Source organism: Halomonas sp. CSM-2 (assembly GCF_002119345.1).
GTDB classification, from domain to species: Bacteria; Pseudomonadota; Gammaproteobacteria; order Pseudomonadales; family Halomonadaceae; genus Vreelandella; species Vreelandella janggokensis.
In genome coordinates this window covers 1-57,671 of the sequence record NZ_NBYR01000009.1, presented here as the reverse complement: position 1 = coordinate 57,671, position 57,671 = coordinate 1, and the positions used below count along the sequence as shown (strand labels likewise).

The window sequence follows — 57,671 nt, the reverse complement described above, 5'->3', positions numbered from 1 at the left end:
GAGCCGTTTGCACGAGGCGGGGTTGCCCGTTTACGCCTCCATCGAACACGCGGTAAGAGTGCTGGCGGCGCTGGGCGAGCGCGGTGAATACCTGGCGAAATGCGCCGTTCAACCCGCAAATCTGCCGATGCAGGCATCCCGTAACGGCCAGGCAATATTAACCAACGCAAAAGAACAAAAGCGGAACTTGCTCGAGTTCGAAGCCAAGGGACTGCTGGCCGAGCATGGCATTCATGTGCCCGACGAACGGTGGGTGCAAGGTAGCGATGAGATGGAGGAAGTTGCCCGTCACTTTGGCGAACAGCCATTGGCCATGAAAGTGGTTTCCAAAGATATTCTGCACAAATCCGACGCCGGTGGGGTCAAGCTTGGCCTGGTAGGCGAAGCCGCATTACGCGATGCCTACAAAACCATCGTCGCTAATGCCCAGTACTACGACCCTGGCGCACGACTCGAGGGGGTGCTGGTCACGCCGATGGTAGAGAAAGGGGTGGAGGTGATCATCGGTATGCTGCGGGATCCGGTCTTTGGCCCGGTGCTCATGTTTGGCCTGGGCGGCGTTTTCGTTGAGGTGTGGGAGGACGTGGCGTTTCGTTCACTACCTATCACGCAAGCCGATGCCGAATCCATGGTGAGCCAAATCAAGGCGCAAAAAGTGCTTGAAGGGGTCCGCGGTGCTCAGGCGGTCAATAAGCAGGCACTGGTATTGCTGTTGATGCGCATTTCAAAGTTGGTGGACGCCTATCCGAGCATTCGTGAGTTGGATTTAAACCCGGTAATGGTGTATCCAGAAAGCCACCCCCACGGGTATGCCATTGTGGATGCCCGCATCATTTTGGAGCGTGAAGAATGAGTCAATCGTTGCCGACACTGACGGATGCGACTTTAACGCTTGAAGAACGGGTGGCTACGCTCACCATGAACCGTCACGACGTGCGCAATGCGCTTACCGGCACTGCGTTGGTCGATGACATTGTCGCTACGGCTAACTGGGTTAACCACGCTGCCGACGTGTCGGTATTGGTGATTACCGGGGCCGGATCGGCGTTCTCCGCCGGTGGTAACGTCAAGGATATGGCCCACCGCGACGGCGACTTCGCGGGCGACGTGGCGGAAGTCGCTGAGCGATATCGCCGGGGCATACAGCGTATGCCGCTGGCGCTTGAAGCGGTGGAAGTGCCCATCATTGCGGCGATCAACGGGCCTGCGATCGGCGCCGGGTTTGACCTGGCCAATATGGCGGATTTGCGCATTGCCTCGCGCCAGGCCAAGTTTGGTGAGACCTTTCTCAACCTGGGCATTATTCCCGGCGACGGCGGCGCATGGTTCATGCAACGCCAGATCGGCTACCAGCGTGCCTTTGAGCTGACCTTGTCCGGCCGGGTGATCGATGCCCAGGAAGCCTTGGCGTACGGAATTGTACTGGAGGTTGCCGAGCCCGATGTGTTGATGAAGACGGCGTATGAGCATGCCGGGCGGATCGCTGCCCAACCACCAAAGGCGACTCGGTTGACCAAGCGGCTAATGAAAATGGCGCCCGACATGGAGCTAAAAGGATTTCTGGACGTCTGCGCCGTTTTTCAGGGCATGTCTCATAACGAACCCGAGCATCTGGAAGCCGTTCAGCAAATGTTGGATCGCATGAAAAAATAGCGCCCCAGGTCTGCGGACTCAATCAATGATCTTTCTCAGCCCGGCATCGCCGGGCTTTTTATTGGCGTATAGTCAATGTCTAATATGATTTACCTGCTTGCCACCATCTGATTTACAGTAAAGCAAGCCGACGATAGTGACGGTGCTCTACAGGGAGGTGATTCAATATATGGCAATCGAGGACGTGGGGCTGGCGCCGAGCACGCTGGTGTTTTTAGTGCTGGGGTTAACATTGGCGGCCTTTGTATGGGGGCGGTTTCGCTATGACCTGGTCGCCCTTTCAGCGCTATTGGGTTCGGTGATGCTTGGCTTGGTGCCTGCCGAAGATGCCTTTATGGGGTTTGGCCACCCTGCCGTGATCACGGTTGCCGCCGTGCTGGTGCTGAGCAAAGGGTTCGAACGCTCAGGTCTGGTCGATATTATCGCCGACCAGATACTCAAGGTGGGTGATCGCTTGATACTCCAGTTGCTGGCGTTGGTGGGAACCGTCTTGGTACTCTCGGGCATCATGAACAATGTCGGGGCGCTGGCGCTGTTGTTGCCCGTCGCCATGCGTATGGCAAGGGAGCATGACACCTCTCCATCGCTATTGCTGATGCCACTGGCATTTGGCTCACTGCTGGGTGGGCTGATGACGCTTATCGGTACCCCTCCGAATATCATTATTTCCAGTTACCGGGGGAACGTATCCGGCGATACCTTCAGCATGTTCAGCTTTGCCCCTGTGGGAGGCGTCGTGGCGTTGGCCGGGTTGGCATTTATCGTATTGGTCGGCTGGCGACTAACGCCCAAGCGTAGCGGCCAGGCATCAGCCGCGGATATGTTTGACACTGCCAACTATCTGGTAGAGCTCAAGGTCAATGATGAATCCAAGGCCAAAGGGTTGACGTTGCAGCAGCTTCGCGACGAGCTTGAAGAGTCTATTCCGGTACTGGCAGTGGTGCGCGATGACAACCGCCAGGCAGGCTATTCGTTCCACGGTATGTTACAGGCAGGCGATATCCTGCTTTTGGAAGCCGGACCTGAAGAACTGAAACTGCTGGAAGACAAGGCAGGGCTGAGCGCCGTCGCCGAGATTGAAGGGGATGACGAGGATGAGGAAGCCCGCGACCTGGCTGCAGAAGAAGCGTCGGATTCGCATCCGCCGGTGGATACCGAAGGGCTACAGCTGGTGGAAGTGGTGGTACGTAATGACTCCATGATGATCAATCGGAGTGTTCGTCAGTTGCGTCTCAATCACCAGTTTGGTTTGCATTTGGTGGCGGTGGCTAGGGATGGCACCCGGTTAAAGCAGCGTCTGCGGGATATTCGCTTTCAGACCGGGGATATCCTGTTGTTACAGGGCGAGGAGAATGAAATTGCCGAAAGCCTGCCAGCGTTGGGTTGTTTACCGCTGGCTAACCGCAATTTAAGCCTTGGTCAGCCGCGCAAATTGCTGCTTTCGATGGCTATCTTTGCGGCTGCGATTGTTGCCATGCTGCTGGACGTATTGCCGGCTGCGGTGGCGTTGAGTAGTGCGGCACTGGTTTCGCTATTGATTGGTGTGCTGCCACTTCGGGAGGGCTATCAGGCGATCGACGGGCCTGTGATTGTTCTCTTGGGGGCCATGATTCCGGTCGGCGAGGCCCTGGAGACCAGCGGCGGGGCGGATCTGATCGCCCAGGCGTTGCTGCAATGGGGAGCCGACTGGCCGGTGGTGGTTACCCTGGTGGGGCTGTTTATCCTTTCCATGCTGCTTTCCAATGTCATCAACAATGCGGCAGCGGCGCTGCTGATGGCGCCCATTGCCGTCAGCCTGGCCAGAGGGTTCGAGGTATCGCTCGATCCCTTCCTGATGGTGGTCGCTGTCAGTGCGTCCTGTGCCTTTTTGACCCCGATAGGCCATCAGTCCAATACGCTGGTGCTGGGGCCGGGGGGGTATCGGTTTGGCGATTACTGGAAGTTGGGGTTGCCGCTGTCGGTCATCGTGCTGCTGGTGTCGATACCGATGATCCTGTGGGTATGGCCGCTGTCGACATAACGTTCGTCTTCGAGCATCAATAAGCGTTATTTGATAGAAATTTTGCTACGCTGCTATGTTTAAAAGTGAATGGTTTAAAAGTGAATGGTTTCAAAGTAAATGGTTTTTAAAATAAATAGTTTTAAAGTAAATACGTTCTAAAACGAAAAAATAACGCCACGGGCTAGCTTATGAATCAACAGTTTCGTCAAGACGCGATCATCGAGCTGGTCCGCCAGCATGGATACATGAGCATCGAGCAGCTCACTGATCATTTTGCCGTAACGCCGCAGACCATTCGCCGAGATCTGAACACACTGGCGAACGATGGCCGCGTGAGGCGAGTTCATGGGGGAGTGGGGATTGAATCCAGCACCGTGAATACCGCCTACAGCACTCGTAAAACCCTGCATCTTGAAGAGAAAGAGCGGATCGCACGCTGCCTGGCTGACCATATTCCCAATGACGCGTCACTATTCATCAACATTGGTACCAGCAACGAGGTGATTGCTCAGGCGCTGCTCGATCATCAGGGGTTGGAGATTATTACCAATAACCTCAACGTCGCGGCGATTCTGCAGCACAAGGAAGATTTCACGGTGATCATCGCAGGGGGGCAGGTGCGTTCCCGGGATGGCGGGATTATTGGCGAGGCCACGATCGACTTTATCAATCAGTTCAAGGTCGATTACGGCATTATCGGTATCAGCGGCATCGACGAAGATGGCTCTTTGCTGGAATTCGACTACCAGGAGGTGCGCGTTGCCCAGGCCATTATTGCCAATTCACGGCGCGTTTATCTGGCGGCCGACTATTCAAAGTTTCACCGCAACCCGGTGGTACGCCAAGGCAATATTGCCCAGTTGGACGCACTGTTTACCGACCGTAAACCGCCTGAGGCCATTCAGCGCCTGCTGACCCAGCACGATGTCGCGTTGCACCTGGCCTGATCAGGTGAAGGCGGTTATGTTTTCATACTTGAGCATTGCTGGCGGCTGGCGTAGCCTTTGGTGATAATAATTCGAAAATAAATGTACAGAATCGAAACTACCAACAACAAAGTGAACGTGCCATGTCCTCCTATATACTTGCCATCGATCAAGGTACGACCAGTTCCCGCGCCATCCTGTTTGACCGTGAAGGTCAAGTAACTGCTGTCGCGCAGCAGGAATTTACCCAGCACTATCCCTACGACGGTTGGATCGAGCACGATCCTGAAGATATCTGGGACACGGTCGTTGCCACCTGCCAGGAAGTTGTCAAAAAGGCAGCTATCAAGCCAGAGCAAATTGCTGGCGTGGGGATCACCAATCAGCGCGAAACCACCATTGTGTGGGACAAGCGCACCGGAAAGCCGGTTTATAACGCCATTGTGTGGCAGGACCGGCGTACGTCGTCGCTCTGCGAACAGCTGCGCGATGGTGGACATACCGAGCGTGTGCAGGCCAAGACCGGCCTGTTGATCGACCCGTACTTTTCCGCCACCAAGCTTGCATGGGTGCTGGACAACGTCGAAGGGACCCGAGCCCGGGCTGAGAAAGGCGAATTGCTCTTTGGTACCGTCGATAGCTTCCTGATCTGGCGATTGACCGGTGGTCACCATCACGTAACTGATGCCACCAATGCCTCGCGCACCGCCTTGTTCAATATCCACGAGCAGTGCTGGGACGACGAACTGCTCGACCTGTTCGATATCCCGGCAAGCTTGCTGCCTGAGGTGAAAGACTCGAGCGATGATTTTGGCACCATGGATGCCCGCTGGCTGGGTGTTGAGCTGCCGATTGCGGGTGTGGCGGGGGATCAACAGGCAGCGCTGGTCGGTCAGGCGTGCTTTCAGCCGGGCATGGGGAAGAGTACCTACGGGACCGGATGTTTCATGATCGTCAACACCGGAGACACACCGTCTCTGTCGCGCAACCGGTTGCTGACGACCATTGGGTATCGCCTGAACGGCAAGCCGACCTACGCCATGGAAGGCAGTATTTTTGTCGCCGGCGCCACGGTCCAGTGGCTGCGCGATGGGCTGAATTTATTTGCGGATGCGGCGGAGACCGAAGCCCTTGCCCGTAAAACCCGCCGCGGGCATAGCGTTTATCTAGTCCCTGCCTTTACTGGCCTGGGGGCACCGCACTGGGATCCGAAAGCCCGCGGGGCGATTTTTGGTCTGACCCGCGATACCGGGATTGCGGAAATTGTCGCCGCTGGTCTTCAGGCAGTCTGTTATCAGACGCGTGATCTTCAGCATTGCATGAATGACGATATGGAAGCCCCACCCGGCAACCTGCGTGTTGATGGCGGCATGGTCAAGAATAACTGGGTCATGCAGTTTCTGGCCGATATGCTGAACGTGCAAGTGGACCGCCCCACGATTCTGGAAACCACCGCTCTGGGCGCCGCCTACCTGGCCGGCCTGCGGTTAGGCTGGTATCAGACCCTGGACGAGATAGAGCAACTCTGGCGCTGCGAGCGAAGCTTTATACCGAGTATGGAGGAGGCGAACCGCGAACAACTGTACCAAGGATGGTTGGACGCGGTTTCCCGCGTGCGTTCAACGGATTAACCTATTCCCGCCAGAGGCCGCTATCGCCATGGCAGTGATAGCGGCCTCATTTTATTAACCCATGGTCGACTGGCGTCGTTGGATTGATGGCGTATACTGCCACCGCTTGTCCAGGCCACCTCGGGTAAGTTTCCCGACGTTATCAATGCGTTCCCTGCGTATTGTCCCTCCATCGTGAAATTCTATGACACCTTTCGGGGTTATTCGACGCTTATGTAGTCGAGCTACAACGCTGCCTGCGGCCAATGACGCATTGTGAGCTTTACGGCAGTGCACCATAGTGAAGTCATGGATCAGGGCGGTGTTTCGTTATCCCGATTGACCCCTTCTGACCACTGCTACATTTGATGCGCTTTTGAATTACCCGGGCGCTTGAAGCGAAGGTCTTGTAACGCTTGTGACCTTATCGCAGTCACCGAACTGGACACTTATCCGGTCCAGCATGAGTAGCAACGTCACCATTCGTCATTAACAAGATGGCTGCTTAACGATTAACGACAATAGTAAGCAGCGGATGACCATACCATGAGGGTTGAACCATGAACTGCATCGAATTAAGCCAACAAGCCGACCGAATCGCGAATACGTTCAGCAAGCAAGACCTGGCCAAGCTGGTAGTAGCGCTAAAAGGCCAGCGGGAGTCGCTTCAGCACGCGGTTGAAGTCATCGACACCATTGATAGCCGTATGGGGTACACCATTGAAGAGGCGTGGGACGAGGTGCTGGCAGGGGATTCCCAGCTGCTGGTTGAAAACGAAGAATAGCGACTAAAGATTAGTTTCTGACGCTCTTCACTTTCCTCTATCCCCCTGGCGGCCAACGTGAGGGGGATTTTATTTGCCACTGCGCTCCCATTGCCGCCACTTTCTAGGAGGGAACTTCCTGTTTGGGTGTATAGGGTTGGGCGGTATCCCGGTTCTGGGCGAAATACGCCTCAAAACGCTCTTCGGCTTGCTCGCCAAATAGAACACGGCAGGCTTCTTTCAACCCCTTGGAGTGGCGCAGTTGCTCGTGGTGCACTACGAGCGATACTTTGGCTCGGCGGCGCAGGAAATCCTCAAGCTGGGTGATCATCTCATGGTCGCGGGCATGTTCAAGCTCGCAGCGAATGTATTCCGTGCCCTCGATCAGAATGTCGGCTTCTGCCGGGTCCTGGCGGATTTTTTCGAGCATGGGCATCGCCTGTTCGGCATAACGTCGCCAAAGGCGTGATGAGAGAGGCTCTGAGGATGTCGCCGCTGTCATGGCGTCCAGGTTCATGCGCTTGGCATGATCCATGAACTGTTGTTTCACGGCATTGGGGGGCTCGCCATACCAGCGGAAGCCCTGGTCGGGTAGTTCGACCCCAAGCTTTGCGACGGCTTCAGCGATTTCATCGCCCACGTTCAGGCAGTCGGTCAACTTGCCGCCAAAAATACTGATGTGTGCGCTATCCTGATTGGTATCGATCACATGCTTGCGGGATAGCTGGAGAAAGTCGCGGTCGTTGCCTTGATCCGCCTTGATGGCCAAGGGACGCACGCCACAGCGGGTCGAGATGATATCGGCCTGACTCAGTGGCTTGTCGAGGGTCAGGCGCTTGTTGATGTTTTCCAGCACGAAGTCAATGTCGTCACCGGTAACATCCACCTCGGGGTGTTCCATGTGCGTATCGGTGGTCCCGATACAGGTGCGGTTGCCCATGGGAATGACAAAGAACAGCCGCCCGTCGTCGGCGAAGAAGGCCAGCACGCGCTGGGAATCCGTCAACTGGGGCACGATCAGGTGAATACCCTTGGAGTACAGGTGTTGGTGGGTGGTCTTTTGCCCGGTCAGGGTGTTGTGCTGGTCAACCCAGGGGCCTGCTGCATTAATCAGCACCTTGGCGCGGATATCGAAGGTTTGGCCGTCCATCACGTTACGCGCCTTGGTGACCCAGACATTCCCTTCACGCTCGGCGCCCAGTGACTCAACATAATTGGCGGCAGTTGCCCCATGATTGAGTGCATGACGAACGAAATTGAAGACAAAACGGGCATCGTTGTCGTGCAGGTAGGCATCCGAATATTCAAAGCCGCCGACGGAGTCATCGACATCGATAATCGGTTCTTCCTGCTTGATATCCTTGGGGGACAGCAAGCGGGGTCGCCGGGTAAATCCATTGCCCATCAGCCAGTAGAGCCAGGTGCCAATCCACAAGTAACGCGGTGAATGGCGAAACCCCCGGGTGATGTTGGTCAGAAAACGAATTTCCTGAACAGTGGATGGGTAACTTTTAATTAAATGATTACGACTCTTGCAAAGCTTTCGAACCAATGCAAAGTCTTTGCTTTCCATATATTTGATGCCTCCCCAAACGAGATTTGAGGAGTGCATGCTGGTGCTGCCAGCGAAGTCGCCACGATCGATCAAGGCAACCCGGGCGCCTTTACCTGACAGCGCCGCAGCGGTGGCGGCACCATTGATGCCACCACCAATGATCAGTACATCGAATTCATCGGAATGTAGTTTCTCGATATTACGGTTACGCAGTTTCATAGCGGATCCAAATTAACAAAGAAAGCCCCGTTCACGGTGCTGTATGGGCGACCGCGCTGTTGGTAAGTGTCGATAGAGGGTGCCGCCGATGAAGCCGGAAAGGGCGGGCCGTGGGGCCCGCCCAGCCGGTATTAGCGCGTCCCGGCCGACATCCATTCTTCCATCATTTCGTCGTAAGGCACGGTGGTGCCTTGTGGCATTTCGTCATCCAGCTTGGCTTTCGGCGCGCCATCCTGGTCCAGCCAGTATTGCGGGTCACGCTCTTCGTTCAGCACGGGGGCGTAGCTGTCGAAGACATCGGCACGGGCAAGACGGTGCATGGTGCTATCCATATCCGCCGCCAGTGCATCGAGGCCTTCCTGTGGCGATACATCTCCGCTCATGACCGGTGCAAGGTTTTGCCACCATAGGGGCGCCATGCGGGGATAATCGGGGACGTTGGTGCCCGTTGGGGTCCAGTTGGACTCGTTGGGGCTGCGGTAGAATTCAACCAACCCGCCGAGCTTGGGCGCCATTTCGGTCATCTGCTCAGAGAAGATGTCGGACTCGCGGATCGGCGTCAGGCCGTGCATCAACTTCTCAAGCGATACCGTCTTGGAAACGGTGAACTGACCAAACAGCCACGCCGCTGTGCGACGGTCTTCGGGGGTGGAGTCAAAGAACGTCCAGGCGCCTACGTCCTGATAGCCAACCTTCATGCCTTCTTCCCAATACGGGCCGGTGGGCGAGGGGGCCATGCGCCATAGCGGATTGCCTTCGTCATCGGTCACGGCGACATCGGGGTCGGTCATGTCGGCCGTGAAGGCGGTGTACCAGAAAATCTGCTGGGCAATATGGCCTTGAGCAGGCACCGGACCCGCTTCACCGAAGGTCATGCCTTGGGCTTCGGGTGGAGCGAAGTCGCGGAGCCAGTCAACGGCCTTTTGCATGGCAAAGACGGAGGCGGGAGAGTTGGTCGCACCGCCACGGCTAACGCTGGCCCCCACCGGCTGGCTGTCTTCGTTGACACGAATACCCCAGTCATCTACCGGGTTGCCGGAAGGAACGCCAGGACTGCCCATACCTGCCATGGAGAGCCAGGAGTCGTGGAAACGCCAGCCTAGTGAGGGGTCGCGGCGACCGTAATCCATGTGACCATAGATCTCTTTGCCGTCGAGCTCGCCAACATGGTCGGTGAAGAATTCGGCGATATCCTCATAGGCAGTCCAGTTGGTAGGTACGCCCAGGTCGTAGCCGTAAATATCCCGGAACTGCTCCTGCAGGTCTTCGCGCTGGAACCAGTCGTAGCGGAACCAGTAAAGGTTGGCGAACTGCTGGGTTGGCAATTGATAGATGCTGCCATCTGGCCCGGTGCCGTACTGCAGCCCGATGAAGTCGTCCAGATCCAGCGTGGGTAGCGTGTAGTCGGCCCATTCGTTTTCCATCGCCTCGGAGAGGTTGATGGTGGTGCCATAGCGGATGTGGGTACCGATGGCATCGGTATCGTTGACGAAACCATCGTAGATGCTGTTACCCGACTGCATCTGGTTTTGCATGGTGTCGACAACATCGCCTTCGCCAATGATGTTGTGAGTGACGTTGATACCGGTTAGCTCACTGAACGCTTCAGCAAGTACTTCGCTTTCATAGACGTGGGTGGTTAACCCCTCCGCAACGGTCTGGATATCCATGTCGCGAAATGGTTCGGCCGCTTTGGCAAACCACATCAGTTCTTCGATCTGTTCCTCGCGGCTCAGGGTCGAGTTTTGGAAATGCTCGTCGACCAGCCGCTCGGCCACCGCCCGCGCATCGTGGTCGTCTGCGGCTAGCGAACCGGATGCTAGCAGCAGGCTGGCGGCGAGGGTGGTAAGTTTGAAATTGTTATGTCGCATATAGACCTCGTTGTGTTGTGATCTTCCCTAATGGCGAATCCGTCCATGAGACCGCTTTTGGTTCTCGCACCGGTTACCCCCAGCGCATCAGCACCAACAGCCAGACCAGCGAAGCTGCCAGTGCTAACCAAATCGATAATGAGGTAAAGCCAATCACGCCAAGATGAATAAACGCAGCAGACAGAAGGCCAACAAACAGCCGGTCTCCGCGTGTGGTCGTGATGGGTAGAAAGCCCTTACGCTCTATGGTGGGCGAGACAATTTCCCAGACCGTCATCCCCGCCAACATGGCGGCAATAGCGGAAAAGAAAATAGCGGTGGGCACCGTCCATACCATCCAAGACATACATCACCTCCTTAGGTACGACCCAGGGCAAAGCCCTTGGCGATATGGTTGCGGACAAAGTAGACCACCAGAATGCCTGGCAAGATGGTCAGCACACCGGCTGCGGCGAGCGTGCCCCAGTCAATCCCCGACGCGGTGGACGTGCGCGTCATGATCATGCCAATGGGCTGTGCCTCGGTGGCCGTCAGCGTTCTGGCCAGGAGCAGCTCAACCCACGAGAACATGAACAGGAAGAACAGCGTGACGCCGATACCCGAGCGAATCATCGGGATAAAAATCTTGACGAAAAAGCGTGGAAAGCTGTAACCGTCGATGTAGGCGGTTTCGTCGATCTCCTTGGGAACGCTGCTCATGAAGCCTTCAAGAATCCAGATGGCCAGTGGAATATTGAAGAGGCAGTGCGCCAGCGCCACGGCAATGTGCGTGTCGAAGAGACCGACCGAATAATAAAGCTGGAAGTAAGGCAGCAGGAACACAGCGGGCGGCGCCATGAGGTTGGTCAGCAGCCAGAAGAACAGGTGCTTATCGCCAATGAAGCTGTAGCGGCTGAAGGCATACGCAGCCGGTAGTGCCACACAGATGGTGATAAGCATGTTCATCAGCACATAGGCAATCGAGTTGACATAGCCCATGTACCAGCTTGAGTCGGTAAAGATACCGATATAGTTGTCAAAGGTGAGGTTCTCCGGCCACATGGTCATGGAGCCCAGTATTTCGCTGTTGGTTTGCAGCGACATATTCAGCAGCCAATAGATGGGCAGAATCATCAAGAGCAGATAGACGCCCAGCAACAGGCGCGAGCGCAGCTTGGTTCTGGCGTTGCGCTTGCGGCGTTGTGCGGGTGTGGTGCGGCTGAAAATGGTGTTGTATTTTTCACCCTGCTGGGTGTTTTCCAGTTGGTAGCTCATATCAGGCTCCTCCCTGGGAATGCTTGTCTTTCTGCATGTTCATAATGGCGGTGTAGAACACCCAGCTCACCAGCAGGATGACCAGGAAGTAGATAATCGAGAAAGCAGCGGAGGGTCCCAAGTCCTGCTGACCCACCGCCATGGTGGTCAATGATTGACTCAGGAAGGTCGTTGAGCTGCCAGGCCCGCCACCGGTCAGTACAAAGGGCTCGGCGTAAATCATGAACGAATGCATGAAGCGCAGCAGCACGGCAATGACCAGCACATTGGTCAGCTTGGGCAACTGAATGTAGCGAAATACCGCCCATTTTGAGGCACGGTCAATGCGCGCCGCCTGATAATAGGCTTCGGGGATGGAGCGCAGGCCGCTGTAGCAAAGCATGGCGACCAGCGGGGTCCAGTGCCAAACGTCCATCAGGATGATCGTCACCCAGGCATCGGCGGCGTTACGGGTAATGTTGTACTCGATGCCCAACTGGCGAAGTCCCCAACCCATCAGGCCGATATCACCGCGTGTGAAAATCTGCCAGATACTGCCCACTACGTTCCAGGGGATCAGCAGGGGCAGAGTAATCAGGATCAGCACTGCCGATGCTTGCCAACCACGTTTGGGCATGATCAACGCAATGCCGATTCCCAGAGGGATCTGGATGGCAAGAATGGTGAGCGAGAATATTATCTGGCGTAGAAAAGCCGCTTGCAGGGCCGGGTCGTTGAGCATGGTTTCGAACCACTCGGTGCCGGTAAAGAAGCGGGCGTTAGCCCCAAGCACGTCTTGCACCGAGTAGTTGACGACGGTCATCAGTGGCACGATCGCGGAAAACGCGACCAGGACAAGCATTGGCAGTACCAATAGCCAGGCGCGGTTGTTATAGACTTTATTCATGATCTACCTCGACTCGGTATTCATCGACGTAAAGGCTCAGTTTGTCGTCGGGAAAACGGATATAGACGGTGTCACCCAGGGCAGGATGGTCTTCGGGCAACCTGGCTTTAAATGTTTGCTGATTGAACGAGAAGGTGAGAATGGCGTAGGTGCCAAGGTCCTGCAGGTTCTCTTTTTGCACGGCAATCGTGTCGGGTGCGGCGCTTGCGTGAACGTCGATGAATTCCGGGCGAATGCCGAGCTTGAGGTTGTCGCTCTCGGTCTTTTTAAGCGTGGCCAGATAAGCATTGCTTAACGGCAGTGGCTGGTCGCCGAAGTAGGCCGTATTTTGTGCCTCATCGTAGCGAAGCTCGAAAAAATTCATGCCTGGACTACCGATGAAATAACCCACGAAAGTATGCGCGGGTGTTTCGAACAGTTCCCGTGGCGTACCGAACTGCACCACCTGGCCTTCGTACATCACGGCAATCTTGTCAGCGAAGGTCGAGGCTTCAAGCTGGTCGTGAGTGACGTAGATCATGGTGATGTTAAACCGCTCGTGGATTTCCTTGAGCTTGCGGCGCAGCTTCCACTTCAACTGCGGGTCGATGACGGTAAGCGGCTCATCAAACAGAATGGCGGTAACGTCGTCGCGGACCAGACCGCGCCCCATGGAGACCTTCTGTTTTTCATCGGCGGTCAGGTTTTTTGCTTTGCGCGATAGCAGCGGTGTCAGCTCAAGGATGTCGGCGACTTCCAGTACCTTGGGTTTAACCCGGTACTCGGGGGTGTTCATGTTGCGCAGCGGGAAGGCGAGATTATCGAACACCGTCATGGTGTCGTAGATCACCGGGAACTGGAACACCTGGGCGATGTTGCGCTCTTCCGGTGGCAGTTCGTTGACCCGGTGGCCATCGAAGAGTACATCGCCTTCGGTAGGCGCCAGTAGCCCTGAAATAATATTCAGAAGGGTTGATTTGCCGCATCCGGACGGTCCCAGCAAGGCATAAGCGCCGCCTTGATGCCATACGTGTTCCATATGGCGGATGGCGTAATCCTCGGCCGATTGCGGGTTGGCGCTGTATGTGTGCGCGAGTGTTTTAAGCACGATCTCAGCCATGCGCGGCGCCCTCCGTCTGAGCCAACGGGGTATGCACAATGTGGCCCTGCTGGTCGAAAACAAACAGTTTATGAATGGGGAAATAAACCTTGATGGGCTGATTGACCTTCAATTCGTGTATTCCCAGGAGATGCAATACCAGTGGGAAGTGCGCATGACGCGCATGAAGAAAGGTTTCGGACCCACTGATTTCGGCAACATCCACGGTGACCGGCAGTTCCAGATCATCCGCGGCTTGTGGTGTAAGGCTCAAATGCGAGGCGCGAACCCCGAACTGGTAGTCACCAGGAGGCAGCTTTCGCAAGGCATCGTCGCAGGTAAAGTGAGTGTCGTTATCGAAGGTGATGTCGTTGTCGGTGAGCCGACCCGGCACGATATTGATCGGTGGCTCAGAAAACATCTCGGCGCTGAGAATGCCGTTGGGTTGCCGGTAGATTTGATCGGTGGGGCCGTACTGCAGCAGCTTACCTTCGTGAAGGATGGCTGTGTTGCCGCCGAGTGCAAGAGCCTCATTAGGCTCAGTGGTGGCGTACACGGCAATACAGTTACGCACTTTGAACAAGTCGCGCAGCTCGTCGCGCAGTTCCTCACGGAGTTTATAGTCCAGGTTGACCAGCGGCTCGTCGAAGAGAATGACATCGGCGTCTTTTACCAGAGCGCGGCCCATGGCGGTGCGCTGTTGCTGGCCACCGGACAACTCCAGAGGATAGCGGTCAAGCAGATGCTCGATATGCAGCATCTCAGCAATTTCGCCGACGCGCTTGTTAATTTCGCTTTTTGGCTGTTTGGCGAGTTTAAGCGGCGAGGCAATATTGTCGTAGACGGTCAAACTGGGATAATTGATGAACTGCTGATATACCATCGATACGTTACGGTGGCGTACCGGTACTCCGGTGACGTCCTTGCCGTCCATCAGAATCCGACCTTGGGTAGGTGGCTCAAGGCCGGCCATCAAGCGCATCAGTGTGGTCTTGCCTGCGAGTGTTCTGCCCAATAGCACATTGAAGGAGCCCGGCTCGAGTGCTAGGTCAACGTCGCTAATATAGGGAACACCGCCTACGGTATGGGCGATATTTTGCAAATGTAGTGACATGCGAATCTCGCTAGCGTCGTTGTTATTGGAGAATATCTAGCTTTCGTTTACGAAATCCTAGTTGATCGTTTTCGAACCTGCAATGCCTTTATTTGCTTTCGTTTGCAGTTTTTGGATGAAAAATCGAAAATTAAACGAAAGTCTAGGGTCAAAAAAAACCGGCCTCAGGGAGGCCGGTTGAAGGTTGGTGCGAGCGAGTGGCTATTTAATGCTGTCTGCCGTCTCAGATGCTTGTGTCGACTGCGGCTTGGCATTGTGATCAATCAGCGTCGACTTGTCGGTAGCAAAGGTTTCGTAAGGGAAATCGTCTACAGTGAGCATTTCCAATACCTCAGCTTCGAATTCACGCATGAACTGGGCGTCTTCTTCGCTAATTAGACGGCCTTCCAATGCCGCTTCCACCCGTGCTTCAGGATGCAGTGCCGTCTGCGGCAGTTCACCCTTGGCATAGGCTTTGTTGACCGTGCGATAGATTGCCTCAGCACGCTCGTAGTCCACCAGCAGCGCGTTATAGCGGGCGAGCGGGTTGCGCTGTTCGCCGTCGTCGGCGTCCCAGGTATTGTGCAACAGCTTGGTACGCAATGCGCTGTGGGTGGAGACGCGCTTGGCGATATCCCGCGCATCGTCATCGTGGGGCTTGTCCCAGCGGCGACCGGTCGGCATGACGATCACTTTCAGCGTCTTGCCCAGCGCCCGGTTGGGCAGGTTATCGAAAATCTCGACAAAGGCCTGTTCAGCCCGCTGGAGCAGGAAACGACAGCTGTAATGCAGCAGGGCTTCTTCGCCTTCCACCTTGTCACCCGCTTGCCATTGCTTGAGTACCATCGAGGCCAGGTAGAGGTTGGAAAGCACATCGCCAAGACGGGCGGAGAGCATTTCACGTTTCTTCAAGGCCGATCCGAGGCTTGCCATGGCCGCATCGGCGCACAGTCCGAAGCCTGCCGAGAGGCGGGCGATGTCCTGGGCGTAGGCGGCCGCCGGGCCGTCGAACGGCACATTGGGTTTGCCGATGCCGAAGCCCAGGGTGAAGGCGCGGGCCGCGTTGCCAAAGATGAGTCCCGCATGGCTGAAGAACGCCTTGTCGAATGCCTTGATATCGTTGGCGTCCTTCGCGGCTAGCTCCTCAAGCACATAGGGATGGCAGCGGATAGCTCCCTGACCGAAGATCATCAGGTTGCGGGTCATGATGTTGGCGCCTTCCACGGTGATCGCCACCGGATTGGCGCTGTAGCCAATACCCAGGTAGTTGCGTGGGCCCAGAGTGACCGCCTTACCGCCATGTACGTCCATGGCATCGGCAAGAATATCGCGCTGGAATTCGGTCAGTTGGCTTTTCAGAATCGCCGAGGGGACTGCGGGCTTTTCGCCATGGTCGATCAGGTTGGCGGTTTGATAGACCGTTGCCTGGGCTATGTACCCGAGGGCTGCCATGCGCGCCAGAGGTTCCTGCACGCCTTCCATTTCCGCCACGGGCACGTTGAACTGACGGCGCACGCGGGTGAAGCCGCCGCTCCAGCCCAACGCATAGCGCGCCGTGCCGGTGGCGCCTGAGGGAAGCGTAATACAACGGCCGATGGAGAGACACTCGACCAGCATGCGCCAACCCTGGCCGATCATGTCGGGGCCGCCGATGATCGTATCCAGCGGGACAAAAACGTCCTTACCCTTGATCGGACCATTCATAAACGGGCTGCCGATCGGATGGTGGCGACGACCAATCTCCATACCGTCGGTATCGCGGGGAATCAACGCCAGGGTAATGCCGCGGTCTTCTTCATCGCCGAGCAGGTTCTCGGGATCAAACAGCCTGAAGGCAAGACCGACAACGGTGGCAATGGGCGCCAGGGTGATCCAGCGCTTTTCAAAGTTGAGCCGCAGGCCGAGGACTTCTTCACCGTTGACCATTTGCTTGCACACGACGCCGGTGTCCGGCAGCGAGGTAGCGTCTGAACCGGCACGCGGGCCTGTCAGGCCAAAGCAGGGAATCTCACGGCCATCGGACAGGCGCGGCAGGTAGTGATCTTTCTGCTCCTGAGTACCATATTTGAGCAGTAGCTCGCCTGGGCCCAACGAGTTGGGCACGCCGACGGTAACCATCAGCGTTTCATTGGCGGAGAGCTTTTGCAGCACCATGGACTGGGCCTTGGCCGAGAAGCCCAGGCCGCCGTACTCCTTCGGAATGATCATGCCGAAGAAGCCTTCTTTTTTCAGGTAATCCCACAGTTGCTGGGGAAGGTCCGCGCGCTCAATGGCGATATCCCAGGCATTACACATGCCGGCGGCTTTTGCGCACTGGTTGTCGAGAAAGGCTTGCTCGTCTTCACGCAGGCCTTCGTCTTTAAAGTTGAGCAGCTTGTTCCATTGGGGCTTGCCGGAAAACAGCTCGCCATCCCAGGAGACAGTGCCCGCTTCCAACGCAGTGCGCTCTGTGTCAGAGACTTTGGGCGCGACTTTCTTGAACATTGCAAACAGCCGCGGGGTAAGCCACTGGCGGCGTAGCGCAGGAAGCCCGGCAATGGCCACAGCGGCGGCGCCCAGCAGTAAGAGCACGCCAATGACGGCGGCATCGAACACCAGGCCAACAAGGCCCAGCACGGCAAGCACGACCAGGGCGGCGGTTGCACCGGCTTCGCGGCGCATCACCGCGAGCAGGCCAACAGCCGCCAGCACGATCAGTAGTAGGGTGAGCATAGTGCCTCTCCATATGTTGAGGGATAGTGTTGAAGGATACGATATGGTTAATAATGCACAGATTTAAACAGATGTTTGAATATTGGCAGACCTGCGCCACCCAGTGCAAGTATTTCGATGCGTTAAAGGGACATAAAAAAACGTCGCAGCGCTGGGCTACGACGTTTTAGAGTTTTGCTAACCAGACTTGGTTCAGTGGCGTTTGGCTGGTGCGCCGTTGGCGACGTAATAGTCGACGTTGGCCCGGGGCAGGGGCTCACGTTCACGAATCCGGTCGGCGATCTTTTCGGCCAGCATGATGGTGGGGGCATTCAGGTTGCCGGTGGGAATCACCGGGAACAAGGACGCATCGACCACGCGCAAGCCGTCAATGCCATGGACGCGGCCCTGGCCATCCGTGACTGCCATTTCGTCGTTGCCCATCCGGCAGCTACCACAGGGGTGATAGGCGGTTTCGGCGTGCTGTTTGACAAAGGCATCGAGTTCGGCATCCGACTGAACATCCGGGCCGGGTGCGATCTCGCGGCCACGGTATGGGTCAAAGGCTGGCTGAGCGATGATGTCGCGGGTCAGGCGAATGGCATCGCGGAACTCTTGCCAGTCTTTGTCCTTGGCCATGTAGTTGAACAGGATGCTTGGCGCCGCATGGGGATCTTTCGAGGTCAGGCGAATGCGGCCGCGGCTTTCCGAGCGCATGGAGCCGACATGAGCCTGGAAGCCGTGGGCCTGCACCGCGCTTTTACCGTTGTAGCTGATCGCGATGGGCAGGAAGTGGTACTGCAGGTTGGGCCACTCTTCCTCATCGCGGCTGCGGATAAAGCCGCAGGATTCAAACTGATTGCTGGCGCCCACGCCGGTGCCCTTGAACAGCCACTCGGCACCAATCTTCGGCTGGTTGTACCATTTGAGCGCCGGATAGAGCGAAATAGGCTCTTTGCATTCGTACTGGATGTACATCTCCAGATGGTCCTGGAGGTTTTCACCGACACCGGGCAGGTCGTGAATTGTCTCGATATCGAGCTCTTTAAGCAATTCCGGGTTGCCAATCCCCGAGCGCTGAAGAATCTGCGGTGAGGCGATAGCACCGCCACACAGCAGCACTTCACGACGAACGTAGGCCTGCTGTTTCTCGCCTTTTCGCTCATAGCGCACGCCCACTGCACGCTTACCCTCGAACTCGATTACATCGGTTACCGCATGAGTTTCGATGGTCAGATTTTCGCGCTGCTTGGCGGTATCCAGGTAGCCACGTGCCGTCGACGCTCGGCGGCCGTTAGGCGTCACAAAGCGGTCCATGGGACCAAAACCTTCCTGCTGATAGCCGTTGACGTCGTCGGTCTCAGGGTAGCCTGCCTGCTTTCCGGCCTCGATAAAGGTGTGGTAAAGCGGGTTATTGCCCGCCTTGGGCGTCGTGACGCTGACCGGCCCTTCGCCGCCGTGATAGTCATTTGGTCCGATATCGCGGCTTTCGCTTTTTTTGAAGTAGGGCAAACAGCTTAAATAGTCCCAGTCTTCAAGACCCGGTTGCTTGGCCCAGTTGTCGTAATCCAACGCATTGCCGCGGATATAGCACATGCCGTTGATCAGCGAGGAGCCGCCCAGGCCCTTGCCGCGGCCACATTCCATGCGGCGGCCGTCCATATGCGGTTCGGGGTCGGTTTCAAATGCCCAGTTGTAGCGTTTGCCCTGCAGCGGGTAGGCCAGGGCAGCGGGCATTTGGGTTCGGAAGTCAAAGCGATAGTCTGGGCCGCCTGCTTCCAGCAGCAGCACGCTGACGTCACTGTCTTCAGTTAGGCGAGTCGCAAGCACATTGCCTGCGGAACCTGCACCGATAATGATGTAATCAAATTCACGTGGTTGAGACATACTGATTCACCGGGACTTATAGGGGGAGGGTGCGACTCTGGAGGTAGCTTGGCCACCCCCAGCGCCCATGGTTCATGAGTTCGTGTGTTGCAAACAGTTAAAACACAGACTCAAACGGCCCCATCTCGATCTGTACAGACTTGGTCTGGGTATAGTGGTTGAGCGTCTCGACACCGTTTTCACGCCCAATGCCCGACTCTTTATAGCCGCCGACCGGCATCTCTGAGGGCGATTCGCCCCAGGTGTTGACCCAGCAGATACCGGCTTCCAATTGATGGATCACCCGGTGGGCGCGGTTCAGGCTTTCGCTGAAGACACCGGCGGCGAGGCCGTAGGTGGTGTCATTGGCGCGGCGAACCACCTCTTCCTCGTCATCAAAGGCGAGTACCGACATCACCGGGCCAAAGATCTCTTCCTTGACGATGCGCATGTCATCGGTGCAGTCGGTGAAGACCGTCGGCGCCGCCCAGGCACCTTTGGCCCAGGTGCCGCTGTTCCAGTCCTCGCCGCCCACCAGGACGCGTGCGCCTTCGGTTTTGCCGAGAGCAATGTAGGAGAGCACTTTCTCCTGGTGCTCGAAGCTGACCAGCGGGCCGAAATTGATAGCCGAATCCATGGGGTCGCCCGCCTTGATACGCTTGACGCGCTCGACCAGTTTGGCCTCAAAGGCGTCTTTGACGCTGCGTTCCACAAACACGCGGGTGCCGTTGGTACAGATTTGGCCGGAGGAATAGAAGTTGGCCATCATGGCAGCATCGGCAGCGCGGTCCAGATCGGCATCGGCGAAGACCAGCAGCGGCGATTTGCCGCCCAGTTCCATGGTGACGTCTTTGAGCGTCGATTCGGCCGCTGCTGACATGACCTTCTTGCCGGTACCGGCTTCACCGGTAAACGATACCTTGTCGATACCTTTATGCCCGGTCAGCATGGCGCCCACGCGGCCGTCACCCTGGACGACGTTGAACACGCCGTCGGGGAGACCCGCCTCGGTGAAGATTTCGGCAAGCTTCATCGTCGTGAGCGGCGTGACTTCACTGGGCTTGAAGACAATCGCGTTACCCGCGGCCAGTGCCGGGGCGGCTTTCCAACAGGCGATCTGAATCGGGTAGTTCCAGGCGCCGATGGCACCGATCACACCCAGCGGTTCGCGGCGGGTGTATACGAACGAGCTATCGCGCAGTGGAATCTGGCTGCCCTCGATAGCTGGGGCGAGGCCCGCATAGTACTCCAGCGCATCGGCACCGGTGACGATATCGACGCTTGCGGTTTCGCTGATTGGCTTGCCGGTATTGCGAGTTTCCAGTTCAGCCAGCTCGTCATTACGCTCTCTTAACAGCGCAACGGCACGCAGCATGATGCGTGCGCGTTCCATGCCGGTCATGGCGGCCCACTTGCGCTGGCCTTCGCGGGCCGCTTCAACGGCGCTATCAACGTCGGCCTGGCTTGCCTGACCGACCGTTGCCAGCAGGCTGCCATCGAAAGGATTGGTGATGGTAAACGTATCGCCTGAGGTGGCATCAACCGGGCGACCATTAATGAAAAGAGGCAGTACATCATGAGTAGCCATGGTGGTCTCCTTAATAAGATTCGATCATGGATGCAGGCTGTTGGCACCCATGGTGAGCAAGTAGTTGGTCAAGGTAGGTGTGGGCCAGGTGGCGTGCTTCGTTGGCGTCCAGGCCTTCTGGTGTAAGTGCGCCGCGCAACCACAGGCCGTCGATCATGGCGGCCAGACCCCGAGCCGCGTTGCGAGCATCAGCCCTCGGCATGATCTGGCGAAATTGGTGGCATAAATTGGTGTACAGGCGGCGGTCATTGACATTCTGCAGGCGTTGCAGTGTCGGCTTGTGCATGCTGCTGGCCCAGAAGGCGAGCCAGGTCTTGGCGGCCGGGCCGGTGACCTGAGTGCGGTCAAAGTTGCCTTCAATAATGGCACCAATGTGGGCGCGTGGCGTCTGGTCTTCCAACGCTTGGCGACGCACTGAAATAGCGTGGTTGAGGTCGGTCAAAATTTGCCGCATGGTAGCTTCCAGCAGTCCATCCTTGCCGCCAAAGTAATGGCTGATAATACCTGCTGACACCCCCGCGTGGCGGGCAATCCGCATGACAGTGGCTTCCGCCAATCCAACTTCGTCAATAGCCGCCATGGTGGCGTTAATTAATTGCTCGCGGCGTATTGGTTCCATTCCCACTTTAGGCATGGCTGTCTCCTGTCGCGTTGAATGCCTATTCACCCATTACCTTGAAAAACGACTTTAGGCATGATTACCTAACAATGATGGCATCTTTTTATTGAACGTTCAATCAACAAAAAGATGTTAGCTGCCGCTGCGATATGAATGCGGAGCGGGTGATCGATAATCTGATGAAAAGGGGACGCTGAATGAAGAAAACACATATTGGTATGATGGGGGCGATGGTCGTCACGGCGGGACTTCCTTCACTGGCGATGGCTAACGAATGCAGCACTGTTCGCTTCGCCGAGGTAGGCTGGACCGACATCACTGCGACCACAGCGCTTGCCAGCGAAGTGCTTGAAGGTATGGGCTACGAGGCACGAGTGGATACCGTATCGGTACCCATCGCGTACTCGGGCATGGAAAACGGTGACTTTGATGTCTTTTTGGGCAACTGGATGCCGTCAATGGCCTCAATCAGTGACCCTTACGTTGAAAAAGGCACAGTTGATCGGTTAACGGCCAATTTAGAAGGTGCCAAATACACCCTGGCCGTGCCGCAGTATGTTTACGATGCAGGCGTCACGTCGGTCGAAGACCTGGCAGAGCATGCCGACCAGTTTGACCAGCAACTGCATGGTATTGAAGCAGGCAACGATGGCAACGAATTGATCCAGCAAATGATCGATGACGATGCTTTCGGCCTTGGCGATTGGCAGTTGGTCGATTCCAGTGAAGCCGGCATGCTGGCCGAACTGACAGCGCGGGTACCCAATGAAGATTGGATGGTATTTCTGGGTTGGGAGCCACACCCCATGAATACCAACTTCGACATGGCGTATCTTGAAGGGGCTGACGATTACTTTGGCCCTGACCTGGGTGGTGCGACGGTGTATACCAACACCCGTGGTGGTTACGCGGAAGAGTGCCCTAATGTTGGTGAACTGCTCAACAACATGACGTTCACACTCGAAATGGAAAATCAGTTGATGGGCGAAATCATGGACGATGGTGAAGACCCCCGTGAAGCCGCGCGTGCTTACCTGCAGGCAAATGATGATCTGCTAGGCGAGTGGTTAGCCGGCGTGGAAACGATCGATGGCGAGCCTGCTGAAGAAGCTGTGCGTAACGCATTGCAATAAAAGGTGCTTGGAGCAAAAGGCAGGTCGATAACGGCTTGCCTTTTGCCGTTAAGATAGGCACAATGCGTCTCCGCTGATGTCGGAAAGGCTACGTAGCTCAGTTGGTTAGAGCACATCACTCATAATGATGGGGTCCCCTGTTCAAATCAGGGCGTAGCCACCACTCAGCGTAGGCAGACTCGCAAATGAGTCAGCTGTTATGGTGGCCCCTTAGGTCCTCCCGCAACGCTAAACTGCAAACCCCGCCAGGCCCGGAAGGGAGCAACGGTAGTGGTGGATGTGTGTGCCGGGATGTGGCTTTTGGGGCCGCCTCCATTTCAGCCCCATTATTTATTGTTTGGTTGTCTCTCAACCAGCCCCCCTCGCACTACCTCTCAGCTTTATCTTTCGCTGGTTACCCCTTGTTTGGCCTTTGCGCCTGACGATGAGCTGCGTGTGATTACTGGTGAGCGCCGCTCTGTCCACCACATCCAGATGATCGACACCAGCGTGATGCCGAAACACAGCATCCACACCGTGGTGGCGATTCCGGTGATATCCACCAGTGCACCAAACATGATGGGCAGGAAAAAACCGCCCAATCCACCGGCCAGCCCGACAATGCCGGAAACAAGCCCCAGATTTTCGTGGTACTCGTTGGAGAGGTATTTGAATACCGACGCCTTACCAATGCCCCAGGCGATACCCACCACAAATAATGCCGCGGTAAACAGCCATACCGGTATGCCGAATCCGAACTCAACACGACCTGCTCCACCCGCTGCCTCAACGCTGTAGCGTGTTTCCGGGTAGGACATGATAAACAAGGCAATCAGGCTGGCCCAAAGGCACGTCCAGGTAACGTTATGGGCACCGAAGCGGTCGGAAAGCCAGCCACCGAAGGCGCGGATGACTCCGGACGGCAGCACGAAAATGGTGGCGATCACCGCCGCCAACTGAATACCAAAGCCGTATTCGGACATGTAATAGCGTGTGAGCCAAAGCGACACGCCGACATAGCCGCCAAATACGAGCGAATAGTACTGGCAGTACTTCCACACTTTAGGATCGTTGAGGATTTTGATCTGCTCGCGCAGGGGGGCTTTTCCAGGGCTGCGGTGGGCCGGATTGGTGAAGGTGAAACACCAGAAGAGGATTGCGGTGACCAGCATGATCGCCGCGTAAATATTCGGCACCGCCTGCCAGCCGAGCATCACAATCACCGTCGGGGCGATAAACTTGGTCACCGCCGCCCCCGCGTTACCGGCACCAAAGATGCCCATGGCAAGCCCCTGGCGATCGCTTTCAAACCACTTGGCGGTATAGGTGATACCTACTGAAAAGGCCCCGCCAGCAAGGCCGATAAATGCCCCTAGCGTAAGAAGTTGCCAGTACTGAGTGGCGAATTGAACGAGCCATACGGCGGGTATAATCAGCAGCAGGATAATAAAAAACACCGGTCGGCCGCCGTATTGGTCGGTCATTGCGCCCAGGGGCAGGCGTGATAGTGCGCCGGTCAGGATGGGGACGGCGGTCAGGATGCCGAACTGAGTGCCATTCAGGTTAAGTTCTTCTGCAATCGGCACGCCTATTTCGCCAAACATCGTCCACACCATGAAGCACATGGTGAAGGCAAAGGTGTTGGCGATCAGCACCGAGGTTTGTTGAAAACGTTTTGACGCCATGTTGGCCTCTCTTGACATTGGGGTGGCGTTAGTCGCTAGGCGGGCAGGGCTTTAGGTCTACGGGTTTTTGACGTAGGCGTTTTTGCGAAGATAAAACCACCAGTTAACGATCAGGCAAATGGCATAGAACACGGCAAAGCCATACATCGCCAGTTCCGGTGTGCCCGCTTTGATTTGATCGCCAATCACCCGCGGCGCTATAAACGCGCCGTAGGCGGCGATAGCCGAGGTCCAGCCGAGTACCGGTCCTTTCTGCTGGGCGTCGAAAATCACCCCGATGCTGCGAAAGGTCGAACCATTGCCGATACCACTGGCGGCGAAAAGCACAATGAATAGCAATAGGAATATCCAAAAGAACTGATTTGGATCGGTGGCGTTGTAGGCCAGCATCATCACATAGCCGCAGGCAATGGAAGCCACCACCATGATGGCCGAGATCACCTGGGTGACAATCGAGCCGCCGACCTTGTCGGATATCCAGCCGCCCACCGGGCGAATCAGTGCCCCGACAAAGGCGCCTATCCATGACCAGGTCAGCGCGCTCGGTGCATCGGGGTTGGTGACACGGGTCATGCTGCCGTCAGCGGCGACGTCCATCATGTTGCCGAAAATAATGTTGATCGAGAGGGGGAGCGCGGCCGAAAACCCGATAAAAGAGCCAAAGGTGAGGATGTAAAGCACCGTCATCGACCAGGTGTGCTTGTTGGAGAAAATACCGAACTGTTTTGTGATCGCCGGCTTGATATCGCCCGGCAGCAGCCGCAACAGCGCCAGCGTGACTACAATCGTCAGGGGCAGGGCAAACCACATATTGATATACCCGAGTGCCAGGACGCCCGCGATGGATGTCAGGATGCCCACCGCGTATAGCCCCAGAATCTTGGCGAATGCCTGCAGAGGGTTGCCCGGGTTGGGGGTGATAGGGCGAAGGTTGTTCATTCCAAACCAGCCGGCGATTGCCAGCGGTACAAGAAACAATAGCCATACAAAACCGGCGTTTTGAATCCAGGTATCGGTGCCAGCCTCAATGCGACCGATGAGCGTGCCGCTCGCACTTTCCAGCGCCATGGGCTCGCCTGCCAGCGCGCCGAACAGGCCGACCGTCATGACCAGTGGCACGAGAATCTGCATGGTGGTCACGCCAAAATTACCCAGCCCGGCATTCATGCCTAGCGCATAGCCTTGCTGCTGTTTGGGGAAGAAGTTGGAAATATTGCTCATCGAGCAGGCGAAATTCCCCCCGCCAATGCCGGAAAGCAGTGCAAGTGCCTGAAACACCCAGAAAGGCGTTTGCGGGTTCATCAGCGCAAAACCGGTGCCGGCCGCCGGTATGATCAACAGCGCGGTGGTTAAAAAGATGGTATTGCGACCGCCGGCAATGCGGATCATAAATGATGCAGGGATCCGCAGCGTGGCCCCTGCCAACCCGGCGATGGCGGTGAGAGTGAAAAGCTGATCGTTCGAAAAGGGGAACCCCAGGTTTAGCATCTGGGTGGTGATCATTCCCCACATCATCCAGACGGCAAAGCCAAGCAGGAGACTGGGAATGGAAATCCACAAGTTTCGAGTGGCGGTTCGCTTGCCCTGCTGATCCCAGAATTGCGGATCCTCAACGTCCCAGTGTTCTATGTCGGCATTGTGTTTGGCCATTCGCTACCCCCTTTGGACGCAAGTGCTGCAAAGCGCAGTGCCTTGCAAGATACGCCTTGGCTTGATCCGAGAAAACGGGGGAATAGAGGGGTGTTAACGGCCAACTACCTCTAAGGAGGTAGCGAGTTATTTAAGTTAAAGCATTGTTTTTATGAGTTATTTTTATGTGTAGGCGGTGTGGGTGCAGGATCAAAATTTGCCGCTAGGTATTTAGGGGTAACCACATAGAACCGGTTTAGCTTATCCCTTCCTGCACAGCCCAAACGGCGGCCTCTACCCGCGAGCGAAGGTGAAGCTTTTTTAGCAGGTGCTTAACGTGGACCTTGACTGTGCCTTCAGTAATACCCAGTTTGCGGGCAATCAGCTTGTTGGACATTCCCGCCGACAGTTCACGCAGTATTTCCTTCTCGCGCTGGGTCAAGGATGCCGATGAAGGCGCTGGCGAAGCGCCGCGCTGGTTGCGCAGCGCCTGAGCCAGCAGGGCGGTCAGGTTCTCGCTGATCGCCATACGTCCCTTGGCGGCCTGGCGCAGTTGGTGGACCATATCTTCGGGTTCCATATCCTTGAGCAAATAGCCGTCGGCGCCGCCGCGCAGCGCATCGACCACGTCACCCTCCTGATCCGAGACCGTGTACATGATTATTCGACCGCCGTAGCCCGCATCGCGAAGGTGCTGGAGGGTTTCCAGGCCGCTCATGTCGGGCATGTTCATATCGAGCAGCAGCATGTCCGGCTCGAGCGCAACGGCCTGCTGGATTCCCTCCTGCGGCGAGCCGGTCTCGTAAATCAGCTGCAGATCATCCTCCATGTCCAACAGCTGGCGGACGCCGCGGCGCAGTAGCGGGTGATCGTCTATGACAATGATGGTGGCGATCGGGTCCGCAGCGGAGTTGGGAGTGCTCATAAGCGCGCTTCCTTGATGAGTCGGTTGGCCTGGGGCGTAAAACACAGATAAACGCCGGTTCCGCCTGTGGGGCGGTTATGAAAGGTCAATGTGCCGTTAATATGGCTGGCCCGATCGCGCATGATCACCAGCCCGAAATGCATGGGCGGCGACTCGGCTTGCTTGAGTCCAACACCGTCGTCCTCGATGGTCAGACGCAGTTCGGCCTGCTCAAAGGTCAAGCTGACACTGGCCCATTGGGCGTTGGCGTGTTTGAGCGTATTGGCTAGCGCTTCACGGGTGATTTGTAAGATGTGCACGTCTTCGTTAGCGCTGAGCAAATGGGGCGGTACGGCATAGCTAAAGGCTACTGGAAAACCCAGCCGCTCGCTGAATTCATCGACGGTATGTTGCAGTGCCGCCTGCAGGCCCGGTTTATCCAGTGACAGCCGGAACGTGCTCAATAGCTCACGCAGTTGGCGATAGGCGCTGTTCAAGCCATCACGTAAATCGCTCATCACGTTGCTTTGTTGCTCAACGGGCACTGCCTTGGCCTGCATGCGCTCGAGCCGGGCTACCTGCATCTTGAGATAAGACAGCGATTGGGCCAGTGAATCATGCAGTTCACGGGCGATGATGGTGCGTTCCTTGATCAGCGATAGCTGCTGTTGCTCTTCGATTCGCTGCTGCAGGTATATAGCGGTGGCCAGTTGCCCGCATAGCGTGTTGAGCAGTTGGTGGGTGGTATCGCTGATAGGGCTGGTATAGCTAACAGTCAAATACCCTAGGGTTAAATGCCCAGCAGTAATGGGTAGTTGCAACTGATGAGTATGGCTATCGACGCGCAAAGCAGGGTCGTGAGTCGTATCACCCAAACCGATAGGCTGAGCGGGCTCCAGACAGGCCACACAGGCCAGGTCGCGGCAATAACGAGGGCGTTCAAGCGAGTGGGTGGCAAGAATTTCCATATCGCTGTTGTCGTGGGAATTATGCAGAGACAGGGACATGGGGCCAATGGCCAATAAGGCCTCCAGTTCACGGAGCATCGGGGCGGCGCTTGAGCAAAGGTCGTTGCCACCGCCATAAAGCGCTCGGCTGCCGTCATGAATAATTTGCAGCGCCCGGTTATGGCGCTTGAGTTCTGCCTGCTTGCTGAACACCCGGGACTCGAGTTCCTGGTAGCTGTCGCCAAGTTCCGCAGCCATCTGGTTGAACGTTTGGCCCAGCTGACCCAGCTCATCTTTGGAATGAGCCGGCGCACGGTAGCCAAAATTGCGCTTGCCCACTTCACGGCTGAGCCGCATTAATCGCCGTAGTGGCTTGATAAAATGGGCGCGAAGGTCGTAGAGCGCTGCGGTCAAGAGCAGGCCAATCAATACCAAGCTTCCCATCTGCAGCTGGGTCAGAAAGCGGATCTTGTCCTGGCTATGGTCTTCCAGAAGAGTGACAAAGTGGTCGATATCGGCGATATAACCATCGAGACTGTCGATCGCAAGTCGAACGTCGCCACCGTCGCCGTCTCGTGCACGTTCGATCAGCGGGGTGATATCGCGCTGCCATTGGGTGGTCAATGAAGTGAGTGACTGCTCGGCCTGATCCGTTAACGAAACACCCGCCCGGTCAGTTAAAGCAGGGCTTGCCAGCCGTTCGGAAAAGCGTGCCGTGGCTCGGTCAATCGCAGCCTGGCGTGCGTTGCTGTTGGTGGTCGACGGCTGCTGAAGCGTCTGGCTGATTTGCGCGCTGTACAACCTGAGCGAGCCGGCCACGTTAATCGCTTCGGCGTCGCCCTGGCTACGTTGGGCGATCACAATGGTCGCGCTGATGCTGGCGATGGCCATGCTACCGATGATCAGCAGTAACGCGACGATTCTGACGACCAACGAATGGTGTAGGGGGTTCATGTCACTCCCGGTGCGCAGAGAAGGCATCTAGGGTGCGGTATTGGGCCGTGCCCCTATTATTTAATCAAATAAGTGTAATGCTTCTTTGTGGGGATAAGAAGAGTATCGCGGGCAAGGGGTAAGAGTGCGCTTATTGATCGGCATAGGCGTTTGGGCGTGTGACAATAAAACTGGCAGCGCCGATGAAAAATGTAGCCATCCCCACGAGCAGGAAGTGGTGTGCGCCGCTGGCCAACAGTATCAGCCAAGTGCTCGTCAACAGCCCCAAGGCAATGATCTTGGCCCGCTTTGGAATGGCCCGCTGTTCGTGCCAGGCGTGAAGGTAGGGGCCCATACGCGGATGGTGATACAACCAGTGTGCCATGCGGGGAGAGCCTTTGGTGGCGGCCCACAGCGCGAGCAGTAAAAACGGTGTAGTGGGTACGAGAGGCAGCACAATCCCGGCGATGCCCAGACCGATACACAGGTAGGCAAGCGCACACCAGGCTATCTGTGTCAGTCGCATGGGCTCTCCTTTTTCATTATGTTCAGGTATCAGCCAAGCCAGCCAAGCCAGGATAGCGGCGAACGCTGTATGGCGGCCCCCACCATGTAGCCAAATACGCTGATCGCCGCCAACGCCGCCATGGCTCTCGTGGTCGGCGTTCTGCCACGCTTGATGGCGACCGTGCCCAGCACGATATAAATAACCAGCGCGGTGATTTTAGCGCTTAGCCAGGGTGGCAAGGGCCAGAAATTCAGTATAACAGCCAGCGATACCCCAAGGGCCAGCAGGGCCGTATCGATGATATGCGGTATCACCTTTACCCAACGGGCCTGAAGCACTTGGGCACCGTTGAACGACCAGATAGCGCGCAGGACAAAAAATGCCAGACTCGCATAAGCCGCGGTGATATGCAGGTGCTTTAGCAATAAATAGTGCTCCGCCACGATCATCTCCCCATAAGCCGCCGGTTGCCGACATTGCCTGCTTAACCATCATTGCCATCAACGCGTGCAGAGAAGAGTGGGACGGTGTAGTGCAGTAAAAAAACCAAATAGCTGATGCACCAGGCGATGATGGCCGCGCTAAATACCCAATGGCTTGTCTGCGGAAATACCACCAGCCACACCGAACGCAGCAGCCCTGCGATTAGCAGGATGCCCAGCGCCAAGCCTACTCCCGGTAACGTCTGGATGGCGCGTCCGGTATGGCCCGGCGACACCCGCGCCATCATGGCGAGCATCATCGTTGCCATGGCGCCAATCGCCAGCGCGTGCACGGCGGTTTCGACGCGCTGGCCGCTGACTAGCTGCCATGCCCAAAGCATTAACCCAAGGGGAATAAAGGCATAGCTTAGGTGCAATCCCCATAAAAGCGGTTCGCGCCAGCCAAGCCAGCCTTTCCACTGGGCTAATCGCCAGGCATTACTTAAAGCGGCGATAGTCATTAACGTGGCCATTAACCGGTCAGAGCCCAGGTCGCTTAACATACTCATCAGTTGTAGAACGACAATGGCTGCCATGCTGCCAAGGCTCAGCGCCTCAAGTAGCGGGGTGCGCTCAGGTTGGGGAAAGCTCAGTTTGCGCGCGGTGAAAAACGCAATCACGCGTCCACCCAATACCACCATCAGCAGGGTAATGGTCAAGACAGCCAGATGACTTGCCTCGCGAATCAGCAGGGCGTTGCCGTTTACCACCCCGAGGTGCATGGCGGCATTGGCGGTGCCCAGCAGCAGTAGCACGGGAAGAAACAAGAGGTTGCGCCATAAGCGTGCTGCCACAACGCTGCGCACCATGATGATCGCAACCAGCGGTAGAAAGCTGACATCCACCAGCAATAATAGCCAGCCGGGTAGAGAGGCGGCGTAGGCCAGCAATACCCTGGCGGCGAGCCATAGCACCACCAATCCCAGTAGCGCCCAGCCCGACACCCCGGGCCGCTCCGTCCAGTTCTGTACCGCGGTAAGCAGAAAACCGGCGATGATGGCACCCGCAAAGCCAAACAGCATTTCATGCTGATGCCACCACAGCATGCCGCCGTAGGGAGAAAGCCAAACGTTGCCGTGCCAGAAGCCAAGCCATACCAGCATGGCGAGCAGGCTAAACAGCGCGGCAAAATAAAAGAAAGGACGAAAGGCTAAACGCAGTAGCGGTAAGCGATCAGAAAGTTGACGTAAGCTCATAGGCGCGCCTTTAAGTGCGAAAGCTGAGTGTTTTAGATGGGTACTATCCTATACCGGTGCCCTCACCATCATTGACGCAGGTCAGTCACCGCAAGCGTTTTTCGTCCTCTATCCCCAGTGGTTTGGGAGTTCTATCACCTAAGGGGTAGGGTCGGGGTATATAGAGGTAACTGGGCAGAAATCGCCTGTTCAATCCCCCACAATCGATTTCCAAGACGTCTGCTATCAGGCGATTGCTTTCCTTTGAAAAGCCTGGAGATCGACCATGAGTCATTTCATTGACCGGCTAAATTTTTTCCGTAAGGCCCGCGAGCCTTTTGCGAGTGAACACGGTGAAGTTCGCCAAGAGGACCGCCAGTGGGAAGATAGTTATCGTCGCCGCTGGCAGCACGACAAAGTCGTGCGCTCTACCCACGGCGTCAACTGCACCGGCTCATGCAGCTGGAAAATCTACGTCAAGAATGGCCTGGTGACCTGGGAGACCCAGCAGACCGATTACCCGCGCACGCGGCCCGATCTTCCCAATCATGAACCGCGCGGCTGCCCTCGGGGCGCCAGCTATTCCTGGTACATGTATAGCGCCAACCGCTTGAAGTACCCGTTGATCCGCAAAGCCCTGCTGAGCCTGTGGCGCGAAGCGCTGGTCGAAAAAACCGACCCGGTGGATGCCTGGGAATACCTCGTTAGCGACCCAGCGAAAACCCAGCAGTATAAGCGTGCCCGGGGCATGGGCGGGTTTGTGCGCGCTGAGTGGGACGAACTCAACCAGCTGATCGCCGCCTCCAACGTTTACACCGCCAAGCAATACGGGCCAGATCGCATCCTCGGGTTCTCACCGATACCGGCGATGTCGATGGTCAGCTATGCCGCCGGCAGTCGCTATTTGTCGTTGATCGGCGGCGTATGCATGAGCTTTTACGACTGGTACTGCGATCTGCCCCCCGCCTCGCCGATGACCTGGGGCGAACAGACCGACGTGCCAGAATCTGCCGACTGGTACAACTCGGGCTATATCATCGCCTGGGGGTCCAATGTGCCGCAGACCCGCACGCCGGATGCCCACTTCTTTACCGAGGTGCGTTACAAGGGCACCAAGACGGTCTCGATCACGCCGGATTACGCCGAAGTCTCCAAGCTCACCGACGAATGGATGAGCGCCAAGCAGGGCACCGACGCTGCGCTTGCCATGGCGATGGGGCATGTGATTCTCAAGGAATTCCACCTCAACAACCCAAGCGTCTACTTCACCGATTACGTGCGCCGCTACACCGATATGCCGTGCCTGGTCGAGCTGGAGACCCGCGAGGACGGCACTATCGTGCCGGGACGCCAACTGCGCGCGGCCGACTTCGCCGAGAACCTTGGCCAGCACAATAACCCCGAATGGAAAACGCTTGCCTGGGACGAAACCCGTGATCAGCTTGTGGTGCCGCGGGGCTCGATTGGTTTTCGCTGGGGCGAAGACGAGGCCAATCATGGCAAGTGGAATCTTGAGCCGCGTGATGCCGAGGGCGGCGAGATCAAGCCGCTGCTGACCTTTGTGGGACGTCACGACGACGTCGCGCGGGTGGCGTTTCCCTACTTTGGTGGCATCGAGCATGAGCACTTCAATCATGTCGCCGGCGCGAGCGGCGACCGTCTCTATCACTGCCTGCCCGTCAAGCGGCTGACCAAAGCCGATGGCAGCAGCGTAATGGCGGTGACGGTTTTCGACCTGATGTGCGCCAACTACGGCATCGACCGCGGTCTGGGCAACGAGGGCGAAGACGACGGCGCGACGGCTTACGATCAGATCAAACCCTATACCCCCGCCTGGCAGGAAAAGATCACCGGCGTCTCCGCCGAGCAGGCAACCCGGATCGCCCGGGAATTCGCCGATAACGCGGACAAAACCCAAGGTCGATCCATGATCATCGTCGGCGCCGGGATGAACCACTGGTACCACATGGACATGAACTACCGTGGCCTGATCAATATGCTGATCATGTGCGGCTGTATCGGACAGAGCGGTGGCGGCTGGGCGCACTATGTTGGCCAGGAGAAGCTGCGCCCGCAGACCGGCTGGCTCCCGCTCGCCTTTGGTCTTGACTGGACGCGCCCCCCACGGCACATGAACTCCACCTCGTTTTTCTATAACCACTCCTCGCAGTGGCGCTACGAGAAGCTGGAGATCAAGGAGATTCTCTCGCCGCTGGCGGATACTTCGCGGCACACCGGGAGCCTGATCGATTACAACGTCCGTGCCGAGCGCATGGGCTGGCTCCCCTCGGCGCCGCAGCTGGGCACCAACCCGCTGCGTATTGCTGAAGCGGCAAAAGCCGCGGGCATGGCCAGCAAAGACTACGTCGTGGATCAGTTGAAGAAAGGCGAGCTTTCCTTTGCCGCTGAAGATCCCGACAATCCGCAGAACTTCCCGCGCAATATGTTTATCTGGCGCTCCAACCTGCTCGGCAGCTCCGGCAAGGGGCATGAATACATGCTCAAGTACCTGCTGGGGACGCGCCACGGTATTCAAGGCAAGGATCTGGGCGATTTTGGCGGCCAGAAGCCCGAAGAAGTGAAATGGCACGACGAAGCGCCGGAAGGCAAACTCGACCTGCTGGTGACGCTGGACTTCCGCATGTCGACTACCTGCCTGTATTCCGACATCGTGCTGCCCACGGCCACGTGGTATGAAAAAAATGACCTGAACACCTCGGATATGCACCCGTTTATTCACCCGCTGACGGCGGCGACCGACCCGGCGTGGGAATCGCGCAGCGATTGGGACATCTACAAGGGCATTGCCAAGGCGTTTTCAAAAGCCTGCGTCGGCCACCTTGGCGAAGAAACCGATCTGGTCACGCTGCCGCTACAGCACGACTCACCGGGGGAGCTATCCCAGGTGGATGTCAAAGACTGGAAAAAGGGCGAGTGCGACCCGATCCCCGCCAAAACCATGCCTGCCTTGATGGAAGTGCAGCGTAACTATCCGGAAACCTATGAGCGCTTCACGTCGCTTGGTCCGGCGCTTGAAAAGCTCGGCAACGGCGGTAAAGGCATCAACTGGAATACCGATGCCGAAGTTGAGCTGCTCGGCAAGCTTAATAAACGCAAGCTTGAGGGTTCGGCGAAAGGTCGCCCGTGCATCGAGTCAGCGATCGACGCCGCCGAAACCGTGTTGACCCTCGCCCCGGAAACCAACGGTCATGTGGCGGTGAAGGCCTGGGGCGCGCTTGGCAAGATTACCGGGCTGGATCACACCCATCTGGCGACACCCAAGCAGGAAGAAAAAATCCGCTTCCGGGACATCGTCGCCCAGCCGCGCAAGATTATCTCAAGCCCGACCTGGTCCGGCCTGGAAGATGAGCACGTTTCCTACAACGCCGGCTACACCAACGTTCACGAGCTGATTCCCTGGCGCACGGTGAGCGGTCGTCAGCAGCTGTATCAGGATCACGCCTGGATGCGCGACTTCGGTGAAAGCCTGCTGGTCTATCGCCCGCCGATCAACACCAAGGCAGCCGAGAACTTCCCGCTACCGGCGGATAACGGCTTCAAGAGCAAGGCGCTCAACTTTTTGACGCCGCACCAGAAGTGGGGAATTCACTCGACCTATTCGGACAACCAGTTGATGTTGACGCTCAACCGGGGTGGCCCGGTGGTGTGGCTGTCCGAAGACGATGCGGCCGACCTGGGTATTGACGACAACGACTGGCTGGAGGTCTTCAACGCCAACGGCTCGATTGCCGCCCGCGCGGTGGTCAGCCAACGGATCAAGGTCGGCATGGTGATGATGTACCACGCCCAGGAGCGCCAGGTGAATGTGCCCGGCTCCGAGATTACCGGTACCCGTGGGGGTATTCACAACTCCGTTACCCGGGTTTGCCCCAAGCCGACGCACATGATCGGCGGCTATGCCCAGCTCGCTTACAGCTTTAACTACTACGGCACCGTGGGTTCGAACCGCGATGAGTTTGTGCTGGTACGCAAAATGAAGCACATCGATTGGCTCGATGGCGAAGGTAACGATTACGTCCAGGAGGCCGTCAAATGAAAATTCGCTCGCAAGTAGGCATGGTCCTCAATCTCGATAAGTGCATTGGCTGCCACACCTGCTCGGTGACCTGCAAAAATGTCTGGACCAGCCGCGAAGGCGTCGAGTACGCCTGGTTCAACAATGTCGAGACCAAACCGGGGATTGGCTACCCCAAGGAATGGGAGAACCAGGCCAAATGGAAGGGCGGCTGGATGCGGCGCAAGGACGGCAAGATCGAACCGCGCATCGGCGGTAAGTGGCGGGTGTTGGCCAATATTTTTGCCAACCCCGACCTTCCCGAAGTGGATGATTACTACGAGCCGTTCACCTTCGACTATCAGCACCTGCACACGGCCAAGCAAAGCGAGCACCAGCCAGTGGCACGACCCCGCTCGCTGATTTCCGGCGAGCGGATGAAGAAGATCGAATGGGGCCCGAACTGGGAAGAAATCCTGGGTACCGAATTTGCCAAGCGTCGCAAGGATATCAACTTCGAGAAGGTGCAGGCCGATATTTACGGCCAGTTTGAAAACACCTTCATGATGTATCTGCCGCGACTCTGCGAACACTGCTTGAACCCTACCTGTGTGGCGAGCTGCCCCAGCGGCGCGATCTACAAGCGCGAAGAAGACGGCATCGTGCTGATCGACCAGGACAAATGCCGCGGCTGGCGGATGTGCATCTCCGGCTGCCCCTACAAGAAGATCTACTACAACTGGAAAAGCGGAAAATCCGAAAAATGTATTTTCTGCTATCCGCGCATTGAATCGGGCCAGCCAACGGTTTGCTCGGAAACCTGCGTGGGCCGGATCCGCTATCTCGGCGTGCTGCTCTACGACGCCGACCGCATCGAGGAGGTGGCAAGCGCGCCCAGCGAGCAGGATCTTTACCATCGTCAGCGTGAGATCTTCCTCGACCCCAACGACCCCGAAGTGATTGCCCAGGCAAAACAGGACGGCATCACCGATAACGTCATCCAAGCCGCACAGGAATCGCCAGTGTATAAACTGGCGATGGACTGGGGGCTGGCGCTGCCGCTACACCCGGAATACCGCACGCTGCCGATGGTCTGGTACGTACCGCCGCTGTCGCCGATTCAGTCCGCCGCGGAAGACGGCAAGGTCGAGTTCGACGGCGTGATGCCGAAAATCGAGTCCCTGCGCATCCCGGTGAAGTATCTGGCCAACATGCTCACCGCCGGTGAAGAAGCGCCCGTGGTGCTGGCGCTCAAGCGCCTGATGGCCATGCGTCTGTATATGCGCGGTAAACACGTCGAGGGCGAGCCCAATACCGAGGTGCTCGACCAAGTGGGTCTGACGCCGACCCAGGTGGAGGAAATGTACCGCTACCTTGCCATTGCCGATTACGAAGACCGTTTCGTGATTCCCACCAGCCACCGCGAAATGGCCACCGATGCGTTTCCCGAGCGCGGCGGTTGCGGCTTCAGCTTTGGCGATGGGTGTCATGGCGAGAGCAAAGCCAGCCTGTTCAACGGCCGCTCCAACACGGAAACCCTGGTAAAACCGGTTGAAACCTTTGACCCCAACGCGCACGCCGAGGAGGCCCGTCATGGGTAACGCTGTAGAGCACATGCTGCCCGACGAGCAGGATGAAATGTTGAGTTTACGTGTGCTCGCCAGGCTCCTGGATTATCCCAATGTTGATCTGCAGCAGGCGGCCGGAGAGCTGAGTGACATCATCGACGCAGAGCGTCGCTGGCGCGCGCCATTGCGCCAGCAGCTGATCAATTGGTGTCAGCGCATCGCCGACACTGATCTGCTCGACCTGCAGGCAGAGTACGTTGCGCTATTCGATAAAGGACGGTCGACGTCATTGCTGCTGTTTGAGCACGTGCACGGCGAGTCTCGCGATCGCGGTCAGGCAATGGTCGATTTGATGAACGAATACCAGGCCGCCGGGTTTGAGCTCGATGCGCGTGAGCTGCCGGACTTCCTGCCGCTGTTTCTCGAGTATCTCTCCACGCGCCCGGAAGGGGAAATAGCCCGTTGGCTGGGCGAAATTCGTCACATCCTGGCGCTATTGATGGCGCGGCTGGAAGAACGCGAAGCGGACCATGCCCTTGCTCCTTATGCATTACTGGCACTGATTGGTGCTGAAGAGGAGGTCAATGAACACCGTGATGAGGTGAAAGCCGAGGCGCCTGATGACACGCCGGAGGCACTGGATGCCGTATGGGAAGAAGAAGCGGTGCGTTTTTCTGCCGAGTCCGATCAGGACTGCGCGCTACAGTCCGCCGAAGGGCGTCGGCTTGCCGAGCGCAAGCGCAGCGTTCCCAGCGACCCCATTAACATTATGCCCAGCACTGGCGCCGCTAAGCCTAGCCCAAGCGAGCGCTAAAGGAGAATCCCCATGGTTAGCGACTACCTTCATCAACTGGTTTATGGCTACTACCCCTATTTGGCGGGCACGGTATTTTTGCTTGGCAGCCTGCTGCGTTTTGATCACGGTCAGTACACCTGGAAAACCGGCTCCAGCCAAATGCTGTCGTCGAAAAACATGCGTTTAGCAAGCAACCTATTCCACATCGGCATCATCACCATCTTTTTTGGCCATCTGGTAGGGCTATTGACACCACACTGGGTCTACGCACCGTTTATGAGCGCGGGCACCAAGCAAATCATCGCCATTGTGGTGGGGGGCATCGCAGGCGTTATGTGCCTAGTGGGTGGTGCCATGTTGGCTTATCGCCGTGTTGCCAACCCACGGGTGCGAGCCTCGTCGAGCCTCATGGATACGTTGATGATTTTACTGCTGGTGGTGCAGGTTTCGTTAGGCCTGCTGACGATCATTCCGGCGTTGAATCACCTTGATGGCGGCGTGATGATTCAGCTTGCCCACTGGGCCCAGGCGGTGGTGTTCTTCCAGGGCGGCGCTGCCAGTTACCTCGTAGGCGTTGGCTTTATCTACAAGCTGCACATTCTGGTCGGCTTGACGATTATTTTGATCTTTCCCTTTACCCGCCTTGTTCATGTATGGAGCGCGCCGTTTGGCTATGCCACTCGTCGTTATCAGTTGGTGCGTAAAAGAGGCTAAGGAGTGTTGTCATGCAGATGATAGATATTGAACAACTACCAGGCGAAGCAACGACTCCAGCGGTCAGTGTTGGTGGTCAGCCCATTCTAGACAGTGATATCGCCCAGGAAATGCAGTACCACCCGGCGGACAGTGCCGGGAGTGCGCAGTTGAAAGCCGCCCGGGCGCTGGTGGTTCGGGAACTCCTGCGCCAGCGTGCGACCGAGCTTGGGCTGCTTCAAGAGGGCGACGATGCTGATGATCAGGCAGTTGCCGCGCTACTCGAGCAAGAGCTTGCAGTGCCTGAGCCCTCAGAAGAAGACTGCGAGCGTTTCTACGCCACTCACCCTGAGCGTTTTTGTGAACCCACGCGAGTGAGCGTTCGTCATATTCTGCTTGCCGCTGCGCCGGACGACGCTGAAGCACGGGACGCGCAGTATCATCAGGGGGTGACATTGCTGGAAACACTCAGGCAGCACCCTGAGCGGTTGACAGAGTTTGCTCAGCGCTATTCTGCTTGCCCCTCGAATGAGCAGGGTGGTGAGCTTGGCTGGCTGGTGCCAGGGCAAACCGTGGCGGAGCTTGACCGCGCGCTGCAACACCTGCCGGAGGGCCTGCACGATCGCCCGCTTGCGTCGCGCTACGGTTGGCATCTGGTCATGGTGGACGCACGCGAGGAAGGTCGGCAGTTGGCCTACAATGATGTGGCCGATCGTGTACGCCTTAGCCTGCACGAACAAGCGACCCGCCGCGGTCTGCGGCATTATCTGCTGGCGCTGGAAGCGGATATTGGCGTGGAAGGGGTGGCGCTTGACGATGATAGCGGTGACTCGCTGATGCAGTGATCACCGCCGTGTTATTCAAGAAAACCTAGTAAGCCCAGGTCAGCGCCATCAGCACGCCCCAAGCGAGCACGCCTGCCGACATGATGGTATAGGTCGCCGACATGGTGGCCATATCATGGTCGTGTCTCCCGCAAAGCGCCTGCAGGCCGTGATAGATCAGGCTGCACGAGACGCCAAGCGCCGCTAACACGACCAGCACATTAAGCAGCAGGTTCGGAATGAGCAGTATGAGCGATGATGCCCATAGCGGTAGTGGGGCCAGCGCGGCCAGCAGGTAGGCGTCCGGATAGTCGATGGAAAGCGCCTGGGTGCCATTGACCACGGTATGAATCACCCACCCCATCATGAAAAACGTCAGCAGCTCGGCCAAAAATAAAATGGTGGTGATAAACCGCCATTCCCGATCGGCAAAGCCAGGCATCAGCGCATCGCCGTGGTGAGTGCCGGCAAAATAAAGCATGATTGGTGGCAGAAGCGACATGGGTAGTACCAGCCATCCCGCAAGCGCAGGTATCGACGGTTGACGCCCGCTAAGTTCTTGCCATCCCACTTGATGATTAAAAGGCATTTGTGCGGCGGTCAGTAAATTCATCGGAGCACCTCCCCATTGGCTACGCGTACCGTGCAATGACAACGGTTGCCTACGTTTCAGGTTTAAAATATCATATTGTGATATTTAATGTTTAGGCGCTACACTGGTGGCTGTCAAGTCAGCCCAGCTAAATAGAGACATAGCCAAACGATGCCCAATAATCCGACGTCGTCATTAACCAAACGGGATTTTCAGCAGCTTTCCCAGTTTCGTTACCAGCTCCGTTGCTTTTTACGCCACAGCGAAAATATTTGCCGCGAACATGGAATGACCTCGCTGCAGTATCAATTACTGCTGCACTTGCAAGGATTTGAAGGGCAGGAGTGGGCGACGGTGGGTCAGTTGGCCGAGCGTTTGCAGGCCAAGCATCACGGCACGGTCACCTTGATTGACCGTTGCGAACAGTTGGGGTTGGTGGAGCGGCGGCCAGGGCGTGAAGACCGTCGCCAGATCGAAGTCCACTTGCTGACAGAAGGTGCAAAGCGCGTGGCACAAATTGCCGAAATGCATCAGCCCGAACTTCGTCAGCTGCAGGAGGAAATACGCTTGCCTGACTGGGAGGGGCGGGTATGACGACTACCAGTAGCGTGGGTAGCGCCGATGGCGGGCCAGGTTGTTGATCAGGATGGCGACCATCAGCATGATCAGACAGCCCGCGCCAATCGGCACCAGGGGAAACCACCAGCCCAGGGCATGCACGTTGTCGCCGCCGGCAACGGCAATCAATGCGGCGGCGGCACCCGGCGGGTGCACTGTATGAGTGAGCTGCATGACCAGAATGGATAATGACACGGCCAGCGCCATGGACATCGGGGTCGCGCCCAGCCATTGGTAACAGCCCACACCCACGGCGGCTGACAGCATGCTACCAAACAGGACGTGACTGGGTTGCGCAAGCGGGCTTTCCGGCGCCGCGTAAATGAGTACCGAGGTGGCGCCAAACGAGCCGACAATCAGCAGTCCATTGGAGAGCCAGCCCGCGCTTAACCAGCAAATCAGCGCCATGCCGCTAAAGGCGCCCAGCTATGACCAGAAGGCGTCCTGCCAACCGACAAAAGGTCGTCGGGTACGTTCGCCACGCATTTTCCCCAGGTAGGTTTTCATTTGGCGCCTTGTTGCATCAAAAGGGTGCAGATAATGACAAAATGCACCTCCTTAAAGCAAGTGAGCGATTTGCATTCAGCCATGAAGCGGCTTCACGACGTTCTTTAGCCTTGCGTGGCATGGCATGATGAGGAGAGTCTGATGAGTTATGACATCGTCTTCAAACGTATTTACTCGCCGCAGGCAAACGATGACGGTGCCAGGGTGCTGGTTGACCGGCTTTGGCCAAGGGGAAAGTCCCGCGCGTCGCTTGCGCTTGACGAATGGTACCGCGACGCCTCGCCCGGGCCGACGTTGCGGCGCGACTATCACCGCCACGCCATCAGCGAGGATGACTTTCGCGAGCGCTATCGCAAGGCATTGAAGGCCGAGCCGGAGGTGCTGCTGCCGCTGATGCGCTATGCCCGTCAGGGCAAGCTGACGCTTCTGACCGCGGCCCGCGATCCCGAGCATTCGCATTTGCCTGTGCTAAGGGACATGCTCCTCGAAGCGCTGCAGCAAGAGGATGTCGCCGATCGTGAATGTGCGTCGCCACCGTGCTTTTTACCCCCCTCCTAGTCGGCTTGGCCTTTGCGTGTGCACCGCGTTTAGATCAGCGCCTCGATTTGTGCTCAGCGTCGGGTTAGCTTATTTGCCGAACCCAATGGGGCCGATGTCAATCGAGGTCAGAGATGAAGAAAACGCTAGCGGCGTTTACGCGCTGGGTGGCCGTATTGATCGTGATGTTGGCGGTGCTACTGGCCGGCCCCGTCTGGATGTTGGCCAGCGACCAGATCGTTACCGAAGGCCACTGGTCGGCGCTTGACCGTTCCTCCGCCGCGATTGCCCCGGCCCCTGAGGAGGTCTCTGAGGCGGTGGTTCAGGTTTACGCCGCCCGCGCTTACAACTGGCGGGGAGCTTTCGGGGTGCATATCTGGATTGCCACCAAGGCGCAAAATGCTGACTACTACCGGCTGCACCAGGTGCTGAGCTGGCGGCGCCCCACGGTGGTATCGTCGATCGACACACCCGACCGCTCATGGTTTGGCAATGCGCCCGAACTGCTGGCGGATTACCGCGGCGAGCCAGCGCAAACCATGATTCCCCGGATTGCCGATGCGGCGGCACGTTTTCCCTATGCTGATCTGTACCGCGTGTGGCCGGGACCCAACAGCAATAGCTTTATTGCCTGGGTGGCTCGGGAGGTGCCTGGGTTCAACGTGTCCCTGCCGATCACGGCGATTGGTAAAGACTACCTGTTTGACAGTGTTTTCGCCCCTGCGCCGAGTGGTACCGGTTACCAGCTTTCTCTGGGGGGTGTGGTGGGATTGCTTGTCGCCCGGGAAGAGGGGGTTGAGGTGAATATCCTGGGGCTTGGCGTGGGGATTGATTTCATGCGGCCGGCGATCAAGCTGCCGGGTGTCGGCCGGTTGGGGATGCCCGCCCGGGCCATGGGGAATCATTAAATGTTGGCGCGCTTGTTGGCTGCCTCGCAGCCGGCAAAAGGCAGAAAAGAGGGTAATGGTGTATACTGTCTGTAGATACCTTTATAGATTTATTGTATTTGCAGAATGGGCCATGAGATGACGATGCAAACGGCAAACGAACTTGCTCATAACAAGGCAGCGGCAGCGGTAGGGCTGAAAGCAGCGGTCCGTATTCTGGATAAGTGGCGCGCGACCGGTGAGCAGGGAGAAGCCATTTTGCGTGTTTCCCACAGTACCTATGCCCGGGCACGCCGTGGTGACGTGGCTGAAATCAAGCTCGACAACGATCAACTTACGCGAATTAGCTATCTGCTCAATATTCATGCGGCATTGCGCATGCTGTTTGAGAACCCTGATAACCTGTATGGGTTTGTCTCGATGGCCAACTACAACCCCTATTTTAACGGCCGCACGCCGCTTGACGTTATCAGTAGCGGTGATTTTGCCGCGCTTTACGAGACCTTCAAGCGTATCGATAGCCTGCGGAGTGCCCAGTGGTAATGCCTGACGAGCTGCCGTCATGTGCCGCAAAACGGGTGGAAAGTTACCGCCTGGTCAACAGCAAGTTTCCACCGATTGAGCTGTTTGACGACGTTGCCAATGCCGAGGAGTTTGAAGCCCTCTACGCGCTTCAGGCATTAACCAATCCACGCTTGCGAAACGAGGTTGGCGATTTGGGGCTTTTGCCAATTCAAGATATTCCCTTCGGCATTCGCGGCTGCTCTTATGCCACCGCACCGTTTACCCATGTCAATCCTAATGGCTCGCGCTTTAGCGATGGCAGCTTTGGCGTACTCTATGTCGCGGATTCACTGACTGCTGCGATTACGGAAGTAAAATATCACCAGCAAGCGTACTGGCGAAAAGTGCCGTCGCTGCACTATGAACGCTTCGTGTTTAGAGGGCTGAAATGTGTGTTCGATGAAGGGGGATGCCGAGATGGGTTGGTGTTAGCACCGAGCCACCCCATCTATTGCGCTGATGATTACCGGGCATCGCAGGTCTTGGGCGAAGCATTACGTCGTTCAACTGGAACGGGGCTGCGATATCACTCGGTGCGGCACGAGGGAGGTGTCTGTTGGGCGCTGATGACGCCGCGTCGTGTCAAGCAGATGATTCAGACCACTCACCTGGAAATGATCTGGAATGGTGACATCGCCCAGGTTAATCGGCTTTCAGCCGTATCAAGGTCGTAAAAAAATCGTAAAAACAATGAAGTGGCTGTTTTATGTCTGATGCTTTTCAGTAAAACGCCGCATGATGGCCAGTGTTTCATCGCTGACGTGATGCTCCATGCCCTCTGCATCAATGCGGGCGGTGTTGTCGCGAACGCCCAGGGCGCGCAGGAAATGCAGCACAATATCATGACGTGCGCGTGAGGTTTCGGCCATTTTATGGCCTTCCTCAGTCAAGAAGAGCGACCGATAGGGACGGCTCGTTACCAGCCCCAGCTCATTCAGACGTCGGATCATTTTCGATACAGTTGCCTGGCTAACCGCCATGCGGCTGGCGATATCAGCCGCGCGTGCTTCGCCACGATGGCGCAAAAGATCCCCGATCAGTTCCACATAATCTTCGATCAGTTCAGTTTCGTGGGCGTTGCGCACGGTTTCGTACTGTTGTGCATGCTGCTCGACAGGCGGCAGCGCATCGCCACTTAGGCGTGAATTAGGCGGCAATGGCGGCTGTTCGTGATCGCTCATAATGGCTATATAGGTTGGCTATATCAGAGTGAGTAAAAACGTTGATTAGGATGGTAACGTATTTTTTGGAATAATTGTTAGCCAAGGTTAAACTATTTGCATGGTGCTTTTTTGTTGAGCTAACGCCCTCAAAACCTGATTGGCGCAGTAGACTGTAGGTTTTCCCAGGTTTTTTCGGCGATACCGATACCGGCACCGGCCATCAGCAAATAGGTTTGGTCAGCGCCAGCCGCCATCAAGGGGGCTTCTTCATCGGGATAGTTGATACCCGCAATGATCGTACCTTTAAAACCCGCTTTACGAAGCTGGCGAGTGGCAAACAGCTTACTCTCAGTGTTGGGCGTTGCCAGCATTACGGCTTCAAGGGCATGAATATCCAGGTGCGACCAGAAAGCAACATCTTCCACATCGGCATAACGTATGTCGCGCTCGGAGGTCGCCACTTTATTCGGGTCAGAATCAATGCCGATCACCCGCAAATGGTTCTCGACGAAAAAGTCGTAGGCGGCACTGCCGGTCCGGCCCATGCCAATCACCATCATTTTGGCATCGCCGAGGGTGACGGGCTGCTCATCGGGATGGCGTAAATGACGTTCAAAGCGGGTCAGGCGGACTTCGTAACGATCAAACAGGGCGTGGGCGACTCGGTTGAGCGGCGCGGAGATGATAAATGAAAGCGCCACCGTCAGCGCCAGCGGTACCAGCCACTCTTCCAGAATGCTGGACGCCACGATCAGGCCGAACTCGCTGTAGGCTGTGAGGCTGAGGCTCCCCAGAAAAGCGCTACGGGCGCGGATCTTGAATATAACCAGAAGGGCAAAAAACAGCGCGGTTTTAGTGGCAGCAGCATTGCCATCACGCCAGCGAAGATCAGTGCATTAGCGTCCGGTAGGCCCGACATGCCTATCTGCAGGAAAAAGCTGATCAGCAGTATTTCCTTTAGCCCCCAGAGCGCCTTGGACATTTCCTGGGCACGTGGATGTTTGGCCAGCAAAAGTCCCATCACCAGAGCGCCCACTTCGCCGCTGAGCCCCACGACATCAAAGCCCATGCCGCCGATGGCAATGGCCAACACTGCCCCCATCAGCACCAGCATTTCATCGTGCTGGGCAATGCTCATCAGCCAGTAAAGCACCGGCCGTAGTAGCGGCAGCGCCAGGATCCAAAGTGCCCACCAGGAGGGAGACTGGCCGCTGTAAATGCTGATGGCGGCCAGTGCCACCAGATCCTGGATAATCAGGATGCCGATAGCCAGTCGTCCATGCAGCGCCCGCAATTCTCTTTTGCCCTCGAGCACCTTGGCAGCCAGTACCGTGCTGGAAAATGATAGCGCAATGGACAGCAGAATGGCGGTATCAAGCGCCAGGCCCATCAAGACCACGAAGCCGGCAGTGAAAGTAAAGGTGGTGATGCTGAGGTGTATAAAAGCACCGCCCAGCACAGCAGGTTCGACGAGGTTTTTTAGGTTGAGTTTCAAGCCAATGGTGAATAACAGCAGCAATACGCCCAGATGCGCCAGGTGTTCGAGCAATGGGCCAGCCTCGGTCGGTAAACCCAGATAGGGCCCGGCAAAATTAAGTGCAAAACCGGCCGTTAAAAAACCCACCAGAGGTGGCAGACTGAGTTGGCGAGCTATAATCCCGAAGATAAAGGCAAACGATAAAATAATGACTTCAAACATGCACAATCCCTAGCGTATGGAACAGACAGGTTATTTTCTTACTCGCCAATGCTTTTGCATTTCGACAAACGTGAACGACGCCGACCAGGTGATCAAGACAAAACCGGTCAACGCTAATGTGCCATACAAGAAACGGATCGGGCCGGTTGCATAAATGTCGCCGTAGCCCACCGTGGTGTAGGTCACGGCAGCGAAGAATATATGATCCAGCAGGTTGAAAACGCTATAGCCGTTTAATGCGCCGATACCTCGCAGCTCAACCAACCACCACCCTGTAAGCCCAAACAGCCAGATTTCGGCGATGTGGGTCATCAGAACGCCGAATGCCATGGCCAGAATGCGCTGACGGTGGGGTCTGTGTGATCGCTCAATCTGGCGGGAAATAAGCCAGAGGGCTTCGTAGTGCAGCAGAACCGCGAGCACGACGGTGATAGACGTGGTGATGACCACCACGACGTGTTCAGGGTACGGAATGGTCACGAAAAGCTGGGCCCGTGGTTGCAAACGCTGGTTTTGGGTTAACTATCTCATGCGCGCGGTTATTTTAGAAGCTGCCGAACAGCGTGCCGAGGGTGATAACGCTCACCAGTGCGGCGATAGGCAGCACGATCGTGACCATGGCCACGTTGCCGTAGGCCTGTCGGTGGGTGAGTCCGCAGATGGTCAGCAGCGTAATGACGGCGCCAGAGTGGGGCAGTGTATCCATGCCGCCGGCGGCCAGTGTGGCAACGCGATGCATGAGCTCGGGGTCGATGTTGGCCGCTTGTGCCATCGCCAGGTATTCGCCGCCCAACGTTTCCAGTGCAATCGACAGGCCCCCCGACGAGGAGCCGGTAATACCTGACAGCACGCTCATCGCCAGCGCTTCGGAAATCAGCGGATTACCCGGCGATGCGTTGAGCACCGTATCGCGAATGATGGTAAAGCCCTCGAGGCTGGCAATCACGGCACCGTAGCCGACGACGGAGGCGGTGTTGAAAATCGGTAGCAACGAGTCGACACAGCCGCCATTAACCGTATCTTTCAGGGCTATCCAGTGTCGCCAGCGGCTGATGACCAGCCATATGGAAGCGCTCAGCAGGGCGATCAAGATTGACCACAGGCCGCTCTGCCGGGCGGGCGTTACGCTGGCGAATTCATCGCTGATAAAACTCAGGTCCATCGATGGGAAAACAAGGTACGTCAGCAGGCCATTCAGACCGATCACCATGATCAACGGAATCAGCGCCGTGGTTAACCGCATGGTGGGTGGCGAATTCTGTGAGTCGCTTTCATCCGTCTCGCGTTCTTTATGAAGGCCGTAGCCCTCATTCAGTGCGGCCGCCCGTTTTACTCGGGATTGCAGGTAGGCCATTCCCAGCCCGAGCATCACGAGCCCGGCGATGACTCCCAGGCCGGGAGCGGCAAAGCTGTTGGTGGCGTAATAAGGAATGGGGATTGCGTTCTGAATGGCCGGGGTGCCGGGTAGAGCGGTCATGGTAAAGGTGAAAGATCCCAGTGCAATCGCGCCTGGAATCAATCGTTTGGGAATATCGGTGCGGCGAAATAATTCGCGGCTGATGGGATAAATGGCAAAGGCTACGACAAATAACGAAACGCCGCCGTAGGTAAGAATGGCGCAGGCCAGCACGACCGTCAGTACCACATGACGGGTGCCCAGCTTATTGACGATGCCGTTGGCGATGGATTGAGCCGCGCCGGAATCCGACATTAGCTGCCCAAACAGGGCGCCCAGAAAGAACAGCGGAAAAAACTGAATGGCAAAACTGCCGAGGGCCCCCATGAAAGTGTCGGTATACATCGGCAACAAAAAGGCGGCTTCACCCGAAAGTGTAACCGCCAGCGCCGCCATCAGCGGGGCGAGCAGCAGAACTGTCAGCCCACGGTAGGCAAGGAAGATGAGCAGAAGCAGCGAAATGACAATGGCAAAGGTGCTCATGGGCGCTCCGGAGCAGCATGAATCTGAGTTAATCCAAGAGCCAGGATACCAACATATCAGGCTTCGTGTTGCATGGCAGCAATGCGGAGCTGTTGTTCTTGGTGATATATCGGGTAAATGGCGCCGCGAATAGCGATTTTCTCTGATAAAATCCCGCGTTTTCTCGCTTACCACTTCTCACTGCCTATTTTAGGAAGATTGATGAACGCCGTAATTATTGCCGTACTTGTGATGGTCGCGCTCTCGCTCGCGCGAGTTTCAGTTGTGTTCGCCCTTGTCGTGGGCGCGTTAGTGGGTGGGCTCGTGGGCGGGCTCTCATTGGATCAGACGCTCGAGGCATTCAACGATGGGGTGGGCGGCGGTGCCCAGGTGGCGCTTGCATACGCGACGCTGGGCGCTTTCGCCGTGGCGATTTCCCGCTCCGGGCTGCCGGACATGCTAGCCAACGTGTTGATCAGGATGCTGGGTAAAGAAACCCATGCAGCCAACCAGAATCGAGTGAAGTGGGTGCTGTTGGCCGCGGTAGTGCTGGTCGCGATTCTGTCTCAGAATGTGATCCCCGTGCATATCGCGTTTATCCCGGTATTGATACCACCCTTGTTGACCGTCATGAACCGCCTGCAGCTGGACCGTCGGGCGGTAGCCTGTGCCCTGACATTCGGCTTGACTGCCCCCTATATGCTGCTGCCTGTGGGCTTTGGGGCTATCTTCCTCAATGATATTTTACTGGCCAACCTGAGGAGTGCGGGTGAACCGCTGGGCCTGGAGATCACCCGCGAGATGCTGCCCATGGCGATGGCCATACCGGTCGGCGGGATGCTTGTTGGTTTGGTCGTGGCGCTTACTTTCAGCTACCGCGGCCGTCGCGATTATGCGGTCAAGCCGTTAGCCAATACACCGGCAGGACATTCGGCCACGCCCGCCACGCCCCACACACTTGGGCTGGTCATGTCCGGGGTCGCCATTGTCGCCGCTCTCGGGCTTCAGCTTTATAGCGGCTCGATGATCCTCGGCGGCTTGGTAGGGATTGGGCTGCTGTCGCTGGGGGGGATTTTTAAATGGCGCGAAGCCGATGACTTGTTTACCAGTGGCATGCGCATGATGGCGTTGATTGGCTTTATCATGATTTCGGCGGCCGGTTTTGCGGAAGTCATGAAAACCACCGGCGATATCGACACGCTTGTCGCGGGTGCTGTCGACCTGTTTGGCGATAATCGCGGGCTCGCTGCGCTGGTTATGCTGTTGGTCGGGTTGTTTATCACCCTGGGAATCGGCTCGTCATTTTCGACGATTCCCATTATCGCGGCTATTTTTGTGCCGTTAGCGGTTCAGTTCGGCTTCTCGCCCATGGCCACCGTCGTACTTGTGGGCACTGCTGCTGCCTTGGGTGACGCGGGCTCCCCCGCATCAGATTCTACGCTCGGTCCTACGGCAGGCCTCAATGTCGACGGTCAGCATGATCACATGTGGGACAGTGTCGTACCGACATTCTTGCACTATAACGTACCGCTTATCGGCTTTGGCTGGCTGGCGACGATGATGCTTTAACCATCCAGGGCGCGGCGTCTAACAAGGACGGACGGGTTCGGCTTGCAACTCAGGGGGCATGCCCCCACCTAAAAGAGTGTTAGGCGGAGTTTTGAACGCATCACGCTAGGAGAATTTAGATGAGCAAGCGTATTTTGGTAGTACTGACGTCTCACGATCAGTTGGGCGATACCGGAGAAAAGACGGGTTTCTGGCTGGAAGAGCTTGCCGCGCCTTACTACGTGTTCAAGGACGCCGGGGCCGAGGTGACGTTGGCATCGCCGAAAGGTGGCAAGCCGCCGCTTGATCCAAAAAGCGATGCCGAAGATGGCCAAACCGATGAAACGCGGCGCTTCAAAAAGGATGAGCAAGCCAATGCCGCCTTGGCCGCCACGCATCGCCTGAGCGATATGAAAGCAGATGACTTTGATGCCGTGTTCTATCCGGGAGGCCATGGCCCGCTGTGGGATCTGGTCGATGATAAAGATTCTATCAAGCTGATCGAAACCTTTATCGCACAAGGTAAGCCGGTGGCCTCGGTCTGCCATGCGCCGATTGTGCTCGTCAATGCGAAGGACAGGAATGGCGAACCATTGGTGAAAGGTCGTGAAGTGACCGGCTTTACCAACGGTGAAGAAAAGGCCGTGGGGCTGACGGATGTTGTTCCTCATCTGGTAGAAGATGCGCTTCAGCAATGTGGCGGTATTTACAGCAAGGCAGACGACTTCACGCCTTATGTGCGTGAAGATGGTCAGTTGATCACCGGCCAAAACCCGCCATCCTCAGCGGCCACCGGTGAAGCGCTGGTGGCGTGGTTGGACCGTTAATCAGTGTTACGCACACTAACTGTTAGCGGCATAGACGAACGGCGAGCACAAGCTCGCCGTTTTTTTGTGGGTAGGTATTACGCACCGTGCCCGATGGATGGGTTGATGGCTGTGTGGCACGAGTTATCGATCCGGCAAGTGGGACTCGAAAGCGCTGAGCAAGCCACGCAGCAGAGAAAGCTCTTTGCGGCTCGGCTGAGCGCGGGTAAACAGGGCTTGCAACTGTTCCTCAGTGCGCGCATGGGGCTGGGTGATAAAGCCGCTTTGCTGCATCAATCGCCCTAAGTGCTCCTGAAAGTACAAGAATTGTTCGCGGCTCGGCGGCGTGGTTTCAGTCGGCTGCTGATAAACATAGTGGCTGTCGTCGCGCCTGCGCCATGCGCGGTGTACTTCGTAGGCAAGGATTTGCACCGCTTGAGAGAGGTTCAAGATGCCGTAGTCAGGGTTGGCGGGAATGCTGACTTGATGCGTGCAGCAGCGAATCTCGTCGTTGGTCAACCCTGAGCGTTCGCGGCCAAACACGAGTGCTACCGGCGCATGCTGCGCGTTCTGTGTCACCGCCTGGGCCATATCGTCGGGTTCTTCAAAATGGGGCAGGGGGAGGCTACGAAGCCGCGCACTGGCGCCTACTACCTGAACACAGTCACTCACCGCTTCGTCAAGCCGGGTGACGACCCGGGCGTTGTCGATAACGTCTGTCGCCCCGGCGGCAAGGCGGGTGGCTTCCTCGTCGGGAAATTGACGGGGGTTGACCAGCACCAGGTTCGTCAGCCCCATGGTTTTCATGGCCCGGGCGGTGGCGCCTATATTACCGGGATGGAAGGTTTGCACCAGCACAATGCGAATGTTGGAAAGCACGGTGATAAGACAGCCTGAATAGCGAATGGAAAACGACGATTTTACCACGCTTTAACGACAAGAACCCCGCACAAGGCGGGGTTCTTGATGACGGCTTACCGTCAGAGCGATAAGGCTCGGGGGCAGCTTACATCATGCCGCCCATGCCACCCATTCCGCCCATGCCACCCATGTCCGGAGCGGCTTCTTTCTCGTCCGGATCGTCGGCGATCATGCACTCGGTGGTGATCATCAAGCCAGCAACGGAGCCTGCAGACTGCAGCGCAGAACGCGTTACTTTGGCAGGGTCGAGGACGCCCATTTCAAACAGGTCCCCGAATTCACCGGTCTGCGCGTTGTAGCCGAAGTTGCCTTCAGCGTCCTTCACGCGGTTGATGACGACGGCGGGCTCTTCGCCAGCGTTGCTGACGATTTGACGCAGCGGCGACTGCAGGGCGCGCAGGGCCATGTTGATGCCGTGGTTCTGGTCTTCGTTATCACCCGTCAGACCCTGTACCTTGGCCATGACGCGGACAAGCGCGGTACCACCGCCAGGCACTACGCCTTCTTCAACGGCGGCGCGAGTCGAATGCAGCGCATCTTCAACGCGGGCTTTCTTCTCTTTCATTTCCACTTCGGTGGCCGCACCGACGCGGATAACCGCAACGCCGCCTGCCAGTTTGGCAACCCGCTCTTGCAGCTTCTCTTTGTCGTAATCGGAAGACGTGTCTTCGATCTGGGTGCGAATCTGACCCACGCGAGCTTCGATATCGGCTTCAACGCCGGCGCCATCGATGATGGTGGTGTTTTCCTTGGACATGGTCATGCGCTTGGCAGTACCCAGGTGATCCAGGTTCGCCTGCTCGAGGGTCAGACCAACTTCTTCAGAAATCACGGTGCCGTTGGTGAGGATCGCAATATCCTGAAGCATCGCCTTGCGACGATCGCCAAAGCCAGGCGCCTTGGTGGCCGCGACTTTCACGATGCCGCGCATGTTGTTCACGACCAGCGTGGCCAGCGCTTCGCCTTCGATGTCTTCGGCAACGATGGCAAGCGGTTTGCCTTGCTTGGCAACGGCTTCGAGAACCGGCAGCAGCTCACGGATGTTGGAGATCTTCTTATCCACTAACAGGATGTAAGGATCTTCCAGTTCAACGGACATGGTGTCCTGGTTGGTCACAAAGTAGGGCGACAGGTAGCCACGATCGAACTGCATACCTTCGACGACTTCCAGTTCGTCTTCGAAGCCACGACCTTCATCAACGGTGATGACACCTTCTTTACCGACTTTTTCCATTGCTTCGGCAATGATCTCACCGATGCGCTTGTCGCCGTTAGCGGAGATGGTGCCTACCTGAGCGATGGATTTGGTATCGGTGCAGGGCACTGACATCGCCTGGATTTCTTTGACGGCTGCCGTGACGGCATGGTCAATACCGCGCTTGAGGTCCATCGGGTTCATGCCGGCAGTTACGCCTTTCAGGCCTTCCGCGATAATAGCCTGGGCCAGAACCGTGGCGGTGGTGGTGCCGTCGCCCGCGACGTCAGAGGTCTGCGAAGCAACTTCCTTGACCATCTGGGCGCCCATGTTCTCGAACTTGTCTTTCAGTTCGATTTCCTTGGCCACCGATACACCGTCTTTGGTGACGGTCGGTGCACCAAAGGATTTTTCGAGAACAACATTGCGTCCCTTCGGACCCAGTGTGACCTTCACTGCATTGGCGAGAACGTCAACACCGCGCGCCATGCGCTTGCGAGCATCATCGGAAAACTTGACTTGTTTAGCTGCCATGTTCGTTACTTCCTAATAAATTTCAAGAAATGGGAAAGTAATAGGTCGAGGCGGTGATCAGCCTTCGACAACTGCCAGAATATCGGCTTCGCTCATGATCAAGACTTCTTCGCCGTCGATTTTCTGCTTTTCAACGCCAAAGCCGTCTTTGAAGATCACGTTATCGCCAACTTTCACGTCCAAGGGGCGAACGTCGCCGCTTTCCAGAATGCGGCCATTACCAACGGCGATAACTTCACCACGGGTAGGCTTTTCCTGCGCATTGCCCGGAAGCACGATGCCGCCAGCGGTTTTCTGCTCTTCTTCCACGCGACGAACGACGACGCGATCGTGCAAAGGACGGATATTCATGCTTACGTTCTCCTGAGTATCGTCAAAGCCCCAATCAGGGCGGTTAGTGTTGATAGTTTTCGTGGGCGGTGCCCGCGAAAAATGAAGACAAGATGTCTTCGCTGTAAATGGCAACCACTTTATAGTGAAGCAGTTACCGAACTTGTGTGCTGTTTGAAAAGTGGGGGCTGCGGGTGGCCTTTCAAGGGGGCGCTAATAAAAAAATCTCAAGCGCTGTCTATTCGCTAGCCGCGGTGTTTCGGCTCATCCCGGCTAATAAAATCCCCTTCGATCGGTCCTTCCGGCTTTTCGGTGGACGACGCGCTCTCGCTGTGACGATAGCGGGGCTCATCCTGATGAGAGGCCCACGACGGATCATGCCCGGTCGTGCGGTGGGTGGCGACCTTTAAACCCAGCGCGGTAAGCAGTTTAAACAGCAGGCGACGGGCATTCGGCACAAGGCAGGCAAGGCCGAGGGCATCGGAGAGAAAACCCGGTGCCATTAATAACGCACCGCCAAATATCAGGGCGGCACCGGTAAACAGCTCATTAGAGGGAATTTCACCTGCCTGCATGCGCTGACGAGCGCGGGCAAACGTTGCCACGCCTTCCTTGCGAATAAGATGCAGACCCACGACCCCGGTGCCAATCACCAGCAGCAGAGTCATTAATAAACCGATCTGGCTGCCAATCGAGAACAGGATGACAAAGTCAAGCAGCGTGAACAGGGAAACAAACACCAAAATGGGCATAACTAACTCCGTAATAAACGTCGTGATAGATATGGTGACAGTCTGATTGAAAAACAAGCCGGACTAAATAGCCTAGCGAAGCTGCATTGCGCTTTTAGGGGATTGCCGGGTGATGGTTTGCGTGTCAGTTTGAACGACGAGATGTATCAACGTGATCAAAACGGACGGGAAGGAGCGTTAAATGAAGCTGGATGGTCGGGTAATTGCGATAACTGGAGGTGCACAAGGCCTGGGCTATGCCGTGGCTCAGCAACTGGGGCAGAAGGGAGCGCGGCTGGCGTTGCTGGATATTAGTGGTGAAGCTCTGGATAGCGCTGTCTCAACATTGGCACGGCAGGGGATCGATGCGCAGGGAGTGGTCGTTGATGTTGCCGATGAAGCATCAGTGGTGCAAGCATTTGCGGACATTGCCGAGAAGCAGGGTCCGGTCAGCGGGTGTGTCAATAATGCGGGCATTACCGACGATGCCCTCATGGTGAAAGCCAAAGAGGGGCAGGTGGAAACACGCATGTCCCTGGCGGCCTGGCAGCGCGTGATTGATATCAACCTGACGGGCGTGTTTTTGTGCGGACGAGAAGCGGCGACGCAAATGATCGAAGCCCAGCATGAAGGCGTGATCGTCAATATTTCCAGTATCTCTAAAGCGGGTAACCCCGGGCAGAGCAATTATGCGGCCGCGAAGGCGGGAGTACATGCATTGACTGTCACCTGGGCAAGCGAGCTGGCGCGCTATGGTATTCGCACCGGTACGGTGGCGCCGGGCTTCATCAATACTGACATGACCGCCTCGATGCGCCCCGATATGCTGGAACGCATTGCCTCAAAGGTGCCGTTAAGGCGTCTGGGGGAGGCGGATAATATTGCGCAAAGCGTGGCGTTTATCCTCGATAATGATTATTTCTCTGGTCGAATCATCGAGTGCGACGGTGGGCTGCGGCTGTAGCCATAGTCCATGGGTGCCGTGTTGATAGTGGCGTATGGCCAACGCCGGGCTAGCGATTCGTTTCAAGGTTATCCACTTCTTCAGCCCAGCGCTTTACTTTACGGCGCTGAAGCCGCCCGTTGAGACGTTTGGTATCCACGCTGATGGGGATCAATGTCTTTTCGGAAGTGGATGGGTCGCTTAGATAGAATGACCGCGACGCTCCGACGGGCCTGTCTTCCGAGCCATAGATGGCAATCACTCGCAGCTCCAGTTGAAGCCCGGTCTGATCGTAAATGGTGTTGTCCAGTTGCCAGGTAGCGCAGATCTGATCGGCAATGTCGGCAAAGCGTTGCATATGCAGGTAATCGCCAGAGGCTAGCGGCCCCTGGTGACTTCTGATGGATTTCCCTTCCTGCTCATTCTCTTTCTCTTCCTGGTACTCCGCGACGTCGACCATGTAGCTGCTTTCTTGGGTATGAAGAAGTGCTGCCACATGTTGAATGTAGATGGATTCACTACTCATGTTGCTTATTAGACAAAGCGCATTCTGGCCGGTGCCAAGGCCGCGATTGATAATGATGCGTGGACGCCGCTGGCGAACGTAGCCGTTATAGAGTAGCTGCAGGTAAAATAACCAAAGGAGAACGGTGAAGATGCTTGTGGCGGCGGAAATCGCCTGACTATTTCCGTTAAGCCAGTCCATAGGTCTGTTCCTTAGCCCGTTTAATGGTTTGGAGTTAGCGAGTAGAACAAAAGCTAGCTCAACAGGCTAAAAAATCCAGTTAGCCAATGAGTTGTGGTTCAATTTTAATCAGGTAAACCTGATTTGTTGGGCAATAAAAAAGCATTGCGGGGACGTAAGAAAGCAGATAAAGACGATTAGAAGGGATGCAAATGTTGGCTAAGAAACTGACCGAAGCATGCCCAAAACAGACTATATGAGCACTAAAAGCAAGGAGGGGATAAATCTAGCTGATTGAAAAATAATGCTTAATTGGTGCGGATGGGGAGACTTGAACTCCCACGCCTTACGGCACTAGAACCTAAATCTAGCGTGTCTACCAATTCCACCACATCCGCAGAACGATGCGTATACTATCAATCTTTTATATAAAGTCAATGATAAAGTGTACAAGCCGCCAGCCAAGGAGTGCTCATGCGATTGAAACGCTGGGTAGCTGCCGGTAGTGCTCTGCTAAAACGGGGACTGCCGGGTTATTGTGTGTTTTGTTTGGCACCGCTTGAAGGGGACGCAAGCTGGTGCTCGGAATGTTTCGAGCAGTTGCCCTGGAATAGACCTGCCTGTCCGTGCTGTGGTGATCAGTTAACGAACGATCACCACTTCTTGTGCGGGCATTGCCTCAGTAAGCGGCCTGCCTTCGAGGCTGCTTATGTGGCGTTACGCTATGAATTTCCCGTTAATGCACTGGTGCGCGATTTCAAATTTAACGCCCGGCCTCGGGCTGGCATGTTGTTGTGTGAGTTAATGCAACAAAGCCTGCCGTCGCCACCCTTTGATGCGATACTGCCCGTGCCAATGACGCCAGAGCGCGCTCGCGACCGCGGGTTCAATCAAGCGCACTGGTTGGCTTTCGAGCTCGCCAAGCGAAGCGGCTTGCCCGTGCTCGAAGCCCGTCGACTCAAGCAGGGGCCTTCGCAGCGCCGCTTGAACCGGCAGGCGCGTTTTGCCAATCTGGCGGGTGCTTTCGTGATTGATAAACCGCCGCCTGCGTATGTCGCGATTGTTGATGACGTAACGTCCAATACCTAATGCACAACTCTTTGAATAAAAAAGATTTTCCATACATTTCAAAGGCTTATTAATGTTGTGTGCCTGGTTCTATTGAGCCAGCCTTTCTTTGGAGTAAACTAATTATAAATTAGTAAAGGAAAGGATTATGGCTCGGGACAATTTCAAGAAAGGAGACATCACCAAGCTGAGCCAACGGGTTGCTCTTCGTTGCTCTAATCCTGCCTGCCGTGTGCCTACAGCTGCACCAGGAGATACAGAGTTGGGGGTTAATAGCATAGGGGTTGCTGCACATATACATGCAGCATCGCCTGGGGGACCCCGTTATGATCCCTCAATGACATCATCTGAGCGAGGTTCTATATCGAATGCGATATGGCTATGTTCTAACTGCTCAATAATTATTGATCGTGATGAAGCCCGTTACACAGCGAAATTACTCAAAGAATGGAAGGTAAAAGCTGAGACAACGGCAATCAGGGAACAAGGCACAAAGCTCCCTTCTGACGAAGATGCAATAAATCTGACTACAATGGCTTTGACTGGTCATCCCCAAAAGCTTCTAACAAAAGCAATATCAAACGTCCACACAGCAACTGCCAGAGCAATAGAGAGATCCGACCCAAGGTTTGAAGTTACCACCCACTTCAAGGATGGGCAGACTGTTTATGAGTATCATGCCAAGGAAGATGTCACTTTCAATTTTGAAGTGAAGGGCGAGGAAGGTGTAGAAATTTTGAGGAAAATGTTTGAAGAAGGGCAAGATGCTAAGTTGCCAGCAAAATATTTTGATACAAGAGGTTTTAACTTTCCCGGTGGCTCGCCAGATAAGCCAGAGTATGTAGAAATAAGAAAAGATGGTATAGAAGCTATACATAGAATATGGCTAATAGACACAGAGAGCAAAGTAACAGAGCAGTTTAATGATGTGCATGGGAAGGCATATTTTGGGACAAAGGCTATGCGGTTTGAAGGAGTTGCTTGTTCAGGAATTTTTGCATTTAGCTACACTCGACCGATATTAAATACAGGAGAGAACTCCAGCTTTAATATTTCGATAAATTTTGCCCTTTGGGAAGGGAAGGATGTAAGAAAATTACCCTATTTTAGTAAAATTAAAAGTTTCTTCGATGGTATATTTCACGGTGCAGAGCTACATACATCCTTAGAAATAGATGGAGATACTGCTTTCAAAGCAAATACGGAAAAAATGGGTAAAGAACCTGAGTTTAGTAATGTTCCTGAATCCGTGAGACCGGCCCCCGGAAGCACTTCTAACCCACTGACCTGCATGGCAATATAGCCATTATCGCCATTCACCCAGACAGTGCCATGCCCAACATAAAGTTCCGCGCCAGTCGCCGCACCCTCACTAGCCACGCCGGGCTGTCCATCATCGGGCAATGCTTCGAGATCGCTGGCGTCGACAGCATCGACAGCCGCTTCCCCACCACGCTGGCATGCGCACCAGTGACGTGA

General features: G+C 56.3%; 51 protein-coding genes, 2 tRNA genes, 1 other RNA gene and 2 pseudogenes (1 of these 56 running past the window's edge). 25 read left to right on the top strand and 31 right to left on the bottom strand.

Annotated features, from left to right (window positions below):
* The 6 genes from B7L15_RS09305 to B7L15_RS09280 form a co-directional block, all read left to right on the top strand.
* Positions 1-853: the 3' end of an acetate--CoA ligase family protein gene (locus B7L15_RS09305; RefSeq protein WP_085918705.1), read on the top strand. It extends 1,325 nt beyond the left edge of the window; only the last 853 of its 2,178 coding nucleotides appear in the window; the start codon falls outside the window, past its left edge; the stop codon is at positions 851-853.
* Positions 850-1,653 carry an enoyl-CoA hydratase-related protein gene (locus B7L15_RS09300; RefSeq protein ID WP_085918704.1) on the top strand — a complete coding sequence of 268 codons (804 nt, stop codon included), beginning with the start codon at positions 850-852 and terminating at the stop codon, positions 1,651-1,653. The genes B7L15_RS09305 and B7L15_RS09300 overlap by 4 nt, the downstream gene beginning before the upstream one ends.
* Before the next feature lie 169 nt (positions 1,654-1,822).
* Positions 1,823-3,673: an SLC13 family permease gene (locus B7L15_RS09295; RefSeq protein WP_085918703.1), complete on the top strand. Its 1,851-nt coding sequence runs from the start codon at positions 1,823-1,825 to the stop codon at positions 3,671-3,673.
* 170 nt (positions 3,674-3,843) lie between these two features.
* Complete coding sequence (locus tag B7L15_RS09290; RefSeq protein WP_085918702.1) at positions 3,844-4,602, top strand: DeoR/GlpR family transcriptional regulator; 759 nt, start codon at positions 3,844-3,846, stop codon at positions 4,600-4,602.
* A gap of 122 nt (positions 4,603-4,724) precedes the next feature.
* Positions 4,725-6,212 carry a glycerol kinase GlpK gene (glpK, locus tag B7L15_RS09285; protein ID WP_085918701.1) on the top strand — a complete coding sequence of 496 codons (1,488 nt, stop codon included), beginning with the start codon at positions 4,725-4,727 and terminating at the stop codon, positions 6,210-6,212.
* Between the two features lie 539 nt (positions 6,213-6,751).
* The gene (locus tag B7L15_RS09280; RefSeq protein WP_085918700.1) at positions 6,752-6,976 is read left to right on the top strand and encodes a hypothetical protein; all 225 of its coding nucleotides are present in this window, start codon (positions 6,752-6,754) and stop codon (positions 6,974-6,976) included.
* A gap of 103 nt (positions 6,977-7,079) precedes the next feature.
* Here B7L15_RS09280 and B7L15_RS09275 read toward each other — a convergent pair whose 3' ends face one another.
* From B7L15_RS09275 to betI, 11 genes are all read right to left on the bottom strand, one after another.
* Positions 7,080-8,729 (bottom strand): glycerol-3-phosphate dehydrogenase/oxidase, encoded by a 1,650-nt coding sequence (locus tag B7L15_RS09275; protein ID WP_085918699.1) that lies wholly within the window; start codon positions 8,727-8,729, stop codon positions 7,080-7,082.
* 131 nt (positions 8,730-8,860) lie between these two features.
* On the bottom strand, positions 8,861-10,600 hold the full coding sequence (locus tag B7L15_RS09270) for an ABC transporter substrate-binding protein (protein ID WP_085918698.1): 1,740 nt from the start codon (positions 10,598-10,600) through the stop codon (positions 8,861-8,863).
* A gap of 73 nt (positions 10,601-10,673) precedes the next feature.
* Positions 10,674-10,946 (bottom strand): DUF2160 domain-containing protein, encoded by a 273-nt coding sequence (locus B7L15_RS09265; RefSeq protein ID WP_085918697.1) that lies wholly within the window; start codon positions 10,944-10,946, stop codon positions 10,674-10,676.
* 11 nt (positions 10,947-10,957) lie between these two features.
* Positions 10,958-11,854, bottom strand: coding sequence for a carbohydrate ABC transporter permease (locus B7L15_RS09260; protein ID WP_085918696.1), 897 nt, complete (start codon positions 11,852-11,854; stop codon positions 10,958-10,960).
* A gap of 1 nt (position 11,855) precedes the next feature.
* Positions 11,856-12,740, bottom strand: coding sequence for a carbohydrate ABC transporter permease (locus B7L15_RS09255; RefSeq protein ID WP_176243663.1), 885 nt, complete (start codon positions 12,738-12,740; stop codon positions 11,856-11,858).
* Positions 12,733-13,839 carry an ABC transporter ATP-binding protein gene (locus tag B7L15_RS09250; RefSeq protein ID WP_085918694.1) on the bottom strand — a complete coding sequence of 369 codons (1,107 nt, stop codon included), beginning with the start codon at positions 13,837-13,839 and terminating at the stop codon, positions 12,733-12,735. The genes B7L15_RS09255 and B7L15_RS09250 overlap by 8 nt, the downstream gene beginning before the upstream one ends.
* On the bottom strand, positions 13,832-14,932 hold the full coding sequence (locus B7L15_RS09245; RefSeq protein ID WP_085918693.1) for an ABC transporter ATP-binding protein: 1,101 nt from the start codon (positions 14,930-14,932) through the stop codon (positions 13,832-13,834). Before B7L15_RS09245 ends, B7L15_RS09250 begins: the two co-directional genes overlap by 8 nt.
* A 201-nt stretch (positions 14,933-15,133) precedes the next feature.
* Positions 15,134-17,623 (bottom strand): acyl-CoA dehydrogenase, encoded by a 2,490-nt coding sequence (locus tag B7L15_RS09240; protein WP_085918692.1) that lies wholly within the window; start codon positions 17,621-17,623, stop codon positions 15,134-15,136.
* A 192-nt stretch (positions 17,624-17,815) separates the two neighbouring features.
* Entirely contained in the window at positions 17,816-19,489 is a 1,674-nt protein-coding gene (betA, locus tag B7L15_RS09235; protein ID WP_085918691.1) for a choline dehydrogenase, read from the bottom strand.
* A 97-nt stretch (positions 19,490-19,586) separates the two neighbouring features.
* The gene (gene betB, locus B7L15_RS09230; RefSeq protein ID WP_085918690.1) at positions 19,587-21,056 is read right to left on the bottom strand and encodes a betaine-aldehyde dehydrogenase; all 1,470 of its coding nucleotides are present in this window, start codon (positions 21,054-21,056) and stop codon (positions 19,587-19,589) included.
* Positions 21,057-21,066: 10 nt separating this feature from the next.
* Complete coding sequence (gene betI, locus B7L15_RS09225; protein ID WP_176243662.1) at positions 21,067-21,690, bottom strand: transcriptional regulator BetI; 624 nt, start codon at positions 21,688-21,690, stop codon at positions 21,067-21,069.
* Between the two features lie 182 nt (positions 21,691-21,872).
* On the opposite strand from betI, the gene B7L15_RS09220 reads away from it, so the two are divergent.
* The 3 genes from B7L15_RS09220 (at position 21,873) to ffs (ending at position 23,114) form a co-directional block, all read left to right on the top strand.
* Entirely contained in the window at positions 21,873-22,808 is a 936-nt protein-coding gene (locus B7L15_RS09220) for a choline ABC transporter substrate-binding protein (protein WP_085918689.1), read from the top strand.
* Between the two features lie 86 nt (positions 22,809-22,894).
* Positions 22,895-22,971, top strand: a tRNA-Met gene (locus tag B7L15_RS09215).
* A gap of 46 nt (positions 22,972-23,017) precedes the next feature.
* Positions 23,018-23,114, top strand: an RNA gene (gene ffs, locus B7L15_RS09210) — signal recognition particle sRNA small type.
* 74 nt (positions 23,115-23,188) lie between these two features.
* Here ffs and B7L15_RS09205 read toward each other — a convergent pair.
* The 7 genes from B7L15_RS09205 to B7L15_RS09175 all read right to left on the bottom strand — a co-directional run bounded on the left by B7L15_RS09205 (position 23,189) and on the right by B7L15_RS09175 (position 31,071).
* Positions 23,189-24,472 carry an MFS transporter gene (locus tag B7L15_RS09205; RefSeq protein WP_085918688.1) on the bottom strand — a complete coding sequence of 428 codons (1,284 nt, stop codon included), beginning with the start codon at positions 24,470-24,472 and terminating at the stop codon, positions 23,189-23,191.
* A gap of 57 nt (positions 24,473-24,529) precedes the next feature.
* Positions 24,530-26,122 carry an antiporter gene (locus B7L15_RS09200; RefSeq protein WP_085918687.1) on the bottom strand — a complete coding sequence of 531 codons (1,593 nt, stop codon included), beginning with the start codon at positions 26,120-26,122 and terminating at the stop codon, positions 24,530-24,532.
* Positions 26,123-26,357: 235 nt separating this feature from the next.
* Positions 26,358-27,026: a two-component system response regulator NarL gene (gene narL, locus B7L15_RS09195; protein ID WP_085918686.1), complete on the bottom strand. Its 669-nt coding sequence runs from the start codon at positions 27,024-27,026 to the stop codon at positions 26,358-26,360.
* Positions 27,023-28,906, bottom strand: a complete 1,884-nt coding sequence (locus B7L15_RS09190) for a HAMP domain-containing protein (RefSeq protein ID WP_085918685.1) — start codon at positions 28,904-28,906, stop codon at positions 27,023-27,025. Before B7L15_RS09190 ends, narL begins: the two co-directional genes overlap by 4 nt.
* A gap of 130 nt (positions 28,907-29,036) precedes the next feature.
* Positions 29,037-29,411 (bottom strand): YbaN family protein, encoded by a 375-nt coding sequence (locus B7L15_RS09185; RefSeq protein WP_066320314.1) that lies wholly within the window; start codon positions 29,409-29,411, stop codon positions 29,037-29,039.
* Between the two features lie 29 nt (positions 29,412-29,440).
* A complete protein-coding gene (locus tag B7L15_RS09180; RefSeq protein WP_254902905.1) occupies positions 29,441-29,836 on the bottom strand; it encodes a SirB2 family protein in 396 nt (131 codons plus the stop codon).
* Between the two features lie 41 nt (positions 29,837-29,877).
* A complete protein-coding gene (locus B7L15_RS09175; protein ID WP_085918683.1) occupies positions 29,878-31,071 on the bottom strand; it encodes an NnrS family protein in 1,194 nt (397 codons plus the stop codon).
* 265 nt (positions 31,072-31,336) lie between these two features.
* Between B7L15_RS09175 and B7L15_RS09170 the strand changes: the two genes are divergently transcribed.
* The 5 genes from B7L15_RS09170 to B7L15_RS09150 are packed head-to-tail and all read left to right on the top strand — an operon-like array spanning position 31,337 to position 38,967.
* The gene (locus B7L15_RS09170; RefSeq protein WP_085918682.1) at positions 31,337-35,107 is read left to right on the top strand and encodes a nitrate reductase subunit alpha; all 3,771 of its coding nucleotides are present in this window, start codon (positions 31,337-31,339) and stop codon (positions 35,105-35,107) included.
* Positions 35,104-36,666 carry a nitrate reductase subunit beta gene (gene narH, locus B7L15_RS09165; RefSeq protein WP_085918681.1) on the top strand — a complete coding sequence of 521 codons (1,563 nt, stop codon included), beginning with the start codon at positions 35,104-35,106 and terminating at the stop codon, positions 36,664-36,666. The genes B7L15_RS09170 and narH overlap by 4 nt, the downstream gene beginning before the upstream one ends.
* Positions 36,659-37,447 (top strand): nitrate reductase molybdenum cofactor assembly chaperone, encoded by a 789-nt coding sequence (gene narJ / locus B7L15_RS09160; RefSeq protein ID WP_254902904.1) that lies wholly within the window; start codon positions 36,659-36,661, stop codon positions 37,445-37,447. The genes narH and narJ overlap by 8 nt, the downstream gene beginning before the upstream one ends.
* 12 nt (positions 37,448-37,459) lie before the next feature.
* Positions 37,460-38,143 (top strand): respiratory nitrate reductase subunit gamma, encoded by a 684-nt coding sequence (gene narI / locus B7L15_RS09155; RefSeq protein ID WP_085918680.1) that lies wholly within the window; start codon positions 37,460-37,462, stop codon positions 38,141-38,143.
* A gap of 11 nt (positions 38,144-38,154) precedes the next feature.
* A complete protein-coding gene (locus B7L15_RS09150) occupies positions 38,155-38,967 on the top strand; it encodes a peptidylprolyl isomerase (protein WP_085918679.1) in 813 nt (270 codons plus the stop codon).
* A gap of 25 nt (positions 38,968-38,992) precedes the next feature.
* Here the strand turns inward: B7L15_RS09150 and B7L15_RS09145 are convergent, their stop codons facing one another.
* Complete coding sequence (locus B7L15_RS09145) at positions 38,993-39,559, bottom strand: YIP1 family protein (protein WP_085918678.1); 567 nt, start codon at positions 39,557-39,559, stop codon at positions 38,993-38,995.
* A gap of 267 nt (positions 39,560-39,826) precedes the next feature.
* On the opposite strand from B7L15_RS09145, the gene B7L15_RS09140 reads away from it, so the two are divergent.
* Entirely contained in the window at positions 39,827-40,132 is a 306-nt protein-coding gene (locus B7L15_RS09140) for a MarR family transcriptional regulator (RefSeq protein WP_234346820.1), read from the top strand.
* Positions 40,133-40,135: 3 nt separating this feature from the next.
* Here the strand turns inward: B7L15_RS09140 and B7L15_RS09135 are convergent.
* Positions 40,136-40,663 (bottom strand): annotated as a pseudogene (locus B7L15_RS09135) (HPP family protein).
* Between the two features lie 141 nt (positions 40,664-40,804).
* On the opposite strand from B7L15_RS09135, the gene B7L15_RS09130 reads away from it, so the two are divergent.
* The 4 genes from B7L15_RS09130 (at position 40,805) to B7L15_RS09115 (ending at position 43,325) form a co-directional block, all read left to right on the top strand.
* Positions 40,805-41,221 (top strand): DUF488 domain-containing protein, encoded by a 417-nt coding sequence (locus tag B7L15_RS09130; RefSeq protein WP_085918677.1) that lies wholly within the window; start codon positions 40,805-40,807, stop codon positions 41,219-41,221.
* Between the two features lie 113 nt (positions 41,222-41,334).
* Positions 41,335-42,108, top strand: a complete 774-nt coding sequence (locus B7L15_RS09125) for a DUF3750 domain-containing protein (RefSeq protein WP_085918676.1) — start codon at positions 41,335-41,337, stop codon at positions 42,106-42,108.
* A 123-nt stretch (positions 42,109-42,231) separates the two neighbouring features.
* Positions 42,232-42,630 (top strand): antitoxin Xre-like helix-turn-helix domain-containing protein, encoded by a 399-nt coding sequence (locus B7L15_RS09120; protein ID WP_085918675.1) that lies wholly within the window; start codon positions 42,232-42,234, stop codon positions 42,628-42,630.
* Positions 42,630-43,325, top strand: coding sequence for an RES family NAD+ phosphorylase (locus B7L15_RS09115; RefSeq protein ID WP_085918674.1), 696 nt, complete (start codon positions 42,630-42,632; stop codon positions 43,323-43,325). The genes B7L15_RS09120 and B7L15_RS09115 overlap by 1 nt, the downstream gene beginning before the upstream one ends.
* A gap of 30 nt (positions 43,326-43,355) precedes the next feature.
* Here the strand turns inward: B7L15_RS09115 and mntR are convergent, their stop codons facing one another.
* From mntR to B7L15_RS09095, 5 genes are all read right to left on the bottom strand, one after another.
* Positions 43,356-43,832 (bottom strand): manganese-binding transcriptional regulator MntR, encoded by a 477-nt coding sequence (mntR, locus tag B7L15_RS09110; RefSeq protein WP_085918673.1) that lies wholly within the window; start codon positions 43,830-43,832, stop codon positions 43,356-43,358.
* Positions 43,833-43,960: 128 nt separating this feature from the next.
* On the bottom strand, positions 43,961-44,563 hold the full coding sequence (locus B7L15_RS19785; protein WP_254902903.1) for an NAD(P)-binding protein: 603 nt from the start codon (positions 44,561-44,563) through the stop codon (positions 43,961-43,963).
* Between the two features lie 2 nt (positions 44,564-44,565).
* The gene (locus B7L15_RS19780) at positions 44,566-45,513 is read right to left on the bottom strand and encodes a cation:proton antiporter domain-containing protein (RefSeq protein WP_254902902.1); all 948 of its coding nucleotides are present in this window, start codon (positions 45,511-45,513) and stop codon (positions 44,566-44,568) included.
* A gap of 30 nt (positions 45,514-45,543) precedes the next feature.
* Positions 45,544-45,966: an ion channel gene (locus tag B7L15_RS09100; RefSeq protein ID WP_254902901.1), complete on the bottom strand. Its 423-nt coding sequence runs from the start codon at positions 45,964-45,966 to the stop codon at positions 45,544-45,546.
* Between the two features lie 91 nt (positions 45,967-46,057).
* Complete coding sequence (locus tag B7L15_RS09095) at positions 46,058-47,452, bottom strand: GntP family permease (RefSeq protein WP_085918672.1); 1,395 nt, start codon at positions 47,450-47,452, stop codon at positions 46,058-46,060.
* 201 nt (positions 47,453-47,653) lie between these two features.
* On the opposite strand from B7L15_RS09095, the gene B7L15_RS09090 reads away from it, so the two are divergent.
* Positions 47,654-49,000, top strand: coding sequence for a Na+/H+ antiporter family protein (locus B7L15_RS09090; RefSeq protein ID WP_085918671.1), 1,347 nt, complete (start codon positions 47,654-47,656; stop codon positions 48,998-49,000).
* Between the two features lie 119 nt (positions 49,001-49,119).
* Positions 49,120-49,806 carry a type 1 glutamine amidotransferase domain-containing protein gene (locus B7L15_RS09085; RefSeq protein ID WP_085918670.1) on the top strand — a complete coding sequence of 229 codons (687 nt, stop codon included), beginning with the start codon at positions 49,120-49,122 and terminating at the stop codon, positions 49,804-49,806.
* A 123-nt stretch (positions 49,807-49,929) separates the two neighbouring features.
* Here B7L15_RS09085 and B7L15_RS09080 read toward each other — a convergent pair whose 3' ends face one another.
* The 4 genes from B7L15_RS09080 to B7L15_RS09065 all read right to left on the bottom strand — a co-directional run bounded on the left by B7L15_RS09080 (position 49,930) and on the right by B7L15_RS09065 (position 53,517).
* The gene (locus B7L15_RS09080; RefSeq protein ID WP_085918804.1) at positions 49,930-50,664 is read right to left on the bottom strand and encodes an RNA methyltransferase; all 735 of its coding nucleotides are present in this window, start codon (positions 50,662-50,664) and stop codon (positions 49,930-49,932) included.
* 127 nt (positions 50,665-50,791) lie between these two features.
* Positions 50,792-52,435 (bottom strand): chaperonin GroEL, encoded by a 1,644-nt coding sequence (gene groL, locus B7L15_RS09075; protein WP_085918669.1) that lies wholly within the window; start codon positions 52,433-52,435, stop codon positions 50,792-50,794.
* A 57-nt stretch (positions 52,436-52,492) separates the two neighbouring features.
* Positions 52,493-52,786, bottom strand: a complete 294-nt coding sequence (locus tag B7L15_RS09070; protein ID WP_066320359.1) for a co-chaperone GroES — start codon at positions 52,784-52,786, stop codon at positions 52,493-52,495.
* Between the two features lie 224 nt (positions 52,787-53,010).
* Entirely contained in the window at positions 53,011-53,517 is a 507-nt protein-coding gene (locus B7L15_RS09065) for an FxsA family protein (RefSeq protein ID WP_085918668.1), read from the bottom strand.
* A gap of 181 nt (positions 53,518-53,698) precedes the next feature.
* On the opposite strand from B7L15_RS09065, the gene B7L15_RS09060 reads away from it, so the two are divergent.
* The gene (locus B7L15_RS09060) at positions 53,699-54,460 is read left to right on the top strand and encodes an SDR family oxidoreductase (RefSeq protein WP_085918667.1); all 762 of its coding nucleotides are present in this window, start codon (positions 53,699-53,701) and stop codon (positions 54,458-54,460) included.
* A 49-nt stretch (positions 54,461-54,509) separates the two neighbouring features.
* Here the strand turns inward: B7L15_RS09060 and B7L15_RS09055 are convergent, their stop codons facing one another.
* Both B7L15_RS09055 and B7L15_RS09050 read right to left on the bottom strand, forming a co-directional pair.
* The gene (locus B7L15_RS09055) at positions 54,510-55,145 is read right to left on the bottom strand and encodes a hypothetical protein (RefSeq protein WP_085918666.1); all 636 of its coding nucleotides are present in this window, start codon (positions 55,143-55,145) and stop codon (positions 54,510-54,512) included.
* Positions 55,146-55,437: 292 nt separating this feature from the next.
* Positions 55,438-55,522, bottom strand: a tRNA-Leu gene (locus B7L15_RS09050).
* Between the two features lie 76 nt (positions 55,523-55,598).
* Between B7L15_RS09050 and B7L15_RS19335 the strand changes: the two genes are divergently transcribed.
* The 3 genes and pseudogenes from B7L15_RS19335 to B7L15_RS20080 all read left to right on the top strand — a co-directional run.
* Complete coding sequence (locus B7L15_RS19335; RefSeq protein ID WP_139839362.1) at positions 55,599-56,213, top strand: ComF family protein; 615 nt, start codon at positions 55,599-55,601, stop codon at positions 56,211-56,213.
* A gap of 127 nt (positions 56,214-56,340) precedes the next feature.
* Entirely contained in the window at positions 56,341-57,495 is a 1,155-nt protein-coding gene (locus tag B7L15_RS09040) for a hypothetical protein (RefSeq protein WP_139839361.1), read from the top strand.
* A 29-nt stretch (positions 57,496-57,524) separates the two neighbouring features.
* Positions 57,525-57,671 (top strand): annotated as a pseudogene (locus B7L15_RS20080) (IS1380 family transposase); the annotation flags it as partial.

Coding starts and splice junctions, on each gene's coding strand:
- B7L15_RS09245 (WP_085918693.1), bottom strand. CDS start 14,932: ATGTCACTACATTTGCAAAATATCGCCCATACCGTAGGCGGTGTTCCC.
- narJ (WP_254902904.1), top strand. CDS start 36,659: ATGGGTAACGCTGTAGAGCACATGCTGCCCGACGAGCAGGATGAAATG.
- narI (WP_085918680.1), top strand. CDS start 37,460: ATGGTTAGCGACTACCTTCATCAACTGGTTTATGGCTACTACCCCTAT.
- B7L15_RS19780 (WP_254902902.1), bottom strand. CDS start 45,513: ATGTTTGAAGTCATTATTTTATCGTTTGCCTTTATCTTCGGGATTATA.
- B7L15_RS09125 (WP_085918676.1), top strand. CDS start 41,335: ATGAAGAAAACGCTAGCGGCGTTTACGCGCTGGGTGGCCGTATTGATC.
- B7L15_RS09265 (WP_085918697.1), bottom strand. CDS start 10,946: ATGTCTTGGATGGTATGGACGGTGCCCACCGCTATTTTCTTTTCCGCT.
- B7L15_RS09055 (WP_085918666.1), bottom strand. CDS start 55,145: ATGGACTGGCTTAACGGAAATAGTCAGGCGATTTCCGCCGCCACAAGC.
- B7L15_RS09085 (WP_085918670.1), top strand. CDS start 49,120: ATGAGCAAGCGTATTTTGGTAGTACTGACGTCTCACGATCAGTTGGGC.
- B7L15_RS09290 (WP_085918702.1), top strand. CDS start 3,844: ATGAATCAACAGTTTCGTCAAGACGCGATCATCGAGCTGGTCCGCCAG.
- B7L15_RS09275 (WP_085918699.1), bottom strand. CDS start 8,729: ATGAAACTGCGTAACCGTAATATCGAGAAACTACATTCCGATGAATTC.
- mntR (WP_085918673.1), bottom strand. CDS start 43,832: ATGAGCGATCACGAACAGCCGCCATTGCCGCCTAATTCACGCCTAAGT.
- B7L15_RS09175 (WP_085918683.1), bottom strand. CDS start 31,071: ATGAGCTTACGTCAACTTTCTGATCGCTTACCGCTACTGCGTTTAGCC.
- groL (WP_085918669.1), bottom strand. CDS start 52,435: ATGGCAGCTAAACAAGTCAAGTTTTCCGATGATGCTCGCAAGCGCATG.
- betA (WP_085918691.1), bottom strand. CDS start 19,489: ATGTCTCAACCACGTGAATTTGATTACATCATTATCGGTGCAGGTTCC.
- B7L15_RS09255 (WP_176243663.1), bottom strand. CDS start 12,740: ATGAATAAAGTCTATAACAACCGCGCCTGGCTATTGGTACTGCCAATG.
- narH (WP_085918681.1), top strand. CDS start 35,104: ATGAAAATTCGCTCGCAAGTAGGCATGGTCCTCAATCTCGATAAGTGC.
- B7L15_RS09090 (WP_085918671.1), top strand. CDS start 47,654: ATGAACGCCGTAATTATTGCCGTACTTGTGATGGTCGCGCTCTCGCTC.
- B7L15_RS09140 (WP_234346820.1), top strand. CDS start 39,827: ATGACCTCGCTGCAGTATCAATTACTGCTGCACTTGCAAGGATTTGAA.
- B7L15_RS09220 (WP_085918689.1), top strand. CDS start 21,873: ATGAAGAAAACACATATTGGTATGATGGGGGCGATGGTCGTCACGGCG.
- B7L15_RS09300 (WP_085918704.1), top strand. CDS start 850: ATGAGTCAATCGTTGCCGACACTGACGGATGCGACTTTAACGCTTGAA.
- glpK (WP_085918701.1), top strand. CDS start 4,725: ATGTCCTCCTATATACTTGCCATCGATCAAGGTACGACCAGTTCCCGC.
- B7L15_RS09270 (WP_085918698.1), bottom strand. CDS start 10,600: ATGCGACATAACAATTTCAAACTTACCACCCTCGCCGCCAGCCTGCTG.
- B7L15_RS09145 (WP_085918678.1), bottom strand. CDS start 39,559: ATGAATTTACTGACCGCCGCACAAATGCCTTTTAATCATCAAGTGGGA.
- narL (WP_085918686.1), bottom strand. CDS start 27,026: ATGAGCACTCCCAACTCCGCTGCGGACCCGATCGCCACCATCATTGTC.
- B7L15_RS09240 (WP_085918692.1), bottom strand. CDS start 17,623: ATGCTCACCCTACTACTGATCGTGCTGGCGGCTGTTGGCCTGCTCGCG.
- B7L15_RS09200 (WP_085918687.1), bottom strand. CDS start 26,122: ATGGCCAAACACAATGCCGACATAGAACACTGGGACGTTGAGGATCCG.
- betI (WP_176243662.1), bottom strand. CDS start 21,690: ATGCCTAAAGTGGGAATGGAACCAATACGCCGCGAGCAATTAATTAAC.
- B7L15_RS09185 (WP_066320314.1), bottom strand. CDS start 29,411: ATGCGACTGACACAGATAGCCTGGTGTGCGCTTGCCTACCTGTGTATC.
- B7L15_RS09250 (WP_085918694.1), bottom strand. CDS start 13,839: ATGGCTGAGATCGTGCTTAAAACACTCGCGCACACATACAGCGCCAAC.
- B7L15_RS09295 (WP_085918703.1), top strand. CDS start 1,823: ATGGCAATCGAGGACGTGGGGCTGGCGCCGAGCACGCTGGTGTTTTTA.
- B7L15_RS09115 (WP_085918674.1), top strand. CDS start 42,630: ATGCCTGACGAGCTGCCGTCATGTGCCGCAAAACGGGTGGAAAGTTAC.
- B7L15_RS09130 (WP_085918677.1), top strand. CDS start 40,805: ATGAGTTATGACATCGTCTTCAAACGTATTTACTCGCCGCAGGCAAAC.
- B7L15_RS09280 (WP_085918700.1), top strand. CDS start 6,752: ATGAACTGCATCGAATTAAGCCAACAAGCCGACCGAATCGCGAATACG.
- betB (WP_085918690.1), bottom strand. CDS start 21,056: ATGGCTACTCATGATGTACTGCCTCTTTTCATTAATGGTCGCCCGGTT.
- B7L15_RS09150 (WP_085918679.1), top strand. CDS start 38,155: ATGCAGATGATAGATATTGAACAACTACCAGGCGAAGCAACGACTCCA.
- B7L15_RS09040 (WP_139839361.1), top strand. CDS start 56,341: ATGGCTCGGGACAATTTCAAGAAAGGAGACATCACCAAGCTGAGCCAA.
- B7L15_RS09060 (WP_085918667.1), top strand. CDS start 53,699: ATGAAGCTGGATGGTCGGGTAATTGCGATAACTGGAGGTGCACAAGGC.
- B7L15_RS09120 (WP_085918675.1), top strand. CDS start 42,232: ATGCAAACGGCAAACGAACTTGCTCATAACAAGGCAGCGGCAGCGGTA.
- B7L15_RS09170 (WP_085918682.1), top strand. CDS start 31,337: ATGAGTCATTTCATTGACCGGCTAAATTTTTTCCGTAAGGCCCGCGAG.
- B7L15_RS09065 (WP_085918668.1), bottom strand. CDS start 53,517: ATGCCCATTTTGGTGTTTGTTTCCCTGTTCACGCTGCTTGACTTTGTC.
- B7L15_RS09205 (WP_085918688.1), bottom strand. CDS start 24,472: ATGGCGTCAAAACGTTTTCAACAAACCTCGGTGCTGATCGCCAACACC.
- B7L15_RS09260 (WP_085918696.1), bottom strand. CDS start 11,854: ATGAGCTACCAACTGGAAAACACCCAGCAGGGTGAAAAATACAACACC.
- B7L15_RS09190 (WP_085918685.1), bottom strand. CDS start 28,906: ATGAACCCCCTACACCATTCGTTGGTCGTCAGAATCGTCGCGTTACTG.
- B7L15_RS09095 (WP_085918672.1), bottom strand. CDS start 47,452: ATGAGCACCTTTGCCATTGTCATTTCGCTGCTTCTGCTCATCTTCCTT.
- B7L15_RS09070 (WP_066320359.1), bottom strand. CDS start 52,786: ATGAATATCCGTCCTTTGCACGATCGCGTCGTCGTTCGTCGCGTGGAA.
- B7L15_RS19335 (WP_139839362.1), top strand. CDS start 55,599: ATGCGATTGAAACGCTGGGTAGCTGCCGGTAGTGCTCTGCTAAAACGG.